The organism is Natronolimnohabitans sp. A-GB9 (genome assembly GCF_030848565.1).
In the GTDB taxonomy this organism is placed as follows: domain Archaea; phylum Halobacteriota; class Halobacteria; order Halobacteriales; family Natrialbaceae; genus Natronolimnohabitans.
Map to the genome: position 1 here is coordinate 165,746 of NZ_JAVDDV010000003.1, position 55,485 is coordinate 221,230.

General features: G+C 62.7%; 57 protein-coding genes and 1 pseudogene (1 of these 58 running past the window's edge). 36 read left to right on the forward strand and 22 right to left on the reverse strand.

Annotation, left to right across the window (positions count from 1 at the left end; translation table 11 throughout):
• The 4 genes from tgtA to RBH26_RS05800 all read left to right on the forward strand — a co-directional run.
• Positions 1-769, forward strand: the 3' portion of a protein-coding gene (gene tgtA / locus RBH26_RS05785) for a tRNA guanosine(15) transglycosylase TgtA (RefSeq protein ID WP_306757175.1). Its footprint begins 707 nt before the window's first position; 769 of the gene's 1,476 nt are visible here — the last part of the coding sequence; its start codon lies off the left edge, out of view; its stop codon occupies positions 767-769.
• 98 nt (positions 770-867) lie between these two features.
• Positions 868-2,805, forward strand: coding sequence for a NosD domain-containing protein (locus RBH26_RS05790; protein ID WP_306757176.1), 1,938 nt, complete (start codon positions 868-870; stop codon positions 2,803-2,805).
• Positions 2,798-3,535 carry an ABC transporter ATP-binding protein gene (locus RBH26_RS05795; RefSeq protein ID WP_306757177.1) on the forward strand — a complete coding sequence of 246 codons (738 nt, stop codon included), beginning with the start codon at positions 2,798-2,800 and terminating at the stop codon, positions 3,533-3,535. Before RBH26_RS05790 ends, RBH26_RS05795 begins: the two co-directional genes overlap by 8 nt.
• Entirely contained in the window at positions 3,532-4,428 is an 897-nt protein-coding gene (locus RBH26_RS05800; protein WP_306757178.1) for an ABC transporter permease subunit, read from the forward strand. The genes RBH26_RS05795 and RBH26_RS05800 overlap by 4 nt, the downstream gene beginning before the upstream one ends.
• 163 nt (positions 4,429-4,591) lie before the next feature.
• Here the strand turns inward: RBH26_RS05800 and RBH26_RS05805 are convergent, their stop codons facing one another.
• The gene (locus tag RBH26_RS05805) at positions 4,592-5,188 is read right to left on the reverse strand and encodes a nitrous oxide reductase accessory protein NosL (RefSeq protein WP_306757180.1); all 597 of its coding nucleotides are present in this window, start codon (positions 5,186-5,188) and stop codon (positions 4,592-4,594) included.
• 118 nt (positions 5,189-5,306) lie between these two features.
• Here RBH26_RS05805 and RBH26_RS05810 point away from each other — a divergent pair, with 118 nt between their 5' ends.
• Positions 5,307-5,990, forward strand: a complete 684-nt coding sequence (locus RBH26_RS05810) for an SCO family protein (protein WP_306757182.1) — start codon at positions 5,307-5,309, stop codon at positions 5,988-5,990.
• Between the two features lie 221 nt (positions 5,991-6,211).
• Positions 6,212-6,574, forward strand: a complete 363-nt coding sequence (locus RBH26_RS05815; RefSeq protein ID WP_306757377.1) for an RNA-binding protein — start codon at positions 6,212-6,214, stop codon at positions 6,572-6,574.
• Here the strand turns inward: RBH26_RS05815 and RBH26_RS05820 are convergent, their stop codons facing one another.
• From RBH26_RS05820 to RBH26_RS05835, 4 genes are all read right to left on the reverse strand, one after another.
• On the reverse strand, positions 6,575-8,524 hold the full coding sequence (locus tag RBH26_RS05820) for an MEDS domain-containing protein (protein ID WP_306757183.1): 1,950 nt from the start codon (positions 8,522-8,524) through the stop codon (positions 6,575-6,577).
• Positions 8,525-8,792: 268 nt separating this feature from the next.
• A complete protein-coding gene (locus tag RBH26_RS05825; RefSeq protein ID WP_306757184.1) occupies positions 8,793-9,173 on the reverse strand; it encodes an ABC transporter permease in 381 nt (126 codons plus the stop codon).
• Between the two features lie 81 nt (positions 9,174-9,254).
• Positions 9,255-9,671, reverse strand: a complete 417-nt coding sequence (locus tag RBH26_RS05830; protein WP_306757186.1) for a DCC1-like thiol-disulfide oxidoreductase family protein — start codon at positions 9,669-9,671, stop codon at positions 9,255-9,257.
• A 73-nt stretch (positions 9,672-9,744) separates the two neighbouring features.
• Complete coding sequence (locus RBH26_RS05835) at positions 9,745-10,908, reverse strand: M48 family metalloprotease (RefSeq protein ID WP_306757187.1); 1,164 nt, start codon at positions 10,906-10,908, stop codon at positions 9,745-9,747.
• A gap of 120 nt (positions 10,909-11,028) precedes the next feature.
• On the opposite strand from RBH26_RS05835, the gene gpmI reads away from it, so the two are divergent.
• The 3 genes from gpmI (at position 11,029) to RBH26_RS05850 (ending at position 14,380) form a co-directional block, all read left to right on the forward strand.
• A complete protein-coding gene (gene gpmI, locus RBH26_RS05840) occupies positions 11,029-12,600 on the forward strand; it encodes a 2,3-bisphosphoglycerate-independent phosphoglycerate mutase (protein ID WP_306757189.1) in 1,572 nt (523 codons plus the stop codon).
• A 68-nt stretch (positions 12,601-12,668) separates the two neighbouring features.
• On the forward strand, positions 12,669-12,842 hold the full coding sequence (locus RBH26_RS05845) for a hypothetical protein (protein ID WP_306757191.1): 174 nt from the start codon (positions 12,669-12,671) through the stop codon (positions 12,840-12,842).
• Positions 12,843-13,096: 254 nt separating this feature from the next.
• The gene (locus tag RBH26_RS05850; protein WP_306757193.1) at positions 13,097-14,380 is read left to right on the forward strand and encodes an O-acetylhomoserine aminocarboxypropyltransferase/cysteine synthase family protein; all 1,284 of its coding nucleotides are present in this window, start codon (positions 13,097-13,099) and stop codon (positions 14,378-14,380) included.
• Positions 14,381-14,497: 117 nt separating this feature from the next.
• Here RBH26_RS05850 and RBH26_RS05855 read toward each other — a convergent pair whose 3' ends face one another.
• Positions 14,498-14,698 carry a hypothetical protein gene (locus tag RBH26_RS05855; RefSeq protein WP_306757194.1) on the reverse strand — a complete coding sequence of 67 codons (201 nt, stop codon included), beginning with the start codon at positions 14,696-14,698 and terminating at the stop codon, positions 14,498-14,500.
• Positions 14,699-14,891: 193 nt separating this feature from the next.
• Here RBH26_RS05855 and RBH26_RS05860 point away from each other — a divergent pair, with 193 nt between their 5' ends.
• Positions 14,892-15,416: a DUF5813 family protein gene (locus tag RBH26_RS05860; RefSeq protein ID WP_306757195.1), complete on the forward strand. Its 525-nt coding sequence runs from the start codon at positions 14,892-14,894 to the stop codon at positions 15,414-15,416.
• A 48-nt stretch (positions 15,417-15,464) separates the two neighbouring features.
• On the opposite strand, the gene RBH26_RS05865 is transcribed toward RBH26_RS05860, so the two are convergent.
• The gene (locus tag RBH26_RS05865) at positions 15,465-15,695 is read right to left on the reverse strand and encodes an Lrp/AsnC ligand binding domain-containing protein (protein WP_306757197.1); all 231 of its coding nucleotides are present in this window, start codon (positions 15,693-15,695) and stop codon (positions 15,465-15,467) included.
• Positions 15,696-15,815: 120 nt separating this feature from the next.
• On the opposite strand from RBH26_RS05865, the gene RBH26_RS05870 reads away from it, so the two are divergent.
• A complete protein-coding gene (locus RBH26_RS05870; RefSeq protein WP_306757198.1) occupies positions 15,816-16,535 on the forward strand; it encodes a TrkA family potassium uptake protein in 720 nt (239 codons plus the stop codon).
• Positions 16,535-16,765, forward strand: coding sequence for an Lrp/AsnC ligand binding domain-containing protein (locus RBH26_RS05875; RefSeq protein ID WP_306757199.1), 231 nt, complete (start codon positions 16,535-16,537; stop codon positions 16,763-16,765). The genes RBH26_RS05870 and RBH26_RS05875 overlap by 1 nt, the downstream gene beginning before the upstream one ends.
• A 99-nt stretch (positions 16,766-16,864) precedes the next feature.
• Here RBH26_RS05875 and tmk read toward each other — a convergent pair whose 3' ends face one another.
• Positions 16,865-17,464, reverse strand: coding sequence for a dTMP kinase (gene tmk, locus RBH26_RS05880; RefSeq protein ID WP_306757200.1), 600 nt, complete (start codon positions 17,462-17,464; stop codon positions 16,865-16,867).
• Positions 17,465-17,567: 103 nt separating this feature from the next.
• On the opposite strand from tmk, the gene RBH26_RS05885 reads away from it, so the two are divergent.
• The 4 genes from RBH26_RS05885 to cofG all read left to right on the forward strand — a co-directional run bounded on the left by RBH26_RS05885 (position 17,568) and on the right by cofG (position 21,925).
• Positions 17,568-18,488, forward strand: coding sequence for a complex I NDUFA9 subunit family protein (locus RBH26_RS05885; protein ID WP_306757201.1), 921 nt, complete (start codon positions 17,568-17,570; stop codon positions 18,486-18,488).
• A gap of 233 nt (positions 18,489-18,721) precedes the next feature.
• Complete coding sequence (locus RBH26_RS05890) at positions 18,722-19,897, forward strand: tubulin/FtsZ family protein (RefSeq protein WP_306757202.1); 1,176 nt, start codon at positions 18,722-18,724, stop codon at positions 19,895-19,897.
• A gap of 105 nt (positions 19,898-20,002) precedes the next feature.
• Positions 20,003-20,680: a 2-phospho-L-lactate guanylyltransferase gene (cofC, locus tag RBH26_RS05895; RefSeq protein WP_306757203.1), complete on the forward strand. Its 678-nt coding sequence runs from the start codon at positions 20,003-20,005 to the stop codon at positions 20,678-20,680.
• 66 nt (positions 20,681-20,746) lie between these two features.
• Entirely contained in the window at positions 20,747-21,925 is a 1,179-nt protein-coding gene (gene cofG / locus RBH26_RS05900) for a 7,8-didemethyl-8-hydroxy-5-deazariboflavin synthase subunit CofG (RefSeq protein WP_306757204.1), read from the forward strand.
• 116 nt (positions 21,926-22,041) lie between these two features.
• On the opposite strand, the gene RBH26_RS05905 is transcribed toward cofG, so the two are convergent.
• Both RBH26_RS05905 and cofH read right to left on the reverse strand, forming a co-directional pair.
• Positions 22,042-22,191 carry a hypothetical protein gene (locus tag RBH26_RS05905; RefSeq protein WP_306757205.1) on the reverse strand — a complete coding sequence of 50 codons (150 nt, stop codon included), beginning with the start codon at positions 22,189-22,191 and terminating at the stop codon, positions 22,042-22,044.
• A gap of 330 nt (positions 22,192-22,521) precedes the next feature.
• The gene (gene cofH / locus RBH26_RS05910) at positions 22,522-23,904 is read right to left on the reverse strand and encodes a 7,8-didemethyl-8-hydroxy-5-deazariboflavin synthase subunit CofH (protein WP_306757206.1); all 1,383 of its coding nucleotides are present in this window, start codon (positions 23,902-23,904) and stop codon (positions 22,522-22,524) included.
• 161 nt (positions 23,905-24,065) lie between these two features.
• Between cofH and RBH26_RS05915 the strand changes: the two genes are divergently transcribed.
• The 4 genes from RBH26_RS05915 to RBH26_RS05930 all read left to right on the forward strand — a co-directional run bounded on the left by RBH26_RS05915 (position 24,066) and on the right by RBH26_RS05930 (position 26,347).
• On the forward strand, positions 24,066-25,085 hold the full coding sequence (locus tag RBH26_RS05915; protein WP_306757207.1) for a phosphoribosylaminoimidazolesuccinocarboxamide synthase: 1,020 nt from the start codon (positions 24,066-24,068) through the stop codon (positions 25,083-25,085).
• A 181-nt stretch (positions 25,086-25,266) separates the two neighbouring features.
• Positions 25,267-25,479: a hypothetical protein gene (locus RBH26_RS05920; RefSeq protein WP_306757208.1), complete on the forward strand. Its 213-nt coding sequence runs from the start codon at positions 25,267-25,269 to the stop codon at positions 25,477-25,479.
• A 277-nt stretch (positions 25,480-25,756) separates the two neighbouring features.
• A complete protein-coding gene (locus RBH26_RS05925) occupies positions 25,757-26,029 on the forward strand; it encodes a ubiquitin-like small modifier protein 1 (RefSeq protein ID WP_306757209.1) in 273 nt (90 codons plus the stop codon).
• 132 nt (positions 26,030-26,161) lie between these two features.
• Complete coding sequence (locus tag RBH26_RS05930; RefSeq protein ID WP_306757210.1) at positions 26,162-26,347, forward strand: hypothetical protein; 186 nt, start codon at positions 26,162-26,164, stop codon at positions 26,345-26,347.
• Between the two features lie 155 nt (positions 26,348-26,502).
• Here RBH26_RS05930 and RBH26_RS05935 read toward each other — a convergent pair whose 3' ends face one another.
• Entirely contained in the window at positions 26,503-27,810 is a 1,308-nt protein-coding gene (locus tag RBH26_RS05935; RefSeq protein ID WP_306757211.1) for an acetamidase/formamidase family protein, read from the reverse strand.
• Between the two features lie 3 nt (positions 27,811-27,813).
• On the opposite strand from RBH26_RS05935, the gene RBH26_RS05940 reads away from it, so the two are divergent.
• Entirely contained in the window at positions 27,814-28,224 is a 411-nt protein-coding gene (locus RBH26_RS05940; protein ID WP_306757212.1) for a DUF2267 domain-containing protein, read from the forward strand.
• On the opposite strand, the gene RBH26_RS05945 is transcribed toward RBH26_RS05940, so the two are convergent.
• The gene (locus tag RBH26_RS05945) at positions 28,147-29,097 is read right to left on the reverse strand and encodes a formyltetrahydrofolate deformylase (protein ID WP_306757214.1); all 951 of its coding nucleotides are present in this window, start codon (positions 29,095-29,097) and stop codon (positions 28,147-28,149) included. The two genes, RBH26_RS05940 and RBH26_RS05945, sit on opposite strands and share 78 nt — an antisense overlap.
• Before the next feature lie 188 nt (positions 29,098-29,285).
• On the opposite strand from RBH26_RS05945, the pseudogene RBH26_RS05950 reads away from it, so the two are divergent.
• A pseudogene (locus RBH26_RS05950) lies at positions 29,286-29,591 on the forward strand (NAD(P)-binding domain-containing protein); the annotation flags it as partial.
• A 64-nt stretch (positions 29,592-29,655) separates the two neighbouring features.
• On the opposite strand, the gene RBH26_RS05955 reads toward RBH26_RS05950, so the two are convergent.
• The 4 genes from RBH26_RS05955 to RBH26_RS05970 form a co-directional block, all read right to left on the reverse strand.
• On the reverse strand, positions 29,656-29,808 hold the full coding sequence (locus RBH26_RS05955) for a C2H2-type zinc finger protein (RefSeq protein ID WP_306757218.1): 153 nt from the start codon (positions 29,806-29,808) through the stop codon (positions 29,656-29,658).
• A 247-nt stretch (positions 29,809-30,055) separates the two neighbouring features.
• Positions 30,056-30,313, reverse strand: coding sequence for a hypothetical protein (locus tag RBH26_RS05960; protein WP_306757219.1), 258 nt, complete (start codon positions 30,311-30,313; stop codon positions 30,056-30,058).
• 52 nt (positions 30,314-30,365) lie between these two features.
• On the reverse strand, positions 30,366-30,590 hold the full coding sequence (locus RBH26_RS05965; RefSeq protein ID WP_306757220.1) for a hypothetical protein: 225 nt from the start codon (positions 30,588-30,590) through the stop codon (positions 30,366-30,368).
• An 11-nt stretch (positions 30,591-30,601) separates the two neighbouring features.
• The gene (locus RBH26_RS05970) at positions 30,602-31,897 is read right to left on the reverse strand and encodes a GTP-binding protein (protein ID WP_306757221.1); all 1,296 of its coding nucleotides are present in this window, start codon (positions 31,895-31,897) and stop codon (positions 30,602-30,604) included.
• Between the two features lie 172 nt (positions 31,898-32,069).
• Here RBH26_RS05970 and RBH26_RS05975 point away from each other — a divergent pair, with 172 nt between their 5' ends.
• Positions 32,070-33,767, forward strand: coding sequence for a nucleoside recognition domain-containing protein (locus RBH26_RS05975; protein WP_306757222.1), 1,698 nt, complete (start codon positions 32,070-32,072; stop codon positions 33,765-33,767).
• 45 nt (positions 33,768-33,812) lie between these two features.
• On the opposite strand, the gene RBH26_RS05980 is transcribed toward RBH26_RS05975, so the two are convergent.
• Complete coding sequence (locus tag RBH26_RS05980; RefSeq protein WP_306757223.1) at positions 33,813-34,244, reverse strand: SHOCT domain-containing protein; 432 nt, start codon at positions 34,242-34,244, stop codon at positions 33,813-33,815.
• Positions 34,245-34,431: 187 nt separating this feature from the next.
• Between RBH26_RS05980 and RBH26_RS05985 the strand changes: the two genes are divergently transcribed.
• From RBH26_RS05985 to purQ, 8 genes are all read left to right on the forward strand, one after another.
• Positions 34,432-35,667 (forward strand): FAD/NAD(P)-binding protein, encoded by a 1,236-nt coding sequence (locus RBH26_RS05985; protein ID WP_306757224.1) that lies wholly within the window; start codon positions 34,432-34,434, stop codon positions 35,665-35,667.
• Between the two features lie 111 nt (positions 35,668-35,778).
• Entirely contained in the window at positions 35,779-38,646 is a 2,868-nt protein-coding gene (locus RBH26_RS05990; RefSeq protein ID WP_306757225.1) for a PAS domain S-box protein, read from the forward strand.
• Between the two features lie 92 nt (positions 38,647-38,738).
• On the forward strand, positions 38,739-39,098 hold the full coding sequence (locus tag RBH26_RS05995) for a hypothetical protein (protein WP_306757226.1): 360 nt from the start codon (positions 38,739-38,741) through the stop codon (positions 39,096-39,098).
• A 563-nt stretch (positions 39,099-39,661) separates the two neighbouring features.
• Positions 39,662-40,729, forward strand: a complete 1,068-nt coding sequence (locus tag RBH26_RS06000) for a zinc-dependent alcohol dehydrogenase family protein (protein WP_306757379.1) — start codon at positions 39,662-39,664, stop codon at positions 40,727-40,729.
• Positions 40,730-41,035: 306 nt separating this feature from the next.
• Entirely contained in the window at positions 41,036-41,299 is a 264-nt protein-coding gene (locus RBH26_RS06005) for a hypothetical protein (RefSeq protein WP_306757227.1), read from the forward strand.
• 329 nt (positions 41,300-41,628) lie between these two features.
• Positions 41,629-42,000, forward strand: a complete 372-nt coding sequence (locus RBH26_RS06010) for a rhodanese-like domain-containing protein (RefSeq protein WP_306757228.1) — start codon at positions 41,629-41,631, stop codon at positions 41,998-42,000.
• A 107-nt stretch (positions 42,001-42,107) separates the two neighbouring features.
• A complete protein-coding gene (gene purS / locus RBH26_RS06015; RefSeq protein WP_306757230.1) occupies positions 42,108-42,359 on the forward strand; it encodes a phosphoribosylformylglycinamidine synthase subunit PurS in 252 nt (83 codons plus the stop codon).
• The gene (gene purQ, locus RBH26_RS06020) at positions 42,360-43,052 is read left to right on the forward strand and encodes a phosphoribosylformylglycinamidine synthase I (RefSeq protein WP_306757231.1); all 693 of its coding nucleotides are present in this window, start codon (positions 42,360-42,362) and stop codon (positions 43,050-43,052) included.
• A 114-nt stretch (positions 43,053-43,166) separates the two neighbouring features.
• Here the strand turns inward: purQ and RBH26_RS06025 are convergent, their stop codons facing one another.
• The 3 genes from RBH26_RS06025 to RBH26_RS06035 form a co-directional block, all read right to left on the reverse strand.
• Complete coding sequence (locus RBH26_RS06025) at positions 43,167-44,267, reverse strand: archaeosine biosynthesis radical SAM protein RaSEA (RefSeq protein WP_306757232.1); 1,101 nt, start codon at positions 44,265-44,267, stop codon at positions 43,167-43,169.
• Positions 44,268-44,413: 146 nt separating this feature from the next.
• Positions 44,414-44,674: a HalOD1 output domain-containing protein gene (locus tag RBH26_RS06030; protein ID WP_306757233.1), complete on the reverse strand. Its 261-nt coding sequence runs from the start codon at positions 44,672-44,674 to the stop codon at positions 44,414-44,416.
• Between the two features lie 99 nt (positions 44,675-44,773).
• The gene (locus RBH26_RS06035; protein WP_306757235.1) at positions 44,774-45,442 is read right to left on the reverse strand and encodes a helix-turn-helix domain-containing protein; all 669 of its coding nucleotides are present in this window, start codon (positions 45,440-45,442) and stop codon (positions 44,774-44,776) included.
• A 163-nt stretch (positions 45,443-45,605) separates the two neighbouring features.
• On the opposite strand from RBH26_RS06035, the gene RBH26_RS06040 reads away from it, so the two are divergent.
• From RBH26_RS06040 to fdhF, 4 genes are all read left to right on the forward strand, one after another.
• Positions 45,606-47,540, forward strand: coding sequence for a bacterio-opsin activator domain-containing protein (locus RBH26_RS06040; protein WP_306757236.1), 1,935 nt, complete (start codon positions 45,606-45,608; stop codon positions 47,538-47,540).
• Between the two features lie 97 nt (positions 47,541-47,637).
• A complete protein-coding gene (locus tag RBH26_RS06045; protein ID WP_306757238.1) occupies positions 47,638-47,832 on the forward strand; it encodes a DUF1328 family protein in 195 nt (64 codons plus the stop codon).
• 323 nt (positions 47,833-48,155) lie between these two features.
• Positions 48,156-50,078: an aldehyde ferredoxin oxidoreductase family protein gene (locus tag RBH26_RS06050; protein ID WP_306757239.1), complete on the forward strand. Its 1,923-nt coding sequence runs from the start codon at positions 48,156-48,158 to the stop codon at positions 50,076-50,078.
• 162 nt (positions 50,079-50,240) lie between these two features.
• The gene (fdhF, locus tag RBH26_RS06055) at positions 50,241-52,388 is read left to right on the forward strand and encodes a formate dehydrogenase subunit alpha (RefSeq protein WP_306757240.1); all 2,148 of its coding nucleotides are present in this window, start codon (positions 50,241-50,243) and stop codon (positions 52,386-52,388) included.
• Positions 52,389-52,497: 109 nt separating this feature from the next.
• On the opposite strand, the gene RBH26_RS06060 is transcribed toward fdhF, so the two are convergent.
• The gene (locus tag RBH26_RS06060) at positions 52,498-53,835 is read right to left on the reverse strand and encodes a hypothetical protein (RefSeq protein WP_306757241.1); all 1,338 of its coding nucleotides are present in this window, start codon (positions 53,833-53,835) and stop codon (positions 52,498-52,500) included.
• Positions 53,836-54,006: 171 nt separating this feature from the next.
• Here RBH26_RS06060 and RBH26_RS06065 point away from each other — a divergent pair, with 171 nt between their 5' ends.
• Positions 54,007-54,657 (forward strand): metal-dependent hydrolase, encoded by a 651-nt coding sequence (locus tag RBH26_RS06065; RefSeq protein ID WP_306757242.1) that lies wholly within the window; start codon positions 54,007-54,009, stop codon positions 54,655-54,657.
• Positions 54,658-55,049: 392 nt separating this feature from the next.
• On the opposite strand, the gene RBH26_RS06070 is transcribed toward RBH26_RS06065, so the two are convergent.
• Positions 55,050-55,460: a helix-turn-helix domain-containing protein gene (locus tag RBH26_RS06070; protein WP_306757243.1), complete on the reverse strand. Its 411-nt coding sequence runs from the start codon at positions 55,458-55,460 to the stop codon at positions 55,050-55,052.
• Positions 55,461-55,485: the final 25 nt, after the last annotated feature.

Below are 55,485 nucleotides of genomic sequence, written 5' to 3' on the forward strand. Positions count from 1 at the left end.
GTTCGCACTCGGCGTCGCGATGGGCTGTGACCTGTTCGACTCCGCCGCGTACGCGCTGTACGCTCGCGACGACCGATACCTCACCGTTCGCGGGACGCGTCTGCTCGAGGATCTCGACTATCTCCCCTGTTCCTGTCCTGTCTGTACCAGCTACTCGCCTGCGGAACTCCGTTCGTTGCCCGACGACGAACGCGAGTCGGAACTCGCCGCACACAACCTTCACGTCACGTTCGAGGAGATTCGCCGGATCAAACAGGCGATCCGAGCGGGCAACCTGCTCGAACTCGTCGAGCAACGCGCACGCGCCCATCCGACGATGCTCGACGGCTACCGTACGCTGCTCGATCACGCCGCCCAACTCGAGCGCTCCGACCCCGTCTCGAAGGGCGCGTTCTTTTATACCTCTTCGGAGAGCGCTCGCCGGCCCGAAGTGTTGCGTCATCACAAGCGCCTCGAGCGGCTATCGGTGCCCCAGTCGCTGTTTCTCACCGAGGGACAGCCGGCCCGTGGCGACGAGTTCGACGCGTCGTGGCGCGTCGAGGCTCCCTTCGGTCCCTTCCCGCGGGCGCTCTCGAAGAGCTATCCGCTCACCGCAGAGGTGCCGGAACGGACCGACCGCGCGGCGCTCGAGGCGGCAGCCGACGGCGTTGCCCGTCTCGCCGAGACGAATCCGGAGGCCGACCTCACCCTGGGCCATCGCGGGTGGCCCGAGGCCGTCCTCGAACGGGTACCGGACGACGTAGCACTGATAGATCTGACGAGTGAATGACGTTCCTGGGAAACGATAAGCGAGATACACCTCTGGCGTAGTGTTCGTTCTAGGTGTGTACCAGACGGTATATTTCCCAGAGGGCCCTACAGCCGGTCGTGCCCGAACTGTCTACGACAAACGTCTTTCTGGGGATCTTCGTCGTCGTCGTGCTCGGAAGTGCGGGACTGTTCGTCGTCGAGGGCGGAACGGGACCGCCGGACCCCGTCTCGTTCGACGACACCGTACAGGTCGGCCTCACGGTAGAGGCCACGGGTGAAGTCGGCGGTGACGTCGAACTCCCTCGTGCACAGGTGTTTTACTCCCAATACGAGTACGTCGTCGGCTACTACGGCGTCGAGACGTTCGCTGAGGACCAGCGGCAGCCGGAACACGAACAACGGTTCGGGCATCCGCTGGCGATATACGTCACGGACTACAGCGACACCGGCGTCGAACTGACCGACGAGGGACATCCCACGACGGACAGTCAGCCCGAATGGACTGACGCCGAAACGGCGTGGTACGTCATCGGGAGTGATGCGGAGACGCCGGCTGGAGATACCGCCGTTCCGTTTACCGACCGCGACGATGCCGACGCGTTCGCCGACGAGTACGGCGGCGACGTCCACGGCTGGGAGACGGTCCTCGAGACCGAGTACGATCGCGACGACGCGACGGTCGCACGCGACCGCGTCGACGACCATCGGCAACTCGCCGACGAACGGGCCGAAGCAACGGCCGATCTCGCGGAGCGAGAGCCGTCCGTGGTCGTCGGCGAGGACACCGAGACGATTCAGGAAGCGGTCGACGAGGCGCCGGCCAACACGACGGTCGTCGTCCCCGACGGGACCTACGAGGAGACCGTCGAGATCGACCGTCCGCTGACGATCGCCGGTGACGAGAATACAACGGTCCGTGGCGACGACAACAGCTCGGTCTTTACCGTCACCGCCGAGCGCGTCGCGATCCGGGACGTCGCGATCGACGGCGTCGGCGACACGACGAGAGGCGGTGACGGAATCCCGGTCGACGTCGACGACGAGGACTGGGATGCGACGTTTACGAGGGACTACGCCGGTACTGACGCGGGTATCGCAGCCTACACTGCGGACGAACTGCTGGTACAGAACGTCCACATCGAGACGCCGGCGAGCGGAATCCTCACGTACGGAACGTCCGACGCCGCCGTCCGAAACGTCACGGTCATCGGCCCGGACGATCCGACGGATGGTCTCGCTGGGATTCTTACCTTCCAGTCGAGCAGTGTAATCGAAAACTCCACGTTCGACGGGACCGCCAACGGCGTGTACCTCTATCGGTCTCCGACGACGGTCGTCCGTTCGAACACGATCGTGGACAACCAGCTGGGCGTCCACCTGATGCATACGGACGATTCGCTTCTCACGGACAACGAAGTACACGGACAGCCCTATACGGGGATCTACATCATGACGGGTCCCGAACGGAACGCGGTCGTCGGAAACACGATCCGGGACTCCTCGACCGGACTCAGTCCGGGCGGCAGCGACACGTACGTCGCGGACAACGTCATCGAGGACTCGAGGCTCGGTCTTCGCGTCGACACGTCTTCCTCGATCTACGAAGGGAACGTCATCGCCGGCAACGAGATCGGTGCAGACGTGACCGGGATGTTACCGACGAACCGCGTCGTCGACAACGACTTCGTCGGCAACGACGAACACGCAACGGTCACTACCGGACCACTGCGCATCTGGAGCCACGACGGCGCCGGTAACTACTGGCAAGGCGGTGCCGGTGTCGCCGACGGCGACCACGCCGATCGGTCGTACACGCCGACCAACGACGTCGACAAGCGCTTGCACACGACCGACGGGACGCCGACGCTCGTCCGAGCGCCGGCACTCGGGGCCCTCGAGGGCCTTGAGGGAACGGTCCCCGGAATGCGAACCGGCAGCATCACCGACCAGTATCCGTCCTGCGAACCGATCAACACGGACAAACTCGAGGCGACCGGCTGGGACGACCAGGCCTGGACGTGCTACGAAACGACACGAATCTCGACCGATGACTGACACATCACCGATACTCGAGGCGAGGGGCATCGACCACGACTACGGGACGGTCTCCGTCCTCCAGGACGTTTCGGTAACGATTCCGAAGGGAAGCGTCACGGCCTTGATCGGGCCGAACGGGGCCGGCAAGACGACGCTGATTCGAGATCTGGCCGGCCTTCACGAGCCGACGGCCGGTGAGATCACGTATCACGGTCCCGAGACGGCCCGGGAGATCGGGTATCTCCCCCAGCATCCGGCGTTTCGACCCGGGTTTACGTGTCGCGAGACCCTGGAGTTTTACGCGTCGCTCGTCGGCGACGACGAGGCCGCCGCGATGGAGCATCTGTCCCGCGTCGGGCTCGAGGACGCGGCCGAGCGCAACGTCGAGGCTCTCTCCGGCGGGATGACGCGACTGCTCGGGATCGCACAGGCGACGATCGGTGATCCACCGATTATCGTACTCGACGAACCCGGCAGCGGTCTCGATCCGGGGATGAGCATGCACGTCTTCGACGTGGCATCGGAACTCGCCGACGAGGGGATCACGATCCTGCTGAGCTCTCACGACCTCGAGTTGGTCGAGCGAATCGCCGACGAGGTGTTGGTGTTGTCCGACGGACAGATCGTCCAGCGCGGATCGATGACCGAACTCAGGAATCGCTTCGGGGTCGACTCGCTGTGGTCGGTCTACGAAAACGCCATCGGCGGCGACCTCGATACCGTTCGCGTCCAGGGTGAACACGCATGAGTGAAGACGTCTCCGCTTCGAGCCAATCGGCGACAGTACAGGAAACCGAGACAGGGACCGACCGATCGACCCGGTCGGCACCGAGCCCGAGACATCGTCTCGGAACGATTATCCGGCGTGAACTGCGGACGGTCGTTCGCACACGGACGTTTTTCGTCCTGGCACTGGCGTTTGCTGCCGTCGTCCTCGGCATCGTCTGGGTCGGCGAGAGCGTCCAGGCCGGCTACGTGCCGACGCTCGTCGATCTGCTCACGCCCCTCGAGTTACTCGTTCCCGTGATCGCGATTGCCTTCGGCTATCGGGCGATCCTCGGTGACGAACAGCGTGGCGAACTCGACGTGCTCGAGACCTACCCCGTTCGGGGTCGCGAACTCGTCTTTGGGGTTTACATCGGCCGTGCGGTCGGACTCCTCGTTACGATCCTCGTGCCACTTGCACTCGTCGCGGTCGCGGTCGTCGTGACCGAAAGCGACGCGTTAACCGTCTACGCGACCCACACCGGGGCCGATTCACCGGTGTTGTTCGGCCGGTTCGTCGTACTGACGGCGCTGTTTGCGCTTTCGGTTCTTGCGGTCGCACTCGCGATCTCGTCGATCGTCAGCGGGACCCGCAGCGCGCTCGCGTTGGCGGTCGTCGCGCTCGTCGTCTTGCTCGTCGGGATGGATCTGGCGATCGCCTACGGCTTCTCGGCCGGCGTCATCGGCGACTCCGGGCTCATCTACTCGCTCGCGATGAGCCCGCTCAGTGCGTACCGGGGGCTCGTCTTCGAGAGCGCGGTCGTCGTCGCCGCCGGCACCGGACCGGAGGTCGCCGCGCCGATCGCGAGTCTGGTGAGTCTCGTCGTCTGGACGGTCGGCTCGCTGGCCGTCGCGACGTGGGCACTGAACCGGTAACTCGTCTCGGAGTCGAGTGAACCGAAGATTTCCGGACAGCCCCGAGGCACTCGGCCCCTTTTTCCTGTAGAATCGGAACAGCTAGCGATTCCCTGCTATCGATTCCGAACAGTACCCTCGAGTGGAAAACGAATCCGTCGTTCAGCGCACGTTCACAGACGAGTTACATCAACGACATGACGAGCTCCTGACTGATCTCGTCGTGGTCGTAGATGTCTCCGCCGTACTCGTCGGCGAAGTCGTCGGCGTCGTCGCCGTCGTTGAAGCCGACGATCGAATCTCCCATCGCGCCCTGGACCTCGCTGTCGACGACCATCGTAAGGTCGTCTACGTCGCTGAATGTATCCGCCTCGAGGTGTCGCGAGAGGACGAGTGCACCCTGGTCGTCTTCGACCTCCCAGTCGACGGTATCGAGGGAGTAGTCGGTCAGATAGATCACTTCGGGTTCGGCCTCGGCTTCGTTGTCGAACGTAAACGCGTACGTACACAGCGAACTACAGAAGTAGCCGGGACGGTCCTCCTCGAACAGTTCCGTCGGCTCCTCGTAGTGGGCCTGTCCGACCGGGCCCGGATGCTGGCTGATCACCATCGTACACCACTCACACTCGTGGTCGTCGTCGATGGTGACCGGATCGGGGACCTCCGCATCGTCGTCGAGACAGCCGGCGATCGCACCCAGGGAAGCGACACCGAGACTGCCGAGGACGGTTCGACGGGAAAGGGGTCGATCGGTGCCGGTCGGTGAATTCGACTGATCCATATCCGTTGTTAGGAACTCCACGGTAAACCCGATATGGTACGGTTCACGAAAAGAACGCCCGTTCGTCTTCGATAGCCCTACCAGACGCTACTTGATCGAACCGTCCTTACAGTGGGATATGAACCGACGAGCGTTTCTCGCGACGGGCACAAGCGTCGGTATCGGGCTCACTGCTGGTTGTCTTACCGACGTCATCGCGGGCGAAGAGATTCCCGAGGAGATGATCCTCGAGCCACCCGAAGACGAACACGGCGGTAACGACGACCTCGCGTATCCGACCTACGGCGAGACGTTTCCGACCATCGAACTCCCAGATCCACTCGCGGAAACGACGGTCGACACGAGCACGTTCGACGACGAAGCGATCGTCTGTACCGGATTCTACGCGACCTGTCCGTCCGAGTGTATCCCCCTGATGAACAACGTTGCAGCGGTCCAGTACGAGAGCATCGATAGCGGGTTCGAAGACGACGTCCGCTTTCTGGCGATCACGTTCGATCCTGAACAGGATACGCCGGCGGAACTCGACGAACACGCCGACATGGTCGGTGTCGATCGCGACGCCGGGAACTGGCACTATCTCCGGCCGGCCGACGCCGACGAAGCCAGATCGGTCGTCAACGACGAGCTCGGAATCATGTTCGATCGGGACGGCGAGGGTCCGGCTGCGGACTTTACGCACATCGTCGTCACGTTTCTGGTCAATCCAGACGGCTACGTCGAGCGGAGCTACCGGGGCGAACACCTAGACGTCGACCGAGTCAGTTCGGATCTCGAGACGGTCGTCGACGAGGCGAACTGATACTGTCGGACAGCAGTCAGTGAGCCGTCGGTCGCGACGTCGCGGCCGTCACCGTCGGCAACGGCCGCAGTCGTGCGACGACGGTGACTCGTGCTGTCCGACAGTATGACCGATGTCGAACGAACGCCGATCGTATCGCTGAGACCGATGGATCGAATCCGGAGTTCCCGATGGTGGGACGGAACACAACAGCAAAGGCCAACGACCGCTCAGACGTGAACATGCTCGGGGCAGCGTCGCTCATACTTGGAGTGATCGTGATGGTCGCGTTCGGCTCGTGGCTGATCGGACGGGTTCGTGGCTCGAGCGGCTCTAAAGCCCAACGAGAGTCCTACGAACGCCATCGGGAGGCACAGATGCGGGAGCCGCCGGTCGAGATCGGCGACACCGAAACGGTCGCCGTCCACGAGTTTACCGACCACCACTCGGGACAGCAACAGGCCGTCTGCAAGGTCGAGGGGTTCGTCGTTTTCGTCGAGGACATCCCCGACGCACTCGAGGTCGGCGACGTAATCGAAGTACAGATCCTTTCGTTCAACCGCGGCCACACCTCGGCGACGGCGACGTACACCGGACCGGCCTGACTACGCTTCGTCTACGGCGGGGAGCGTAAACGAGAACGTCGAGCCCTCTCCCGGCGTCGAGTCGACCCAGATCTCACCATCGTGGCGCTCGACGATCCGTCGACAGAGCGCCAGCCCGATTCCCGTCCCCTCGTACTCATCACGACTGTGAAGACGATCGAAGACGGAGAAGATCCGTTCTTGATCGTCTGGCTCGATTCCGATCCCGTTGTCGTGGATCGAGATCACCCACTCCATTCGGCGTCGATTCGCATCGATCCGTACACGAGGCGGCGAGCCGTCGCTGTACGTGATCGCGTTCTCGAGGAGGTTCTGGAAGACTTGTCTGAGCTGGTTTCTGTCACCCTCGACGCGAGGGAGGTCAGCAGCCGTAATCTCGGCGTCTGTTTCGTCAATCTGGAGTTGGAGATCCGCGAGCACGTCCTCGAGAACCGTCTCCAGATCGACAGCTTCGAACGGATCGCCCCGCGTTTCGACCCTGGAGTAGGCGAGCAGGCCGTCGATCATCGCCCGCATGCGCTCGGCGCCGTCGACGGCGAACTCGAGGAACTCCTCGCCGTCCTCGTCGAAGGCGTCGCCGTAGCGGCTTTCGAGCAACTGGAGGTAGCTCGTCACCATCCGCAACGGCTCCTGTAAGTCGTGACTGGCCGCGTAGGCGAACTGCTCTAGACGCTCGTTGGACTCCTCGAGTGCCTGTTTGCGGTGCTTTCGCTCGATCTCGTAGCTGACCCACTTCCCCATCAACTCGAGGAACGTGCGCTCGATCGCGGAGAACTCGCGGTCGCGCGGTTCTCTGCTGCCGAGCCACAGCGTCCCGTAGGGCGTCGCACCGTCCATCACCTTTGTCCCGAGGTAACACGTCAGACCGTACTCCTGGTAAATCTCGTCGTCCTCCCAGTCAGTGCCGCGCACGTCGGCCATTCCGACCGGTTTGTCCGCCATGATCGCCTGTCGACAGTAACAGCCCTCTCCGGGGTCGGTCCACAGCTCGCCGGACTCGTCCTCGCCGTACTTGATCGTAACCTCGTTGAGAAACCGATCGTCCCAGGAGGGACAACGGGTCAATCCTGCCACCTCGAGCCCCATCCAGTCACAGCCCAGTTCGAGCAGTCGCTCGACTTTCGTCTCGAACGCCAGGTCGGAGTTAGACGTGATCCGGTAACTTCGGCGGAGGAAGCGTTCGCGTCGCTGGCGTTTGACTTTCGAGTCGGTCTGGTCCCGAAGCGTCCCGAGCAGGCGATCGATCTCGTGGGCCGATTTCTCGGAGCCGAGAAACTCCGCTGGTGGGGTGTAGTAGACGTTGTAACTGATCCGGTTGTCGTGGATGAGCAACGGATGTGTGCTGATAACGTCGCGGATGACCGCCGGCGGGAACCGCTCGCGGTTGTACTGACAAAGGACGATCACGTCGGCGTCGTCGAAGAGGTAGTTGGCCTTGGCTTCACACTCGAGGAGCTGTTCGCAGTCGGGGTCTGCCTGCAGGACGCTGCTCATCTCGCCGGTCACGCGCAGGGCCTCGTACTCCGTCGTCGCCGCGTCGATGGCGTCGTCGAGGAACTCGACGGTTCCGTCCGCGCTGAACGTCCCGTTTCGGAGGTAGGTTTCGTCGCCGTCGTGAAACGAGAGCTGTCCCGACTCGAGAGCCGCATCGACGTCGATTCCGTCGGCTCGCATCGCCGACTTGATCTCGGCTTTCGAGTTCTCGTGGATGATGTACAGACACCGCTCGTTTCGCTCGAGTCCCTGGCGGAGAAACGGAATTACGGCCGCGAACTGCTCGGCCTGGGACTCGTAGATGAGCGCGAAGTGGTCGTTTGCGTGTGCGTGCTCGTGGTCGTCGAGCGGTTCGGCCGGACCGTGAAACGCCGAACTCGACCGGAGCCCCTCGAGTCCCGTCTCGAGCGTTACTGATTCGTCCGCCATCCCATCCGAGGTGGTGTGGTTATTCATGACACGCTTTCAGCTGATCGCTCGCGATTCGGCGACACCGTGCCGGGAGCGCCGGGTTCGAAGCGATTCCCGACCCGTCGAGGAGACGTGCCAGCCGTCGTTTCTCGACCACAGGCGCCGGCCCGGCCGACGGCATCGGACTCCAGTTCATGTCAAACGAATCGTGGCGAGAGGGAAAAAAGCGTCGTGAATGCTGTCCGTTGATATCACACCACTCGAGTAAAGAGGAGACGAACAGGCGGAAACCGGCCTCGCTCGAACCGAACTGTCACGTTCGGAACCGTGCGTGTACGAAGAGAGCGGCCAGAATCGCCAGGTTTGCCAGGATTCCTGTGGACGCGACCGTCCAGTCGAGCGTCGTCAGTAGCAGCGAAAACAACGTGACGGCGACCAACAGCGCGCGCCAGTAGCGCCAGCCGGCGACCAGCGCGACGGCCGACGCGACGAACCCGACGGCAGCCACACCGTTTAGCGCACCGAAGACGCGTATCCCCGTATCACCGACGTCGACGACACCGCCCAGCAGCGTCGTCTTGTACGGCAGGTCCGCGACCGCGGCGAGCTCGAAGTACACCACGATCCCGAGGAGATGAATGAGACCGTGGATTGAGAGCGCGAGTGCGGTCGCGTATCTGCGGTATTCAGCCATCGTCACTCACCCCTGGGCCGCTGTCCCGGTGCAGCATGGAGGACGAATCTCGGTGACCGATACTGGCCACCAGGAGTCCTCTCACTCGAGAATCCGTTCCTGGACGTTTCCGGTCGGCATCATACACTGCTCTTTCTTGCCGAAGATCCGGTAGCGGTGCTCGGCGACGAGATCGTACACCCAGTCACGGAGCCGTCGTGGGAGATAGCGGAACGGACCGAGCAGTCGATAGATGCCCCCCAGATGCTGAGCGATACGGATCACCGCACCCGACTTTACGTAACAGTCGTCGCCCTCGATCAGGACGACCGACTCGAGGTCGTAGTCTTCGAGGCCGTGGTCGGCCAGTAGTTCCTGACCGACGTCGGACTGTAGCGACGCGAAGTAAAACTGCGCCTCGCTGTCACGGGGAACGATGAACTGCACGAAGCCGTGACAGAGATTGCAGACGCCGTCGAAGAGGACGATCGGGGCGTCCTCCGGTACGTCCGTTGCCATCGCGATACTACACGTTGTGACGGCCGGCTAATTCAGCGTTCCGGTCGGCACACCGTCTCCGGGTTCGATGGTATCAACGCGTGTCCATCGTTCGCAGGTGGTCGATTCGTGCGTCGACCGACGGATGGTCGACGGCCGCCCCGGCAGCGGCGGCCGAGGACCGCGCGCCCCACTCGAGGACGCCGGCGACGGGACCGAAATAGCGACTCTCGCAGACGGTCCCGAACGGCCAGAGACGATCGAGGAGTCGAACGGAGAGATGGCGGTCCGGCCGCGAGACGAGATCCGTCGCGTACGGCAACAGCGAGACGGCCAACACGCCGTGGTTACGTGCACGCGCGTCGACCTCGCTCGGCGAGCGATCGTGAAGCGTCTCCAGTGCACTCGCAAGCGGCGCTGCCGTGCCGGTGATCTCGACGGCACCGCGGTCGGCGGCCAGTTCCCGGTCGCGGGTCAGCGGTGCCGTGACGTACCCCATCGACGCCTGAAACAGGCCGACCGCCAGAGCGAGCAAACACACCTGGACGACCAGCACGACGAAAACCGGGACCGAGAACCACTCGCCGAGTGCGATCGTCGAGTAGCCGACCGCAACGACTGCATACGAGGCGATAACGCCGGCTTCCACGTTGATCGGTTTCGCGCCGAACGTCGGCAAGAGCAAAAGCAGCACCTGGAGGAGGACGTTGTTGACGACGAACACGCCACAGATGATCGTCATGAGAATGCTGTCCCGGTTACTGACGTGTGCCAGTTCGTGAGCGAGCACGGCGTCGACTTCCTCGTCCTCGAGTCGCTCGAGCAGTGCCGAGGTGACGACGAGGACGGCGTCGCCCGGCCGGCCGACGGTAAACGAGTTCGGAACCGACGCGTCCGCGACGACGACGTCGGGTGCGGGCACGCCAGCCTGTTTTGCCAACCGCGTGACTCGCGGCTCGAGGTTCGCGTCGTCCCCCAGTTGGTCGTCGTCGAGAAAGTGACGAGGATCGAGCCACCGGCGTGTCAGCACGTAGGTGCCGGCGATCAAAAGCGGGGTGAGAATTCCGATCCAGAGGAGCCACGAAACGTCGGTGACGACGGCGGCCGAGGAAACGCCGAGCGCCCCGAGACCCGTCGCGATCGATCGTCCGACGTACGTGATCACTCCCGCGAGGAGCGCGTACGGTCCGACGACGAGACACATCCCGAGAGCGATCCGCAACTGAAGTCGACGGTTCGGCGTGAGGGAGCGACCCATCTCGTTTCGGTAGTGGGGCGGCCAGACCTATTGGTTTGGTCATTCCGAACGCGGCCTTCGTGTTCCGGCACCCGCTCGAACAACGACAGCTAGTTACGACAGGGGGGCAACCCGTCGCACATGGACGCTGCGTTGATCATCCTCGACGGGTGGGGACTCGGCGAGGAGACGAGTAGAGACGCCGTCGATGCGGCCGAGACGCCGAACTTCGATCGGCTCGCGGAGACCGGCGCCGACGGAACCCTCGAGGTAGCGGGCCGACGCGTCGGCCTTCCGGAAGGGCAGATGGGCAACAGCGAAGTCGGCCATCTCAACATCGGCGCCGGCCGCGTCGTCTACCAGGAGTACACCCGAATTTCGGACTCGATCGCGGACGGCTCGTTCCGGGAGAACGACGCGATCAACGCGGCCTTCGACCACGCACGCGAGAACGACGGTCGCGTCCACTTCCTCGGACTCGTCAGCGATGGCGGGGTCCACTCCGATCACGAACACCTCCACGCGCTAATCGAACTGGCCGCCGACCGCGACGTCGAGGCCATCACCCACGCGTTTACCGACGGGCGGGACACCTCGCCGGCCGGTGGCCGAGAGTACCTCGAGACACTCGAGTCGGTCGTCGACGAACACGGGACGGGCCACGTCGCTACGGTCTCGGGTCGATACTACGCGATGGACCGCGACCAAAACTGGGAGCGAACGAAACGCGTCTACGACGCCATCGTCCACCGCGAGGCGGACTACGAGGCGGCATCGGCCGTCGAGGCCGTCGAGCAGTCCTACGACCGCGACGTGATGGACGAGTTCATCGAACCGACGCTCATCGAGAGCGAGGCACGTAACGCCTCGGAGGGCGAACGGCGAAGCCACAAGCAGGACCGGTCGGCGCTCGAGGACGGCGACTCGGTCGTCTGGTTCAACTTCCGCTCGGATCGCGCCCGCCAGCTGACGCGGATGCTCGCCGACATCCGTCCGGAGGACTGGGCCGACCAGTTCGAGACCGAGCCGCCGGAGACGGAGGTCGTGATGATGACCCAGTACGACAAGACGTTCGATCTCCCGATCGCGTACCCGCCGAACCAGCCGAAAAACGTGCTTGGCGAGGTGCTTTCCGATGCCGGCAAGACCCAGTTGCGCATCGCCGAATCCGAGAAGTACGCCCACGTCACTTACTTCCTCAACGGCGGCCGCGAGGTCGAGTTCGACGGCGAGATCCGCGAGATCGTCGAGAGCCCCGACGTTCCGACCTACGACCAGCAACCGGAGATGAGCGCCCCCGAGGTCACGGACACCGCGATCGACGTCATCGAGACCGAGGATCCGGAGACGCTCGTGCTCAACTACGCCAACCCCGACATGGTCGGCCACACCGGCGACTACGAGGCCGCGATTACGGCCGTCGAGGCCGTCGACGAACAGCTGGGACGGCTCACGGACACGCTCGAGGAGTACGGTGCACACGTCGTCGTGACCGCAGATCACGGTAACGCCGACGATATGGGGACGCCGGAGGATCCCCACACCGCCCACACGTACCACGACGTTCCGTTCGTCTACTGTGCACCCGATGGGACTGACGGCGGACGGACGGTCCGTGAAGGTGGGACCTTGGCCGACATCGCGCCGACGCTGCTCGAGTTGATCGACGTCGACCAGCCACCGGAGATGACTGGCGAGCCGTTGCTCGAGTAGTCGGTTCGTCGTTGCTGTCACAGAACTTCTCGAGAAGGCTTATTAGAGTGCGAGGAACAGTACCGATAATGAGTGGCAGTATGCCAAACACGGCAGTAGAGGGCGGCGAACGAAAGACGGAGATCAAACGGGCGATGTACATTCTGATCGTCTGGATCAGCGTCGCCATCTTGGCAGGGATCCTCCTGGTGTTGCTGAGCGATCAGTTCGCGTCGCTCATCAGCCTCGGTGGCACAGTCTGAGACGGACTGCTGTAACGATGTACTGCCGATCGCCAGGACGGATTCGGCGATCGGCGGGAATTGACTACGGGAGACCGTAGACCACCCTCGTTATACTTCCGGACAAAAGTCAGTAAACACCCGATCGCGCCTCGACGCCTGTCGCGTTCCGCGACAGCGTCTCGAGTGCGATCGGTGTGTGCATCGTTTTGTCCGGTAGTATTAGCATCCAACACCTCACGCTTTTACGTCAACCACGTACAACGAAGACACGTATGAGCGACGACTCCGACAACGAGTTCGCCACGAACAGCATCCACGCCGGCCAGGAAGCCGACCCGACGACGGGTGCACGCGCGCCGCCGCTGTATCAGACGACCTCCTACGAGTTCGAGGACACCGACCACGCCGCCGCGCTGTTCGGCCTCGAGGAGCCCGGCAACATCTACTCGCGGATCATGAACCCGACGAACGCGATGTTAGAGGAACGCATCGCGACGCTGGAAGGCGGTGTCGCCGCGTTAGCGACGTCGTCGGGGATGGCCGCCCTCGATCTCGCGACGTTCATTCTCGCCGACGTCGGGGACAACATCGTCTCCGCGTCGTCGCTGTACGGCGGCACTTACACCTATCTCACCCACACCGTCGCGAAACGCGGTGTCGAGACGACGTTCGTCGACACCTTAGACTACGAGGCCTACGAGGAGGCAATCGACGACGACACCGCGTTCGTCCACCTCGAGACGATCGGCAACCCCGCGCTGGTGACGCCCGATATCGAACGTATCGCGGACATCGCCCACGACCACGACGTGCCGCTGTTCGTCGACAACACCTTCGCGACGCCGTATCTCTGCCAGCCGCTCAAGCACGGCGCGGACCTGGTCTGGAACTCGACGACCAAGTGGATCCACGGCGCCGGTTCGACGGTCGGTGGGATCCTCGTCGACGGCGGCTCGTTCCCGTGGCCGGAGGGTGACTATCCCGAAATCACGGAGCCGAATCCGGCCTATCACGGCGTCAACTTCTACGAGACGTTCGGCGACGCGGCGTTTGCCACCGTTGCCCGGACGCGTGGTCTGCGCGACCTTGGCAACCAGCAGTCGCCGTTCGACGCCTGGGTGACCCTCCAGAAACTCGAGTCGCTACCGCTGCGGATGGAGAAACACTGTGAGAACGCGATGGCCGTCGCGGAGTACCTCGAGGACCACTCGAAGGTGTCGTGGGTCAACTATCCCGGCCTCGAGAGCCACGAGACCCACGACAACGCCAGCGAGTACCTCGACGGCGGGTACGGCGGCATGATCACGTTCGGACTCGAGGGCGGCTACGACGCCGCCGAGACCGTCTGCAACGAGGTCGAACTGTTCAGCTTGCTAGCAAACGTCGGCGACGCGAAGTCGCTGATCATCCATCCCGCGAGCACGACCCACCAGCAACTCACGGAAGAAGAGAAGTTGGCGAGTGGAACCACCGACGACCTCGTGCGTCTCTCGGTCGGCGTCGAGAACGTCGACGACATTATCGAAGATCTCGATCGAGCGATCGAGTCGGCCTGATACGGTCTCCTGGGATCACGTCCCGCCGATCGCCAGAACGGAATCGGCGATCGGCGACACATCGGGACAGCAGTCCGTCTGATACGGAGGGCGAAAACGGACGACGGCGAACGTCGACTACTCGCGGCGTCGGACGGCAGTTCCGTCCCCGTCCTCGGTCGACCGGTCGGCATTCCGCTCGTGATGATCGCGGTCGGGATCCTCTTCGGCCGTCTGGCTCGAGTCGCTGCCGATCGGCAGCCCGCATCCGAGTTCGCCGTCCGTTCCGAGGAGGCGTGCGAATCGGCGGCGTTCGGCGGCGTGTCTGTCGAGACTCATGCCGTCGAAAAACGTCGATATCCGTTGTAGTAATGCGTCCCGTGTCGTTCGGAAACGACGGGCTACAGTCGTGAAACGATCCCGGCGCCGGCTGTCGGTTTCGTCCCCGTAACGGCGCGTTTCGCCGAAACGATCCCGGGGTGTATCACGGACAACGAAACACCCTTTTCGATCACGGCCGTTCGATGTGACGATGACCGACCTTCCAGCGTCCGTCGAACGCGAACTCGAGTCTCACGACGCCTTCGAACCGACCGCGGAGGGCTACGCCCTCACGACGACCGTCTTCGATGCGGCCGTCACTGCGACCGAGGGCGAGGGGAAACGAGACGGCGAGTTCCACGTTACCGTTTCTCTCCCGACCCTCGATGCGGCCGTCGCCAGCGAAACCGTCGCGACGGTCGTCGAAGACGGCTGGTTCGAGACCCTCGAGCGTCGCCTCGAGGACGCCTTTACCGTCGCGAACACGAGCACACACGACGAGCCGACCGTCGACCGCGAAGCCGACGAGGTAGTCGTCACCCTCGAGTACGTCGCCTGGGACGCGGCCGAAGGCGTCGAGGACGCCAAGGCCCTCATCGAGTTCGTCGAAGGGACCTTCGCACAGGGGATCGTCCCCGGATACGAGTACCGTGGGCCGGCGGCGACGCTGCTCGAGAGCGCCCAGAACCGCGGTCAACAGGCCAGCGACGAACGCAGCGGCGGCATGCCGATGTGAGAGTGGCGGCGATCGAAGAAGCGAAACGTTCGGCGGCGTTCGACGACGTTAATCGAGGGCGATGTACGTCTTCGTGTCGGTGACGCCTTCCAGCGCCTGCACGCCCGAGGAGGCCGACTCGAGGACGTCGTAGACTTCGGGCGCATCGACTTCGGCGATGATGTCGTAGTTGCCGGCGACGATGTGGGCCTCGGAGACGCGCTCGAGGTCCCTGATCGCTGCGAGGAGTCCCTCGGACTTCCCGGCGGCCGTTTTGATCATAATAAACGCGTGAACCATCCCTCTGGTGTGTTACCTCACCACATGACTAAAACCTTTGCCCGATAGCGTCCGCCGACTAGAATAGTCGAATGGTAACTAGGGGCAACCTTATTGACGGGGGCGAGCGTACCACCGAGCATGCGGTTCGTGATTATCGGGGCCGGACGGGTTGGTCTGCGTACAGCGCGTGTCCTCCGAGACGAAGGCCACGAGGTGACGCTGATCGAACGAGACGACGGACGGATCCGACGCGCTCGCGAAGAGGAGTTTCCCGTCATCGATGGCGACGGCTCCCGCGAAACGATCCTCGAGGAGGCCGGGATTACTGAGGCCGACGCCCTCGGTGCGCTGACCAGTGACTTAAACGTCAACTTCACCGCCTGCATGATCGGCGATCACTACGGCTGCCGGACGGTCATGCGCATCGACGAGGCCTACCGTGAGGGAATCTACCGCAAGTACGCCGAGGAGGTCGACGAGGTGATCTACCCCGAACGCCTCGGCGCTATCGGCGCGAAAAACGCCTTACTGGGCGGAACGATCCGTGCCATCGCGGACATCGCGCCACACCTACAGGTCGTCGAACTGACGATCACCAACGGCGCGCCCGTCAACGGGTACACGATGGGCGAACTAGAACTCCCCGCCGACGCGACTATCCTCGCGTTCGGAAAACGCAACCACCCCCTCGAACTCCCCGATCCGGACCTCTCACTCGAGGATGGCGATCGGCTCGTCGTACTCGCGGACTTCGACGTCTTGAGCGACGTTCGCCAGCTGCTGGTCGGTGAGTCACCGGGCGAAGCGGTTTCGAACGCGGGTTCGGACACGACATCGGGCACTGGAGGTGTCAACTGATGGTTACGGCATTTATCATGATCAAGGCGAACACCGGAGAGGCGGATCGGCTCCGAGAGGACATCGAAGCGATCGACGGCGTTCAGTCGGCCCACATCGTCGCTGGCGACGTCGACCTCATCGCGAAAGCACAGGTCGAGACCCCTGCCGCGGTCAAAGAGATCGCCGCAACTCACATTCAGGGTGTCGACGGCGTCGAGAACACACAGACGTATATCGCGATGGATTAGTAACGGCGTTTTGCGCTGTAGGCGCGGCGGAGCCGCGCCCTCGGCAACGATGAACGCACTCCCCTTCCGTTCGGTCCTTTCGGTCGTGGCCCGACAGTATCACTCGGTAGCGACTGCGTCGGCCAGTATGCCTTCCACTTCGTCGCGGACGGCCGCCTGCGCCTGTGTCGCGTCGACGCGGACGAACCGATCCGGGTGGCGCTCGAGCAGTCGTTCGTAGTTTTCCTGTACCGACTCGAGGTAGTCGACGCGTTCGAACTTGTTCGTCGCGCCTGCGCGTTCGGCGGCGGTTTCGGGATCGACGTCGAGGTAGATCGTCAGATCGGGTGGGATCGAGAACGGCTCGTGGACGTCGACGACGTACTCGAGGGGATCGGCGTCGAGTCTGTCGACGGTCTCGAGGGTCGCGCCCTGGTAGGCAAAGCGGGAGTCGGAGTAGCGATCCGAGATCACGAGGTCGCCGCGCTCGAGGGCGGGTTCGATCACTCGCGACAGATGATCGGCGTGGTCGGCAGTGTAGAGGAACAGTTCCGCCAGGGAGTCGGCGTCGTCGTCGTCGATCGACCGGTAGACGGCGTCGCCGTACCAGGAGTCGTTCGTGGGTTCGCGGGTGAAGACAGCGTCGGGATACCGTTCCTGTAGGCTCTCCCAGACCGTCGTCTTGCCGCTGCCGTCCAGTCCCTCGAGCGTGACCAGCATGCTCGCACCTCGTAGACAGAACTATTTAGGAGTCGCTATCGAGCGTCGGGGCCAAACCACGGAGGCGGCCAGCTATTTATCGTTCGGAATGCATATTACGACTATGAAGGTCCTCGTTGCTGGTGGCACTGGCTTCATCGGTACGAATCTCTGTACGGAACTTCACGAGCGCGGCCACGACGTGACGGCGCTGGCTCGCGATCCAAGCGGCGCCGACCTCCCTGCGGCCGTCGACCGCGCGATGGGCGACGTCAGCGCCTTCGATTCGATCGCCGACACCGTCGCAGGCCACGACGCCGTCGTCAACCTCGTCGCGCTCTCGCCGCTGTACCAGCCCCAGGGGGAAGCCGATCACGAGACCGTCCACCTCGGCGGGACGAGAAACCTCGTCGCCGCCGCCGAGGACGGCGACGTCTCTCGGTTCCTCCAGATGAGCGCGCTCGGGGCCGATCCCGACGGCGACACCGATTATATCCGTGCAAAAGGCAAGGCCGAGACCGTCGTTCGTGAGTCGTCTCTCGAGTGGACGATCGTCCGCCCCTCGATCGTCTTCGGCGACGGCGGTGAGTTCGTCGAGTTTACGAAGCGGCTGACGACGCCGTACGTGACGGGGCTGCCGGGCGGCGGCCAGACGCGGTTCCAACCCATCTGGATCGGAGATCTGGCGCCGATACTCGCGGACGCACTCGAGGACGACGCACACGTCGGCGAGACCTACGAGATTGCCGGACCACAGATCGTCACGCTGGCGGATGCGACGGAGTTGGCCTACGAGGCCGACGGGAAATCGGTCACCGTTCTCTCGGTACCGATGACGGTGACGAAACTCGGACTGTCGGCGATCGATCCCGTCCCGTTTATCCCCTTTGGCGTCGATCAGGCCCGCTCGCTCGAGTTGAACAACACCGTCGTCTCCAACGACGTGACTGCCTTCGGCGTCTCGGAGGACGAACTGACGACGCTTGGCTCCTACCTCGGCGTGACTCGACCCGGCCACGGGGAGTCACAGCGAACGTCGGTGTGATACGGACTGCTGTCCGTCGATCCCGGCGCGACCGCAGGCGGACCGCGGTCGAATAAATATAAAGAATCGGAGTGGATCCGATTCCGACTATCAGTTCTGAGAACAAAATCTCCGAGAAAACGTCGCTTGATTGCGATTTCGTCGACCTAAATGGAGACGTGAAATTCACCTCAACAAAAGACTTATGTCCTTGATCACACTGTTTCCAATCCAACGGAGCCCCCTGACAAACAATGAAGCTGGCGATGATCGGATTCGGACAGGCTGGTGGGAAGATCGTCGATCGATTTCTCGAGTACGACGATCGAACGAACAGCGGGATCGTCCGTGCGGCGATCGCCGTAAACTCCGCGAAAGCGGACCTCATCGGCCTCGAGAATATACCACAGGAGAATCGCGTACTCATCGGCCAGGCCCGGGTGAAAGGCCACGGCGTGGGTGCGGACAACGAACTCGGCGCGGAAATCGCCGAAGAGGACATCGACGAGGTTCAAAACGCCATCGACGCGATCCCGACCCACGAGGTCGACGCGTTCCTGGTCGTCGCCGGCATGGGCGGCGGGACCGGCTCCGGTGGCGCGCCCGTTCTCGCGAAACACCTCAAGCGTATCTATACCATTCCGGTCTACGGACTGGGTGTGCTTCCGGGCACGGACGAGGGCGGTATCTATACGCTCAACGCCGCGCGCTCGTTCCAGACGTTCGTCCGCGAAGTCGACAACCTGCTGGTCTTCGACAACGACTCCTGGCGACAGACCGGCGAGTCCGTCGAGGGCGGCTACGAGCAGATCAACGAAGAGATCGTTCGCCGCTTTGGGATTCTCTTCGGGGCCGGCGAAGTCGGTGACGGCGAGGAGGTCGCCGAGAGCGTCGTCGACTCCTCGGAGATCATCAACACCCTCTCCGGTGGGGGCGTCTCGACGGTCGGCTTCGCCAGCGAGGAGGTCGAACTGAACACGGGCGGTGGCCTGCTCTCGCGGTTTACCGGCGACAGCGGCGGCGACGACCTCGACGCGGCGAACACGACCAATCGTATTACGAGCCTCGTCCGGAAGGCCGCACTCGGCCGACTGACCCTGCCCTGTGAGATCGAGGGGACCGAACGCGCGCTGCTCGTGCTCTCGGGGCCCTCGGAGTATCTGAACCGGAAAGGGATCGAACGCGGACGCAAGTGGCTCGAAGAGGAGACCGGCAGCATGGAAGTCCGCGGTGGCGACTACCCACGCGAGGAGCCCGAAGTCGCCGCAGCAATCTTGCTCTCGGGTGTGACGAACGTCCCGCGGATCAAACGTCTTCAGCAGGTCGCAATCGAGGCCCAGGACAATATCGACGACATCCAGGCCGAAAGCGAGGAGAACTTAGAGGAACTCGTCGAAGACGACGAGGACGAACTCGAGCCGCTGTTTTAGGCTCGGCTTCGTTCGCGACTCGAAGCGCCAGCGACCGCGCTCGTGTCGGGGGGCACGACGGGACAGTCGACGTGTTTTTGGGGCCGTCGAGAGTACGCTCGCCCGATGGAGGTCGTCGTCCCGTTTGCCGCGACGGAGCCAAAGACCCGTCTCGCGGACGTCCTGACGCCCGCGGAGCGATCGACGGTCGCTCGAGCGATGCTCGGGGACGTGTTGACCGCGATCGTCGAGACGGGCCACGAGCCGACGGTCGTCGCGACGGCACCGCTGGATCTTACTGAAGTCGAACTCCCCGACGGCGTCCGTGGGTCGACGGCAGTGACGGTCGACGACCGACCGCTCACCGAGGCGGTCAACGCGCGCTTGCCGGCCGCCCGAACCGACGACTCCGTGGCCGTCGTTATGGCCGATCTCGCGTTGGCGACACCGGACGCACTCGAGTCGCTGCTCTCGAGCGACGCCGACGTCGCCGTCGCGCCGGGCCGGGGCGGTGGTACGAACGCGCTGGTCGTCTCCCATCCCGACTTCCGGGTCGACTACCACGGTGCGTCCTATCTGGACCACTGCGAGATTGCCCGCGACGTCGGCGCATCCCTCGAGACGATCGACTCCTTCCGGCTGGGGACCGACGTCGACGAGCCAGCGGACCTGGTGGAAGTGTTGATCCACGGCACGGAGCCCGCGCGGACGCCAGCCTGCCTCCGGGAGCTGGGATTCGAACTCGACCGTGACGACGGGCGGGTCGATATCGTCCGCCTCGGTGATTCGGTCCGGACGAGGTAGCCCCTGACGAGACGACGCTTCGCCGAAGTGAAGCCCTTATGTGGCGAGCGACGGGACTCCGAGGTAATGGTTCCCGGGGCGAGCGAGTACGGCGTCGATCTCGCAGTCGACGACGCGGCGGTCGAGGAACTGCTTTCGGTAGCACCATCCGACGTCGACGCGCCCGAGGCGTTGACCTTCGCACGAAACGTCTTCGTACCGTTGACGACCGCGTGTCGGTACACCTGTACGTACTGTACCTACTTCGACCCGCCGGGCCAGGCCTCGCTGCTCAGCCTCGAGGAGGTCCGTGACATCTGTCGGCGCGGTGCCGACGCAGGCTGTACGGAGGCGTTGTTTACGTTCGGTGACGACCCCGACGACCGCTACACCGAGATCCACGACCAGCTCGCCGAGTGGGGTCACGATTCGATTCATACCTATCTGCGTGAGGCCTGTGACGTCGCTCTCGAGGAGGGGCTGCTCCCCCACGCGAATCCGGGCGACCAGACCGTAGAGCAGATGGCCGAAGTCGCGGACGTCAACGCCAGTATGGGCGTGATGCTCGAGACGACTGCCGACGTGGACGCCCACGCCGGCCCACGGCGGAAGGAGCCGGGCCAGCGGCTGCAAACGATCGAGAACGCCGGGAAACTCGACGTTGCGTTCACGACCGGCATCCTCGTCGGCATCGGCGAATCCTGGCGCGATCGGGCCGAGAGCCTGCTGGCGATCCGTGAGCTACACGACCGGTACGACCACATCCAGGAGGTGATCGTCCAGCCGGTCGTCAACAACGAACGCTGGGACGAGGGATCGCCCGACCTCGAGACGATGCGCCGGGTGACGGCGATGGCCCGCGCTGCGTTGCCCGAGGAGGTATCGGTACAGGTCCCACCGAACCTCGCTCCTGCCCGCGACCTGATCGACTGTGGCGTCGACGATCTGGGTGGGGTCTCGCCGGTGACCGACGACCACATCAACCCCGACTACACGTGGCCCGCACTGCGCGAACTCGAGGGGATCGCCGACGCCGCCGACCTGCCGCTTTACGAGCGACTGCCGGTCTACGAGCGGTTCCTCCCCGCTGACCTGCGAACCGACGGCTTCGACGGCGTGGCAGCCGATGGCACGGCCGGCGCCGCGGACACACGGAACCCCGACGCCGATCGGAAGTGGCTCTCGGCGACGATTCGCGAGGCACTCGAGGGCGACGACACGGCCGGGCGACGGTACCGGTCGGTCCTCGAATCAGCCGGGCGCTGATACTGTCGGACCGAGTCAGTAAACCGCCGGTCGCGAATTCGCGGCCATCGCCCACGGGGACGGCCGTAGTCGCGTGATCGACCGTTGAACTCACTACGCGATACTGCCCGCCAGTATCAGAGGTACGTGGACTCGACGTACCCGTCGTCGAGACTCGCGTCCTCGAAGCTGACACCGATGCGTCCGTTACGACAGATACTTTCGATCGTCGCGATCGCCTCCGTTCGGATCAGATACCCCTGATCGGAAGTACAACTTTCGTACACGATGACGTACCTCGGGACGCGGAGGCGATCGCCCACGGAAACGTCAGTGGTCGATGACTGTGCTGCAGCGGTCCCTGCCATGGTGATGGTTGCAGCAGCGGCGCTAGCGGTCGCTTTCAGGGCGCTCCGTCGACTGATAGATCGTTCTTCGTCTGACATGCGTATTTAGGTACTATAGAGACATAAATAATACATATTATTGGGGCAATAAACTATGGGTCAGATAATAATAAATATATGTAATTTGGATTTTACTAACTCTGTCGATCAAGAATAAAGAAGGGATGGTCGGTTCTGGCGATCGGCGGCAACTCGGGACAGTAGTCCGTATCAGTCGTCAGCCAGGGATACCCGCTCGAGGCGTTCCTCGTCGGTGAGCAGCGGCGTCCCATCTGCGTTCGGTCCGAGCCGTGGCCCGATCGGTGGATCGTCAGGGTCGACGACACGGCGGGTCTCGTAGTCCGTCGAGCGCTCGACGGGGACGCGACCGATCGAGGAGATCAGCTCCACGTAGTCGGCGAACGAACGGAACTCGCCGTAGTCGCCGCCGGCACGTTTGGTGATCTCCTCCGAGAGGATGGTCCCCATGAAGTCGTCGGCGCCGCAGTTCAACATCTTCAGTCCCTGCTCGTCGCCGTATTTGACCCACGACGACTGAATGTGATCGATGTTGTCGAGGAAGAGTCGAGAGACGGCGATCATCAGTTCGTCCTCGTCGGTACTCGCGCCACCAGACACCACGTCGTGTTCGTACAACGGCGTGTTCTGGTGGACGAACGAGAGGGGGACGAACTCCGTGATCGCGCCGTCGACGCGCTCTTGGAGCTCTCGGACTCGCTTGAGGTGGAGCGCACGGTGGGCCTCGTTCTCGACGTGGCCGTACATGATCGTCGCCGTCAGACCGAGCCCGACGTCGGCAGCGGCCTCCATCGCCTCGAGCCACTCGTCGGTGCCGATCTTGCCGGGACAGATGACCTCTCGGACTTCGTCGACGAGGATCTCGGCGGCCGTCCCGGGTACCGTGTCCAGTCCCGCGTCCTGTAGACGGCTGTAGATCTCCCGGTAGGACCAGTCGGTGCCCCGGCGGGCGTGGTAGGCCTCTTCGGGGGTCATCGAGTGGACGTGGACGCCGTCGACGCTCATCGCGTTCATCTGCTCGACGTAGGTGCCGGGATCGGTCGCGTACCGTTCGGGCGGCTTGTAGTTGACCGCCTTCGGATCCGGGTGGGACGCGAGGATCTCGCGGTGTTCCGCATCGAGTGCGAACGCGGGGTGAAGTCCCGAAACCGAGGTGACCTCGTAGATTCCGCGGGAAACGGCGTCGGCGACGGTTTCGCGTGACTGTTCGGGTGTCTTCGTAAAGCCCGCAGTCTCGACCTCGGCGTCGCGCTCGAAGGTGTGTGCGGCGTCTTTGAAGTTACAGAACAGACAGCCGACGTTACACGCGGTCGTGACGTTGTTGTTCAGGTTCGCGACGAAGGTGACCTCCTCGCCGACGACGTCGGCGCGACGGCGGTCGGCGGCCTCGAGGACTCGTTCCTTGCGCCGACGGTCGATACCATCGGTCTCGGTCCCGGTCGTGAGCAACTCGATCGCGTCGGCGACCGTGAGTCGATCGCCTGCGCGTGCCTTCTCGAGTGCGTTCTCGAACGACTGCTCGGTCTCGGGAGTGTGGTCGAACGCGAGGTCCGCCTCGGTCACCGGTCGCTCCATCGACGTATCAATGCCGATACAGCGAGAAAAGCATGGTGGATCCGGTATCGGCCGGCGAACTCGAGATGGACCGGCCGGGCCGATACTGAAACCTTCTTACGGGCCGACCACGGCAACTGAGGTATGAACGGCGGCCGTGGACACGTCCTGGGGTGTCTCGTATGACGAGTGTCAAAGAGTTCCGTATCGACGAGGAAGCGACCGACGAGGAACTCGGGGAGGGCGCGTTCGTCTTCACCGACGCCTACTCGGTCTTCGACTGGGGCCAGATGCCCGATCGCATCCCCGATAAGGGGGCGAGTCTCTGTGCGATGGGTGCCTTCAACTTCGAACTGCTCGAGTCCGAAGGCGTCCCGACCCACTATCGGGGCGTCGTCGACGACGGCGACGTCGTTTCGCTCGCGGAGACCTCGAGTCCGCCCTGGGAGATGGCGATCGACCTCACGCAGGTTCCCGACCTCCCACACGAGGGTCGGAGCTACGACTACGACCACTACCACGAGGCGGCCGGTGAGAACTATCTCGTGCCCCTCGAGATCGTCTTCCGCAATCGCGTCCCCGTCGGCTCGAGTCTCCGACGGCGAACCGAGCCCGCAGATCACGGCCTCGAGTTCGACGAGTGGCCCGAGGAAGCCGTCGATCTCGCGGAGCCGATCGTCGAGTTCTCGACGAAGTACGAAGAGGGCGACCGCTATCTCGACCGCGAGGAGGCCGACGCCATCGCCGGCGTGGCATCGATCGACGACCTCGAGGAGACCGCCCGCGAGGTCAACCGGATCGTCACCGAACAGGCCGAATCTGCCGACCTAACCCACGAAGACGGCAAGATCGAGTGTCTTTACTACCAGGGGGAGATCCGCGTCGCGGACGTCGTCGGTACGTTCGACGAGAACCGCTTTAGCTACGAAGGAACGCAGCTCTCGAAGGAGGTCCTCCGTCAGTATCACAAGCGGACCCAGCCCGACTGGGTCGAGGCCGTCGAGGAGGCGAAAGCCGAAGCGAAACGACAGGACGTTGCCGACTGGAAATCGCTCTGTGACGTAGAGCCGGAGCCACTCGAAGACCACGTCATCGAGACTGCCCGGGACCTCTACTGTGCCGGTGCCAACGCCTACACCGGTCGAGAGCTGTTCGATGCGCCGCCGCTCTCGAGTGCGATCGGCGCCGTTCAGCGACTCTAAGCGGCTCGAGCACCGACTCGAGGGGGTTTCGATCCGTCAGCGTGATACGCGAGATTCACTCGGTTCGTTCGGGAACAGTAGGCATTCTCACTGTTTTATGAACATCGACAGCGAATGGCACACTCGACGTAACAAAGTAACCCTCATATGTCGGGCCGAAAAATCGACGTGGTGACCGACAATGACCCTCGCTACCGGTGGCATCGTCGCAAGCATCGTGCCGTTTGACCCAACTGTCGGAATCACGGTCGCCGCGACCGCCATGTTAGCTGCCTTCATGCTCGCGATGCTGTTTTTTGCGCTCGCTCCAGTGGTCTCCTCGACGTGGGACGAACAGCTGAGTGCGCCGTCGACGCCCGCTAACGCCCGCAGTGCCGAGCCAAGCGACGACTGAGACGGATCCTTGGAACGATTTACCGGCGCAACCCCAGTCCGGGTCGCGGGTGTGCCAGAACCGACGGTAGTAATCCGTCCGAATCGTCGGTTCTTTTCTTTCGTTCGAAAACGGCCGGTCGGTTCTCCCCCGAACCGACGATCGACCTTCGACCCCTGCAAGACTCTTCTCTGTGGCGCTCCCAGTGTCGGACACTACCGACTGTTGTACGTCAGTTCCGTGCAACCGCAGACGGTCGCGGTTGCACCGAGACATCGGTACAGCAGACGTAACATCGATGGAAATCACAGTCTACGGCCCCCTGCGGGCTGCGACCGGTGCGAAGACGGTGACGCTCGACGTCACCGGGACGACCGTCGCGGACGCGATCGACGCGTTCACCGACGCGTATCCGCGGGCGACGAACCACCTCTACGACGGCGACGAGTTGCGCCCGAGCGTTCGGGTACTGGTCGACGGAGACCGTGTGACACTCGAGGATCCGATTTCCGAGACCGCGTCCCTGTCGCTGGTGCCGGCGGTGCAGGGCGGCTCGAGGTCGATGCCGTGACGGGATCGAACTCTCGTCGAGCGAGCCGGAACCTGTACGACATCGGCGTTTGACTCGCTGGTTGACTGTCTGGAGCGCGGACTCGAGCGGGAAGCTTTTTCGCCGCTGGAATGGCCTTTGGCACCAATAACCATGGAATCCCTTCCAGTCCCAGAATCGTGCACGCAGTGTCCACACGTCGACGAGTTCCACAGTACGTGCTCCCATCCGTTTCGCCAGAGTATCGTCCAGACGTTAGCGAAGGAGCGAGACACCTGTCCCGTCTTTGCCGAAGTCAGAGCCGACGCGATGCAGACACTCGAGGAGCGGATCTGCTGATACGGACTGCTGTACTTATGTGCTGCCGATCGCCAGATTGGGGTCGGCGGGACGTGACTCCAGTAGATCGTCTGATACGTCGACTGAAGCGGTAGACGAATTGACCGCGAGAACGGAACGGCGAGAGCCGGCGGTTCCATCCTGGCGGCTCCCGATTATAGGCCGTACTGCTCGCACACCAGGTGGGCGATGCCGCGGTCCTCGAGGACGGAAAGCGGCGCGAGCATGTCGAGTTGGACGACGCCGGGCAACCGACCGATCTGGACGCCGCCGGTGAACGTACACCGCGAACGGACCTCTCCCTCGCTCATGTCGAGCAGTTCGCCCGCGCGATCGAAGGCGTTCTGGGTAGCGTCGTTGACCGTCGCGCCGGAGCCGATCACCTGGATCGGTCCCATATCGTCCGCGAGGTCGACGCCGTGTTCGTCGGCGAGTTCACGGCCCGCCTCGCGTTCCTCGTCGCTGTAGGGTTTGCTGATGAAGGGGAGATCCTCCTCGTTGGGCAGGAGAATCGGCCCGTCGAGTTCGAGACCCTCGATGACCTCGACGTCCATCCGGACGGTGCCAGTGACGTCCGTCGTGTGCAGTGAGAGTTCGCCGTCGCCCTGGTTCGCGTGGAGGTCGCCGACGTACACCCCCGCGCCGTCGACCGCGACGGGACAGATCAGCGTCGCGCCCGCCCGGACCTGCGGGATGTCCATGTGGCCGTCGGTTCGGTCCTCGAGGTCGGCTTCGCTCTCGAGGCCGTAGTCGTGTTCGGCGCCGATGAGATACTGGCCGAAGTCGCCGGCGTTGTGCGAGTCGGGCATCGTAATCGGCGGCGTCGTGCCGACGTTGCCGATGAACGGGCGCAGGCGGCCAAGCGTCCCAGGCATTTCGTCGGGTTCGAAGGCCACGATCGGGTGTTGTCGCGAGTTCTCGGGGATATCCATCACCTCGTGGGCGTCCTCGGCGACCTCGTGGGCGGCGTCCTCGTCGAGGGTGACGCCGACGGCGTGGTCGTCGTCGAACGCGACGGTGTAGCCGTACTCGAATCCGAACGGCGAGGCGTCCGCCCCGCACTCGTCACACCGGACGGCGTCCTCGCCGGTTCCCTCGAGGGTCGTCTCGGGCCAGTCGGTACCACACTCGGGACAGCGACGGTCGACGAACGGGTCGTCGCCGAAGGCGTCCTCGCGCTCGGTCATCGAGCCTGTACTCGTCGCCATGCTCGTTACCTCGACGTCCCGGATGTGGAGAGCAACGGCGTCGCCGACCTCCGCACCTTCGACACGAATCGGTCGGGTGACCTCGTGGCCGCCACGGAACTCGGGTGTGATCATGGGACCCCAACAGGCCGGTGGCGTGTACGTTTCGATCGTTCCACCGTCCGCGACGGTCCCTGCCCACTCTTGATCGGGACCGACGAGACCGAGCGTGTACTGGTCGACGTACAGCTCCTGCTGGATTTCTTGTTGTGACATAACATGCCAAACTACGTCGGTGTCCACGATAAGATTGCTGGTCAGGAGTGCTATAGGTTCTCACAAGTCCGCCGCCGAGCGGGCCGACGACTTGCATCTGAGGGCCCTATTCCGAAATCGGCTCCAGCCGAAGACGCGAGTATACAGGAAAACGAGTTCTACTCGCTCGTCCAGGAGGCCGGCCACCTCGAGTCGATGGACCGCACACAGACAGCAAGCGAAGCCGTCCTCGCGACGCTCGGCGAGACGCTGACCGGCGGTGAGGCCGAGGACGTCGCGGCGCAGTTACCCGGCGAACTGGCGCGGATCCTCGAGGGGGAAGACCCAGTGACGTCGCTACGGTTCCTTCGCGACGACGTCGCCGATTCCGTCGACCGGCCGGTCCGGCGTGTACTCGTCGACTTCCTCGGGTAATCCGAGCTGGTACTCGTCGCCGTTTTCCCGGACCGACGTCCGTCCGCGGTGGACCGAAACGTCGCCGTTCAGATGCAGTTTGACCGCCTCGAGTAAGGCGTCGGCTTCCAGGGGCTGGCCGCGGCGTTTCATTGCCTCGAGGTCGGCGTCGTCGGGGACGTCGAACGCCCGCTGGGTGATGATCGGTCCCTGGTCCAGATCGGTCGTCACGTAGTGGGCGGTGACGCCGGCCACGCGAACGCCTTCCTCGATGGCCTGTCGGTACGCTTCCGCGCCGGGGAACGCCGGCAGCAGGGAGGGGTGGACGTTGATGATCCGGTCCTCGTAGCGGAAGACGACGTTCGGGCTGAGAATGCGCATGTATCGTGCGAGAACGATCAGGTCGACGTCGTACTCCGCGAGCAACTCGAGTAGTTCGTCCTCGTTTTGCTGGCCGCTCTCGTCGCCGATGTCGTGGAACGGAACGTCGTAGTGTTCGGCCAGTGGCTGGAGATCGTCGTGGTTTCCGATGACGACGCCGATGTCGGCGCCGAGTTCGTCGTTGGCCCACGCCTCGAACATCGCCTCGAGGCAGTGGCTCTCTTTCGTGACGAGGACGGCGATCTGCTGGGTCTTGCGGTCGGCGGGGAATCGGACCTGTACGTCGAGATCGAGATCGTCGCCGAGTTCGTGGAGGTCGTCCCGGAGGGTTTCCTCCGTACAGACCATCTCCGAGGTATCGACGGCGAGATACATCCGGAAGACGCCGTCACGAACGGCCTGATCTACGTCCTCGATATTGACTCCGCGCTCGAACAGGAGGCTTGTCACGCGGGCAACCAGTCCAGTGTCGTCGTCTCCGATTACGGTAATTTCGGTGATTTCGGTCGTCATCACAGCCACCTCCGCTCGAGCGAATATCGATGCATTACCCGGAGTTCAGTCTACCTGTGATCAAAAGTCCTGCTTTCCGCCGATGGTTCGGTGTGAGTGAACGTAGCAACGATACGAATTCCGGTATGAGTGTTTGCTAAGAAACGCAGTAGTATTATTAACGATGGTGGGGCTACTGTTACCCCTACATGACGCTACCACGAACGCTCGACGTCGCGGTCGTCGGTGCCGGTCCTGCGGGGATCGGGACAGCAGTCGCACTCGACTCGCTCGAGATCGACTTCGCCATCCTCGAGCGCGACTGTATCGGTGCGTCGTTCCGACAGTGGCCCGACGAGATGCGTCTGTTGACGCCATCGTTTCCGGCCAATGCCTTCGGCGTCCGCGATCTAAACGCAGTCACGACCGACACCTCGCCGGCGCTTGCACTCGACTGTGAGCATCCGACCGGCGACCAGTACGCCGACTATCTCGAGGCCGTCGCTGCCTTCTACCGATGTGCCGGCACGTCCGCAGATGAGTCGTAGGTACGCCGGCACATCGGTAGAAAGGTCCGTGTCAGTGGCTCTCGTGGACGTGGTTCTGGAGCGATCCGACGTCGTCGAACGCCTCGTCACAGACTGCACAGGTGTTGTGATGAAGCGCGACGTGCTGGGTGACACCGGCTGCGGACTCGAAACTCTCGTCACAGGTGGAACAGTTGTATCCCATGTGTTAGTAACACAGAACGCCACACATAAAAAGAGTTGCTAGGAAAGAGCCATCTACTGCGACTATATTTTAACAACTCTGCGGCGGACGGTCATATCCCGTGCTCGAGCGTCGTGGGTTCGGACTGCTGGTCGTGACCGTGTCACGATACAACTGCACGACGATCCGCGGGTACAAAACCGACCGCGAGTCAGGTGAGCCGTAGAACGTGTGTGTACCGTTTAGCGGCCACTCACAGCCGCCGGTATCAGCACAGTTCGTCGGCTCGTCGCCGCAAGGACGGATCGATCGTCGTATCCTCGGCGAGATCCTCGAGTTCGTCGGCCCCGTTACACTCGGCGAGTCCGTTCAGCGCCCGCCGACGGAACTCGCCGTCGAGTCCGCTCATGCGGACGAGGATACCGAGGTTCGTTCGTTCGCCGCGTTCGACCATTCGGTCGATCGCGTCGTATCGGTGCGTGTCGGAAACTGTTGCTTTGACTGCAGTCTGGAACTGTGTTGACATGGGTTTTCGGAGTCGTCTGTCGGTGGTCGCTGTGCTGTTCCCCTCGGGGCGATCAACGAGCGTCGTCCCGTGAGACGAACGCGTCGCCCCACGCCTTGATCCACTGGTCGCGCTCCGAGCCGGCGGTAACCGACGCGTAGATGGTGCAGGTGTCCGGCCGGTAGTCGTTGCGCTCGAGATAGGCCTGGTAACACGGCGAGACGTCGGGCTCAGGCGGATCGCCGTCGGCGTCGGACGTCGGCGGTTCGGTCTCGGTGTCGGTGTCGTGTTCGCTCACGTCCCGTCTTCTTAGTCCGCAAGTCCGATCTCTTCTTGTTCGTCACCTGACTCCGCGCTCGCTCCGTCGGCCGACTCCTCGGCGTCCGCGTCGACGTCAGCTTCCGGCGGCTCGAACGTCGGGAACCGATCCTCGTAGGTCGACCAGTCTTCCTCGAGTTCCTCGTCGGTGAGCAGGCAGTCGGCGAGATCGTTTCGGAGCGATTCGTGATCCATCTCGGTGCCGATCACGACCATGCGGACGTTTCGGTCGCCCCAGCGGTCGTGCCACGTTTCTTCGAGCTGTGGGTTCTCCTCGAGTTGCGCCTCGCGCTCTTCGGGTGGGAGCGCGTCGATCCACGTCCCAGCCGGTGCGACCCGGACCGACTGGCCCGCGACGTTGAGCGTGATCGCTTCGTCTTCACGGCTCGCGATCCAGAAGTGTCCTTTCGATCGGACGACGTTGTCCGGGAACTCGTCGAGCAGGTCCGCGAAGCGTTCGGGGTGGAACGGCCGGCGCGCCTCGAAGACGAAGGAGGTGACGCCGTGTTCCTCCTCGGCAGACTCGTGGGGCTCCTGGAGTTCCTGGATCCATCCGGCCGACTGGCTGGCTTCCTCGAAGTCGAACCGTTCCGTATCGATGATTCGATCGGGATCGATCCGTCCGTGTTCGGTACGGATGATATCGGCGCGGGGCTGGAGGACCTCGAGCGTCGATTCGATCTCCTCGAGGGTCGTCTCGTCGACCAGATCACACTTGTTCAGGGCGAGGACGTCACAGAACTCGACCTGTTCGACGAGCAGGTCGCCGAGATGTTTTTTCGTCCCGTCGTCGTCTAAGATCTCGTCTGACTCCATCGCCTCGTCGAACTGGTGGGCGTCGACGACCGTAACGGTCGTATCGAGGTGACAGCCCTCAAGCGGCTCGATCCCGGTCTCTTCGTAGAACTCCGTGGGATCGAGGTCGGCCTGATCGAAGCCAAGCGTCAGCGTCTGTGCGACGGGGAGTGGCTCGGCGACGCCGGTCGATTCGACGACGATCGCGTCGAACTCCCGCTTTTGGGTCAGTTCGCCGATGGCGTCGAGCAGATCGCCACGTAGCTCACAGCAGATACAACCGTTCGAGAGTTCGACCAGCTCCTCGTCCTCGTCGGCGATATCCGAGGATTCGGCGACGAGTTCGGCGTCGACGTTGACCTCGCCCATGTCGTTGACGAGGACGGCGAGATCCCGGTCGCCGCTCTCGCGCAGCACGTGGTTGAGCGTGGTCGTCTTGCCGGCACCGAGGATACCGGATAGCACCGTGACGGGAATCGAGTTGTCGGACATTCAGTTGCCAATACCGTCTGCAGAATAATAGTAGTTATTATCTTATTCGAGAGTATTATTAACGCGGCGGCGCGAGGGGCGACCCGAGAATGAGCCAGACAGCAGCCGATCATCGGTTGGGAACGGAGCGATCGTTCGAACCGGAGGCAAAGCAGGAGGTGACCGAGACCGAATGACCGACTCGAGTCGGAACCGAGTCGTCCTGATCGGAAAGGAAAGCGTCGGCAAGTCGGCGCTTGCGGCCGGGCTCACTGGCACGACGCCGGCCGTCGAGAACGTCGGCGGGTCGACGGTTTCGAGTGAAATCTATCGGAGTGGTGATCTCGAGGTGATCGATACGCCTGGAATCACCCTCGAGGCCGACACCGAGACGACCCGTGAGGCGCTGTCGGCCCTCGATCGGGCGGAGACGGTGATCCTCGTCGTGCCGGCGACGGACATCGATCGGGATCTCACGGACCTCCTCTCGCTCGTGCAGGGTCGCACGGGCGCGGTGGTCGTCACTCACTGGGATCGAATCGAGGCAACCGACGAGGCACGGGGTGTGATCGCCGATCTCGAGGCGGATCTCGGCGTTCCCGTCGTCCCCGTCGACGCACGGCATCTGGGCCGTGTCGCGGCCGACGGCGGCGCTCGAAATCCGATCGATAGGTCCGGCAGTACCCAAACCGCGCCGAGGGCGGCCGACGGTCGCGACGTCCGCGCGGCACTTCGCTACGCGGACGAACTCCCCGGCGAAACCGGGGTGCAGTCGGGGTGGGAGATCGAACCCTCGAGGCACGTCTTCGAGCGACCGTATCTCGGCCCCATCGCGAGCGCGCTCGTCCTCCTGTTACCGGCGATCGTCGCCGTCTGGTTCGCAAACACCGTCGCGGGCGAACTCGACCCGCTCGTCGGCAACGCGCTCGAACCGGCGATCGTGTGGGCCGAGACGCTACCGGGACCGCTGGCGGCTGTACTGGGCGGTGACTACGGCCTGCTCGCGATGGGACCGTTCCTGTTCGTCTGGGCGCTGCCGACGCTGCTGATCTTTGCGTTGTTCATGGGCGCGTACTCGGCCAGTGGGCTCACGATGCGTGTGACGGCTGCGCTTCACCCGTTTATGCGTCGCGTCGGACTCACCGGCCGGGACCTCGTCCGGGTCGTGATGGGATTTGGCTGTAACGTCCCCGCGGTCACGAGCACTCGCGGCTGTTCGGACTGTACGCGCTGTACCACCATCTCTGCGATCTCGTTCGGGTCGGCGTGTTCCTACCAGTTCCCCGCCACGCTGGCGGTCTTCGCGGCCGTCGGGATGCCCTGGCTCGTCGGTCCCTACCTCGCCGTCCTCGTCGCGTCCACCCTGCTCTACGTCCGCCTGATCGCGCCGCCGGAAGCGCGCAGGACGGACCTCGCCGTCGATCGGCGCACCTTCCTCGAGTGGCCACGCCCGCGTGCGATCTGGCGCGAGGCCCGCAGTTCACTCGCCAGTTTCGTCACGACCGCGCTCCCCGTCTTCGCCGGGATCTGTGTCGTCGCCGCACTGCTCGAGTATCTCGGCGCGCTCGAGCGATTGGGAACGGTGCTCGAGCCGGCGATGGCGGCGTTTGCCCTGCCCGCGGAGGCGGCACTGCCCGTCGTCCTTGCGGCGATCCGAAAGGACGGGATCGCACTGCTGACGGCGGATTCGGCTGGCGTCGCGTCACTCTCGGCTGTCGAGGTACTGGTCGCTGTCTACCTGGCCGGCGTCCTGTTGCCCTGTCTCGTCACGGCGATCACGGTCGCACGGGAAGTCTCGAGTCGGTTCGTCGCCGCGATGCTTGCACGCCAGATCGCCGCGGCGATCGGATTCGCGCTCGTCATCGCGTGGGGCGGACGAGTGCTGTTCTGAGACGAACAGCGACTCTCCTGTCGACACTGATACTGTCGGACAGAACTATTCGACGTCGATCGCACTACTGCGGCCGTCTCCGTCGGCGTCGCGACCGGTCGGGTCTCCGCGATCTTCGAGATAGCGTTCGACGTCGGCGACCGTTTCCGTCTCGAGTAACACCTCGAGTCGGCGTTCGAACTCCGAGTCGGTGAGTTCGCCGTCGGCGTACCGCGTCCGTAGTCGCTCGAGGGCGTCTTCGCGGTTGCTGTCGACTATCTCCGACTCGTCTTCGGCCGTCGCGTCGTCGTCTTCGGTCTGGAGAACCGTCGAGAGCTGTCTCAGGAGGTCGCCACCGAAGACGAACCCGAAGATCGCGAGGATGATCGCGACTGTCGAGTCGATGGCCGCAAGCGCGACGAACGCCACGAGCAACGCGACGATAACGGTGGCCACCGCGGGCGTAATTCCCGCGCCGAGTGAGGCGTTTTCGGCCATAGCATACTATTAGATGCCCAACATAAAAACTCCTGCTCACGGGGGCACCTCGCTGCTTCGGTGCCACGGGACAGTTACGCAACCCCGAAGTGGGAGCTCTACCAACGTTATATGAATACGCAGCTATAGCATAGCAGTAGTTAATAATACAGTAGACTAAAGTAATAACCTACCGTAGCGTGGTCCGATGTACGAGTGCGTTATCGTCGGCGGTGGCATCCACGGCACCTATCTCAGCCAGCGGCTCCTCGAGGACACCGACCTCGAGCGCGAGGACCTCCTGGTCGTCGATCCACACGAACGCCTGCTCGAGTCGTTTCGCCGGAAAGCTGCCGCCTGCGAGATGGAGGAGCTGCGCTCGACGTTCGTCCACCACGTCGGAACCGAACCGTTTGGCCTCGAAACCTTCGCCGAGAGCCGAGATCGAGAGGACGAGCTCCGACCGACGCCGGACTATCCGCCGCGCCCGACGCTGTCGCTGTTTCTCGACTACGCCGACTACGTCATCGATGGGAACGATCTCGATACGCTCCATCGTCGGGCGACCGTCGAGGCGATCCGAGAGCCGAACACCGACGATGGGGCGCTCGTCCTCGAGACGGCCGACAGTCGAGACGAGTCGAGTGAGACAGCCGAGATCCGAACCCGAAACTGCGTCCTGGCGATCGGTCACGGCGGTCGCTACCGACAGCCGTCGTGGGCCGACGGCGTCGATGCGATCGACCACGTCTGGGACGGGTTCGATCCAGGGACCCGGGCCGATGGGACGGTCGTCGTCGGCGGCGGCGTCACCGCCGCACAGCTCGCGACCTGTCTCGCCGGCCGGGAACCGGTGACGCTGTGTACACGACACGAACTCGAGACGGCGAACTCCGAGGCCGATCCGCGCTGGATCAACTGGAACCACATCGAGCGCCACCTCCATCGCCATCCACCCGGCTCGAAGGCACGCCTCGAGACCGTCGGGGAGGCGCGCAACGACGGGACGATCCCGCCGACGCTACTCGAGCGCCTCGAGACAGCCGTCGACGACGGAGCGCTGTCGATTCGCCACGGTGACGTTCGCTCGGCCCGCGACGTCGACGGTCGGGTTCGTCTCTTACTCGAGGACGGGGGCTGTCTGTCGGCCGACCGCGCCGTGCTGGCGACCGGCTTCGCGCCGGTCTTCGAGCATCCGTTCGTCGACCGCGTCGCCGACGAACTCGACCTCGAGCGGGGCTACCGAGGTATGCCAGTGTTAGACGACGAGACGCTCGCCTGGCAGGACTCGAGCGGTCACGCGACGTCGGTGTTTGTCACAGGAGCGCTCGCGGCGGGTACCGTCGGGCCGCTTGCGGGTAACGTCGCCGGCGCGCGGCGGGCGGCCGATCGACTGACGACGGGGATCACCGTCGACGAGCGCCGACCCGTGACTGCCGACTGATACAGCCTGTTGGAACGGGGGGCGTGCGTCCCTGGCTCTCTAGAAAACCGGGCTGTGTTAATTATTAAACCTGAATAAAGTCTTTTGACTCCCCGACGAGTTTGGGCGGTAATGACCGGGGATAACGATGGAGGTACTTCATCCAGCGCCCACGGTAATGAGGACGTGGTTTCTCGTTCTCCCCTCGATCTCGACGATGCTACCTTCTTCCAGACACTTGCGGCGAATACATCGGAAGGCTTGCTCACACTCGATACAGAGAGTACGATCGTCTATGCGAATCCTGCAGTCGAACGGATCTTAGGCTACTCACCAGAAGAACTCGTCGGCACGTCGAAGATGGACCTGATTCCAGAACGACTACGATCCGCTCACGCCGAAGGACTTCGGCGGTATCTCGAAACCGGCGAGAAACACTTCGACTGGGACGGCGTCGAACTGCCCGCCCTCCACAAAGACGGCCACGAAGTGCCGATTTCGATCAGCCTGCGCGAGCACGAGTACGATGGCCAGCGGCTCTTTACCGGCATCATCCGCGATATCACTGACCAGAAAGCGTACGAAGAGAAACTTCAGTACGAACGCGACACCGTTCAGCAGCTTCTCGAAACCAGCCCTATTGGAATCACGGTCATCGACTCCAAGGGCGAGATCGTCCGCGCAAATACCTACGCCGGAGTTCTCTATGACCGCTCCCCCGACGAACTCCGGGGAGAGAGCTACGAGTCAATCGACCAAAAAGTGGTCAGTGTCGCCGAAGAACCGCTTTCCCCCGAGGATCACCCGATCACGCGCGTCTTCGTGACTGGCGAACCAGTCTACGACACTGTCATTGGCATCAAACCAACTGCTGGAAAGCGGACATGGTTGTCAGTCAGTGCCGCGCCGATTCGCGGTCCCGACGGCTCGATCGACCGCGTCATTACGGCACTCGAGGACGTCACTGAGCGCAAACAACGGGAACAACGCCTCCGCGCGTTCCGCGAAGCGCTCGATCATGCGGGCCACTCGATCTATCTGACTGATACGGACGGCACAATCGAATACGTCAATGCAGCGTTCGAGGAGCAAACCGGCTACGCGGTCGAGGAAGCGCTCGGCGAAACACCGCAGATACTCAACTCCGGCGAGCACGACAACCCGTTCTATGCCGACCTGTGGGAGACGATTCTCTCGGGCGAGACGTGGACGGGCGAAGTGATCAACCAGCGCAAGTCCGGCGAAACGTACACCGTCAATCAGACGGTTGCTCCTATTACGACTGCGGACGGTGACATCGAGCGGTTCATCGCAGTCAACGTCGACGTGACCGAGCAGAAAGAACGCGAGCGGACAATCACGCGCCAACGAAATACCCTCCAGCAGTTGCTCGAGACAAGCCCAAGCGGCATTATGGTTGTCGACGCTGACGGCGAAATCACCCGAATAAACGGGAGAGGAAGGGAGATTCTCGACATTCACGAAGAAAGAATCGACGAGTACACACCCGAGGATAGACCGACCTACGACGAAGAGGGACAGCCAGTTCCGGCCGACGAACACCCATTTGCGGTGGCCCTCGAGACGGGTACGGTGGTGGAGGATCGAATCCTCAAGGTCGAGCGACCCGATGGAGAGTCCCGGTGGCTTTCGGTCAGTGCCGCACCCGTGTTCGACGAGGACGGGACGCTCGACCGCGTCATCACAACCGCCGAGGACATCACCGCCCTCGAAGAGAGCAAACGGACGCTCGCACAACAGCGGGATACCCTCGAACATCAACGAAATACACTCGAGCGACTCCACAAGATCATTACCAGCCTCAACTCGATCCATCATGCAATCGTGCGGGCATCGACTCGTGACGAACTCGAACAGCAGGTATGTGACAGCCTTGGGAGTTCAGAAGCGTACGCGGAGGCGTGGATCGGCGAATACGTCGTGGCAGACGAGACGGTTAGACCAAGTGCATGGGCGGGACTGACGGAGGAGACTCTCTCAGACGAAGTGGCGGCGGTGAACGAAGCCGACTCTCGCGACGGAATTACCAAGAAAGCACTGCAGAGTGGGGATGTACAGGCCGTCCAGAACCTGTCAAATAATTCGATGGCGACGATGGCCAGCGGGTATGCACACCGACGCGGCTACAATGCGGCGGCTGCAGTCCCGCTCACGTACAGGGGCACCGTGTATGGCGTGCTCCGCCTCCACTCTGACCGGGCGTTCGCGTTCGACGAGAACGAACGCCATCTCCTCGGCGAACTCGGCGAACGCATCGGACACGCCATCTACGCGACGAAGAACCGCCAACTGCTTCACGCCGAGACGCGCGTCGAACTCGAGTTCCGCTGTACGGACTCGGACGTTCCCGTCATCGATGTCACCGAACACCTCGATTGTCGGCTCTCTCTGAAGAAAACGACGCCCGCTTCGGAGGGGGCATTTGTCTACTATATCGACGTGGAGGGCGCTCCGCCAGAGCACGTCTGTGACCGGCTCGAGACGTTTTCGGGGGTTGACTTGGCTCGTCCGTTGCAAGCGACAGGAGACACAGGACGAATCGAGTGTCGTGCAACTTCGTCGTCACCAGTACTAACACTCATCAAAGAAGGAGTCACCCCTAACTCGGTCGTTGTCGAAGACGGCATTGGCCGGATCATCGGGGAAACCGCCCCCGAGACGAATATCCGGCCCATCATCGAGCGGCTGCAAGCGACGTTCCCCGAGACGGAGTTCGTCTCGAAACGGACGGTCACGCAGAGCACCGCAGCGGAAAACGCCGACTCAGAGACCGTATTCGAATCGTTGACCGACCGCCAGCAAGAGGTACTCGAAGTGGCCTATCATGCGGGGTACTTCGACTCGCCGCGGCGTGCTTCTGGTGAAGAAATCGCCGAAACGCTCGGAATCTCGTCAGCGACATTCTACCAGCACGTCCGAAAGGGATCGCGGAAGTTGCTCGACGAACTCGCTGCGGATGGATCGTCAGCCACCGGCTAGATGACTAGGCCGGCCCTGGACACGCCAATTTGCTGATCCTAGATCCCTAGCACGGCTTTGCTTCTTCCTATACCCTATACGTGGAGATGTTCATGACCGACCTGCAGACAGCCACAACCGAGATCGAAGCTACGGACGACCGCTCGCCGACAGACTTCTTCGAAGCGTTCAGCGACGAGCGCCGCCAGCACGTACTCGAGTATCTATCCGACTACGGCATCGCCACGCTGGATGAACTCACGACGCGCGTCGCAAGCCGCGAGGAGAGCCCCGCTGAGGAGCAGCAGATCGGGATCAGCCTCGTCCATAATCACCTTCCCAAGCTCGAAGAAACCGATATCATCGCATACGATCCGGATCACAAAACTATTGAATTGGTCGCTGATCCCACTGAATTGGCCCCGTACCTCGCCCTCGCTACAGGTCGCGATTCCGGTGCCAGAGGTCGATAGTGAAATTTCAGCTTTCCTGTACGATCTGCACGTTCGAAGCGGAAGTGGGCGACCTCACTACAGCCCTCTCCGTTGACGACGCCCATCGCGACGAGTGGGGCGACAACCATCTCGTCGAGATTCAACGGATATCGCTATCTAGTACGTAACTCTACTGATCGACAGATTCAGCGCAAACTTTCTGAAACGAACGACGTCCGCTTGCTGCACTCACGCTCTCGATTCAGCACGCATCTTCTGACAATGACTGGGTGGGTTGTTCATACTGCCGGACAGCAGTCAGTGAACCGTCGGTCACGAACTCGCGGCCGTCACCCGTTGGGACGGCCGCAGTCGCACGACCGATCGGTGAATAGTTCTGTCCGGCAGTATCAGTTGTAGTTAGATAGATAACGCGAATGTGGTACGACTGCCGGTTCGATTTGCGAAGCAAGTGATCGCCCAGGCAGGAGAAACAGTTACTACGGAATCTCTGGGTTGAATACAGTAATTTTGATATTCAGCAATTACTGTATCCCTCTACATTTATGCTCTATCTTGGCGTGTATTATCATAGCATGTCAATGCAAGCTGTCGTGCTCGAAGAATTCCAAGAACCGCTCGAAGTACAGGAGGTTGACCGGCCGGAACTGGAACCCCACGGCGTAATTGCGAGGGTCGAAGGGTGTGGTGTCTGTCGAAGCGACTGGCACTGCTGGCAGGGCGACTGGGACTGGTTTGGCTACCGGCCCGACCCGCCGCACATTCTGGGTCACGAGCCCACGGGAACAGTCATCGAAGTCGGAGACGATATCGAGACCGTCGAGGAAGGCCAAGAGATCGCCATCCCGTTTAACTTTGCCTGTGGGAAGTGTTCGCTCTGCCGCAACGGCCGGGAGAACATCTGTGAGAATCACATTGGGCTCGGCTTTATGAACGACGCACCCGGTGCGTTTGCCGAGGAAGTTCACATTCCCAACGGTGACATCAACGCCGTCCCACTCCCGGATGGAATCGACGCCGAGACTGCCGCTGGCTGTGGCTGTCGGTTTATGACTTCCTATCACGGTATGGCCCACCAGGGTAACGTCGGAAACGGTGAGGACGTGGTCGTTCACGGCTGTGGTGGCATCGGCCTTTCAGCAGTGCATATTGCAAACGCGTTGGGAGCAAACGTCATCGGCGTCGATCTGATGGACGAAAAACTCGAGCGAGCAGAAGAACTCGGCGCTGTGGCGACAGTCAACGCAAGCGAGGTCGACGATCCCGCAAAAGAAGTCAGGGATATGACTGACGGAGGTGCAGATGTCTCCGTCGACGCGCTGGGGATCGAGACGACCTGCCGAAACGCCGTTGACTCGCTCGGGAAAGGGGGCCGCCACGTCCAGATTGGACTCACCACCAGCGATGAACAAGGTGAGATTCCACTCCCGACTGACGAGTTTGTCGCAAAGGAAATAGAGTTCGTCGGTTCGCTCGGTCTACAGCCGTCTCGATACTCGGAGATGCTCGATATGATCGAAACCGGTAAACTCGATCCAACCGCCCTGGTCGAAGAGACGATCGACATTCATCAGGTGCCGGATGAACTCGCAGCGATGACCGAGTTCAACACCGTCGGTATCCCAGTCTGTACCGACTTCAGTAGCTAACTCGCTTATACTCTCTTGTTCGGTATTTTGTATAGTTCACATATAACACATTTCTGGAGGGTCGATATCCTATTGCTGCCGGTTCTTCGACTCATACTGCCGGACAGAACTATTCACCGATCGGTCGCGCTACTGCGGCCGTCCCAATGGGTGACGGCCGCGAGTTCGCGACCGACGGTTTACTGACTGCTGTCCGGCAGTATCACAAAGCATTGGTGTCGTACTGCACTCATGCTCTCTATGCAGTATCGATTAACTGTCTCAGTTTTGAACAAGATTTACATCACATCTCAAAAAATATATCGTATGAACAAAAGAAGCTGGTACCATCTCTTGATGGGAGTCACTGGTCTGAGTGTTGGGCTCGTTGGTTTCAACGAGATGCTCTCAACAGGCGTTAGCCTCGGTGGCACACTGATGATTGTTGGTGCTTTTGCCTTTCTTGCACAAACTGGATACGGCCTCTTTGTAGAAAGATCCACAGAACTCAAAGCTGGTGAAAGCGTCGAGATTGCCGCGATTAGTGCGATACTTTGTTCTTTCGGGGCACTGCTCCATTTCCTCGTATGATGACTTCGAATATAGTAACAACTGATACGGATTGCTGTAACGATTTACCGGCGCAACCGCAGCCTGGGTCGCGGTTGCGCCGGTAACGACTTACAGTAGTCCGTATGAAACGATGTACACACCGATCGCACAGCCGTCGTGCGATCGGGTGTTTACTGTGTCCGGTAGTATACCACTCCCCAGTATTCGATAGCCCGTTTGTGTCAATCGGTAAGCGTTCAACAGAATCGTAGGATACTCTCGGCCAGTGGCCAATACGACTCGAGCGAACCGATACCGACTCGAGCGAGATCCGTACCGTTTTGTTCTCGTGTGCAATATTGGGCAGTATGAGCAAGATCACACCGCCGGAACTCGAGGAGCGACTCGAGAACGGCGAGTCGCTGTACGTCCTCGATATCCGACCGCGAAAGACCTACCAGCGCGATCGTATCGAAGGGAGTCAGAACATCCCGGTGTACGACGATCTTCGACGGGGCAACGAGGACGAGTTTCGACAGTCCCTTTCGAAGGTCCCGGACGGAAAGACGGTCGTCACGGTCTGTAAGGCGGGTGTCGTCGCCAAGAAGGCGACCGAACTACTCGAGACGGAGGGGTACGATGCTGTCACCCTCGCCGGTGGGATGCGGGGCTGGAACGGCTATCAGAACGGTTCGATCGGCTATCGGGTGATGTCGTTCGTCCGCCGGCTCCTTCCATAACGGCCCTCGAGACGCGGTCGCTCGCGTCTACGTCGCGTGTATCCACGAACGTGTATTACGAACGCAAGCCGAAAGCGTTTTTGAGCACGGTTACGGGGTATCAGGTAATGACCGCCTATACCGCGACGGTGACCGTCCGACTCAAACACGGCGTGCTCGATCCGGAGGCCGAGACGACCCAACAGGCCCTCGAACGACTCGGATTCGAACTCGAGGACCTGCGGTCGGCCGACCGCTTCGAAATCGATATCGAGGCCGAATCGGCCGAGAGCGCCCACGAGCGCGCCAGCGAGATGGCAGAACGGCTGCTCGCGAATCCGACGATTCACGACTACGACGTGGAGGTCGACGAACGGTAGATGACTGTCTCTATCATCCGCTTTGGCGGCTCGAACTGCGACCGAGACGCCGAGCGCGCGCTCGAGCACCTCGGCATCGACGCCGAGATCGTCTGGCACGAGGACGGCCTCCCCGAGGAGACGTCGGGGATCGTCCTCCCTGGTGGATTCTCCTACGGAGACTACCTCCGTGCGGGCGCGATGGCCGCCCGCTCGCCGATCATGGCCGACGTCCGCGAGGCTGCAGCGGCGGGAACGCCCGTCCTCGGAGTCTGCAACGGCGCCCAGATCGGCTGTGAGTCCGGTCTCACCGAGGGGGCGTTCACGACCAACGAGAGCGCCCGCTTCCAGTGTGAACACGTGTATCTGCGCGTCGAGCGCGACGATACGCCCTGGACCGCAGCCTACGACGAGGGCGACGTCATCGAGATCCCGATCGCACACGGCGAGGGCCGCTACGAGATCGACGACGAGCGACTCGCCGAACTCGAGGACGAGGATCGCGTCCTCTTCCGGTACTGCGACGAGAACGGCGACACCGGTCCAGACGTGAACCCGAACGGTTCGAAGCACAACATCGCGGGCGTCCTCGGCGACCGCGAGACCGTCGCCGTGTTGATGCCCCACCCCGAGCGCGTGACGCTGCCCGACGTCGGGCCCACCGACGGACAGGGCGTCCTTCGCGGCTTCGAAGCCGCCGAAAACGGCGCGTAACGTCGCCAGCCCGTTCTTCCGGTCGCTCGAGGCCCACCGCTCGAGTCGTTTCTACGAGAGTGAAGCGAGTGAAAAGACCGATCGCCGATCGAGAACGTCGGCCGGGCTGGCCCGTCAGCGCGTCAGCGGCTGGTTGAAGCTCCGCTCGCGCTCGATGACGGTCTCCCAGGTCAGTTCACACTCACAGGAGACCTGCTCGAAGACCGTCGGATCCTGCCGGAGGTCGAAGTCCTTGATCGCCTTCTGAACGAGGTCGTCACACTCCCCACAGTTGTGTGGGCCGCGATCGGAGCCGTGTCCGACGGGGTCGGAGACGACGATTGCGTCGACGTCGGCGGTCTCGCGGAGGACGTGAGCGACCGACCACAGCCACGGTGGCCGGTAGCCGTCCGAAAAGTAGAGTTCGTCGACCATCGTGTAGCGCTGGACGTTACAGGGGTTCATCGAGACGGTGTGACAGCCGTCGACGTCGGCACAGCGCTCGATCGAGGAGATCATGTCCTCGACTGCTTCGGATTCGGTCAGAAACGGCGGCTTCATCAGGAGATACGCTTTGATCCCGGCGTCGGCGTCGTCACCTGCTTCGTCGTTGGCGGCGATGGCCTCGACACAGGCGTCCTCGAAGTCTTCGAAGTCGAAGTACTTGTTCACGCAGTCGTGACGGACGCGGTCGGTAGCCGTCTCGAGGCCGATCGCGATGTCCGTGTCGATCCCGTGGCGGGTGAAATCGGCGATCTTCTCCCGGTCGACGAAGTCGGGCAGCGACTCGAGGACGATACGCTCGCGGTCGGCGAACGTCTCGCCGATGGCACGTCGGGTTTCGGCCCCGACCTCGCGCTCGTCGAGGAAGGAGCCGGAGGTGTAGATCTTGATCAGCTCCGCGGGCTCGTCGGCGTTCTCTCGTTCGTGCTCGAGACAGACCTCGATCTGATCCATCAGGGCGTCGTGGGAGACGCTCCCGCCGTCGACGCTCTCGGCGACGTAGCCACACATCGTACAGCCGCCGGCGCGGGCCCAGCGACAGCCGCCGGTATTGAGGATGATCGTCAGGCTCTGTTTGACGCCGCCGGGAGTGTTGTCCTCGTCGAGCCAGACACGGGTCGGCTCGTGGGGGTCGTAGCTCGCCTCTTTGCGCGAGCGGATCTCCCGCATCACCTGGTTGTGGGCGTCCATGCCCTTGCCCTGCTCGTAGACGTCGGGCGTGGGTTGACTCATTAGGAGAGCAAAGCGGCCCAGCGCCTAAAGCGCCTTCGTCTGGAGCTGTCCGGAAAGCGTTCCGTCGGGCACGGGCAACGACAGCGCCTCGAGACGGGCGAGGCCGCTCGAGTTTGAGAACGAAAAGGAGAACCGTCGCTACGGTATTATGCCTCGGAGATCTCGACGTCACCGTCGGTTCCGACGCGAACGTCGTATCCGCAGTAGGTAAACCGAACTTCCGTCGCGGTCCGCGTCTGACCGGCCGTCGGCGAGTGACAGAGCGAGTCCAGCGCTTCCGGATCGACAGCGTCGTACAGCGGCGGCAACGACATCGGATCCGTATCTTCGAGCGCGGCGATCTGTTCGATAACGGCGAGGCTCGGCGTTCGGGCCGACAGCTCCGGGGACGAACTCGTTTTACTCATTGCCGAATGGCCGGCCTCGAGTGGCACCAATCTGATGTCGTATTCTTCTCTCCTTTATATGGGGACTCGAGCGTCGAGTTATCGACACGTTCAGTGCCATCAATCGACAAACAGCTGCTGGAACAGCTTCGCCATGATTCGCCGCAGATGGGTCGACAGCGTCGACGGCGAGATCCCCAGTTCGGCTGCGACTTCGTCTGCGCTGGCACCGTCCGGTTCGTAGTAGCCCATCCGAGCCGCGGTACGAGCGACCTCCCGCTGGCGGTCGGTCAGCGAGAGGTCGGGGCGATCGGTCCCGACGGAGCGTGCTCGCGGTCCGGTACTGTACAGTTTCTCGAGGGTCACCTGAATGTCTTCCTCGCGGCAGTACTCCCAGTAGTCGCCGAGATGTGCCCTGTCGGGTGCGTGAAGTCGGACCCGCCAGCCCCGGTCGCCGTTGTGGACGGAGAGCAACTGAATGCCGATGTCGGCGATTTCGGGGGTAGTGAACTTCGCGACCGCGCTGTGATAGATCTGATAAATACGGCGGTCCGGAAACGCCATCGAGAGCTGCCACTCCGCGACCGTATGATCGTCGTCGAAGACGGACTCGAGCGTCTCGAAATCACAGTCGGTCGCCGAATAGAAGGAGATCGGGCCGGATCGATCGGGATACGTCAACGGCTGCGATTCGACCGTGATGTTCGCGTCGGTGACGGTCCGAAGCGTCGGGGCAAGCGGGAGATCGGCGTGTATGATATGTAGCTCGGCGATAAAATGCTGTGACATCGACCTCACCTCAGTTCAGCGGCCACCAGATGGGTAAGCGTTGGGATCTGTAAGAAAACGTATCAGTGGTCTCGATTGCACGACTTCGATAACATGCATCGTTCGACGACTGAACGCTGTTCGACCACCGAGGTTCTTAGGGCGCTCCGCGACAAGGATAGCTATGGAGAACGCCGACGCCGAGTACAGTGGCAGGGGCGACGCCACGCCCGCAGCCGCCGCACTCGAGGCCGTTGTCGATCCGGTCGTCGCCGTCACCGACGGGACGATCACGTACGCGAATCGCGCAGCACGGGACGTTTTCGACCTTCCGAACGAATCGACCGACGACGAACCCGGTAGTGGTGACTGGGACGCTGTAGCCACGCTCGAGTCGTGGTCGCGACTCGAGACGGCGATCGACGAGACGGCCGTCGGCACGGCACGGCGGGTCTCACTCGAGTGCGATGACGGGACGGATCACCGATACGACGCACGCATCCACCGCTCGGTCGACGGCGCGACGATTACGTTCGAACCCGCCCGCGACGACCGCGGCGACGACGGGACGTCAGTCGTCGGAACGCGCGACCGCGCAGTCAAAGAACGCGCGATCAACGAAGCCCCGGTCGGAATCGTCATCTCCGATCCCGACCGCGAGGACAATCCGCTGGTCTACATCAACGACGCCTACGAGGAGATAACGGGCTACGACTACGACGAGGTCGTCGGTCGGAACTGTCGGTTCCTGCAGGGCGAAGACACCGACGAGGCGGTGGTCGCCGAGATGGCGGCGGCGATCGACGAACAGCGGCCAGTCACCGTCGAAGTGAAAAACTACCGGAAAGACGGGTCCGAGTTCTGGAACGAAGTGACGATTGCGCCCGTCCGCGACGAGTCGGGACAGGTCACTCACTACGTTGGGTTCCAGAACGACGTTACCGCCCGCAAGGAAGCCGAACTCGAACTCGAGGCCCGGACCGACGAACTCGAGTTTCTCCTCGATCGGGTGGAAGGGTTGGTCGGGGACGTCACCGACGTCGTCGCGGGTTCGACCGACCGTTCGGCACTCGAGGAAGCGGTCTGTGAACGGATCGCCGACGAGTCGGCTTACGACGGGGCGTGGATCGGCGAGCGAAACCCCGCGACCGGAACGATCGAAATTCGGGCGACGACCGGCGAGGAACCATCGAAACCGGTCGCGATGGCCGACGATCACCCGGCTGCGGCTGCGCTCGCCGCCGGTGACGCCACGACCGACACGCTCGACGGGACCACCCGCGCGGCGTTCCCGCTGTCGTACAACGGCATCGAGTACGGCGTACTCACGGTTCGGACCGATGGCGACCGGGAGATCGACGACCGCGAGACGGTCGTTCTCTCGGCGCTTGCCCGCTCGGTCGCAAGCGGTATTAATGCTCGCGAGACGAGCCGCGTCCTCGAGACCGACGCCGTCGTCGCCGTCGAGGTCGCGCTGACCGATACGGCCGTCGCACCCGTCGCTCTCTCGTCGGCAGCGGACTGCCGGCTCGAGTACCGTCGTTCGGTCCACCGAACCGGCAACGAAACGGCGTCGCTGTTTACCGTTACCGGACCCGACGCGACGGCTACGGATCTCACCGCGGCCGCTGCCGAGGCGGAGCTTGACTGTCGCGTCGTCGTCGAGCACGACGAAGCGTGTCTGATCGAACTCACCGGCGGAGACGCGCTCGTCGGCTGGCTCTCCGAGCGTGGCGTCCGCACACGTGCGATCGAAAGCGAAGACGGCCGCGCCCGCGTCACGCTCGAGATCCCGCGCTCGACGAACGTCCGCTCGATCGTCGAAGCCCTCGAGGATCGCTACGCGGGCACCGACGTCATCTCGTTCCGACAGCGCGAGCGCCAGGGGGAGACGCGCCAGGAGTTCGCTGCCCGACTCGAGCGCGAGCTCACCGAGCGTCAGTTCGCCGCCCTCCAGCGGGCGTACCTGAGCGGCTACTTCGAGTGGCCCCGGCCGACAACCGGCGAGGAACTGGCCCAATCGATGGGCGTCTCGCGACCGACCTTCCACGAACATCTTCGAACGGCCGAGGAGAAGCTCTGCCGGGCGTTCTTCGACGATACTCAGTCTTCGGGCTGACCCTGCAGGCTGAATGCCGGTCTTAACCGGCTGTAGTCCGGGGTTAGCGCGTGTACGGTCGCCGAGATTTATTTATGGGGTCGTGATAGCCCCGCACATGCTCGAGTCCGCAACGTCGGCACCGCTACAGATGGGCGGCGGTGATTTCCTGTACTGGGCGCTGATATTCTTCGTGCTCGCTATCGTCGCCGCTGCCGTCGGCGCTCGTGGCGTCGCCGGGATCTCGATGGAGATCGCACGGATCTTCGTGTTGATCTTCATCATCCTCGCGATCGTCGCCCTGTTGTTGTGATCGGTCGCCGCCGGCTCGTCCTCGAGTGAGACGGACTGCTGTCCCGATGTCCCGCCGATCGCCGACCCCGTCCTGGCGATCGGCGGGCAGTGACGACAGGAGACCGTATGACACGCTGCTCGGCAGTAACTTTCTCACACGACCGAGATAGGTTACGATCTGGCAGTATTTGCTAGTTATACTGATATCAATATCCGGGGACTCAGAACCGATGGGGTTCATCCTTCGCGTTCGACGTCCGAATCCGGCGTAACTAGATATGGTTACCATTGAGTGGGAACGACTAACAGTGTGGACGTAGAAATGAACAAGGAGGAGTTATCATGACTGAACTCGGTGGATTCCAAGACAGGGTCGCTCGCATCGATCTCTCGGAGGAGGACGTCGCATACGAGTCGATCGACGACGACGACGCGGAGAAGTATATCGGTGCGCGCGGATTGGGTGTCAAGTACGTCTTCGAACAGGGACCGGACGTCGATCCCCTCGGGCCGGACAACCTGCTGGCGTTTATGAACGGGCCGCTCTCGGGAACGCAGACGACGATGAGTGGCCGGATCGCCGTCTGTACGAAGTCCCCGCTGACCGGCACCGTCACCGACAGCCACCAGGGTGGCTGGTCGGGCGCTCGCCTCAAGTGGGCCGGCTTCGACGGCCTGCTATTCGAGGGGAAAGCCGACGAGCCGGTTTACGCCTACGTCGAGGACGGCGAGGTCGAACTTCGCGACGCCTCTCATCTCTGGGGCAGTGGCTATCACGAGACCCGTGACATGATCGAGGAGGAGGTGGACGGATCGTACGGCAAGAACCTGAGCATCATGGGGATCGGTCCCGGTGGCGAGAACCAGGTCCGATTCGCCTGTATCGTAAACGAGGACGACCGGGCATCCGGCCGAGGCGGTACGGGCTGTGTGATGGGGTCGAAGAACCTCAAGGCAGTCGTCGTCAAGTCGGGCACGCAGATGCCCCAGCCCGCGGACAAGGAGACGTTCATGGAAGGCCACCAGCAGGCGATGCAGGCCATCCAGGAGTCGGACGTCACCGCGCCAAACGAGGGTGGGCTCTCGCAGTTCGGGACGAACGTCCTGATGAACATCACCGAAGAGATGGACGGACTCCCGACCGGCAACGCACGGTACACGAGCACGAGGAGTGCAAGCGAGGATCGAGGACTCGACTTCGACGCCGAGCGCGTCTCCGGCGAAAACGTCCGGGAGAACATCCTCGTCGACGAGCCGACCTGTCACTCCTGTCCGGTCGCCTGTAAGAAGGAAGTCGAGGTCGACTACATGCACAAAGGCGAGGAGATGAACGTCCGGATGGAGTCCTACGAGTACGAACCGGCCTTCTCCCTCGGCCCGAACTCGATGAACGACGATCGTGACTCGATCGCGATCATGATCGACCGCTGTAACGACCTCACGATCGACGCCATCGAGACCGGGAACATGCTCGCGATGGCGATGGAGATGACCGAAGACGGGAAACTCGAGGAAGGTATCGACTGGGGCGACACCGAGGAGATGATCGAGATGATCAAGAAAATCGGCCATCGTGAGGGCGTTGGCGATCTCCTCGCGGATGGCGCCGACCGCGTCGCCGAGAAACGCGACGCCCACGATAACTCGCTTGCAGTCAAGGGCCAGACGATCCCCGCCTACGACCCCCGCTGCATGAAGGGGATGGGGATCGGCTACGCCACCTCGAACCGTGGTGCCTGTCACCTCCGTGGCTACACGCCGGCCGCGGAGATCCTGGGTATCCCGGAGAAAGTCGACCCCTACGAGTACGAAGGGAAAGGTGAACTCACCGCGCAGTTCCAGGATCTCCACGCCATCTCTGACAGCTTCGACATCTGCAAGTTCAACGCCTTCGCAGAGGGCATCGAGGAGTACGTCACCCAGTACAACGGGATGACCGGCCTCGACGTCAGCGAAGACGAGTTGCTCGAGGCCGGCGAGCGCATCTACAACTTAGAGCGCTACTACAACAACCTCGTCGGCTTCGACGGCGACGACGACTCCCTCCCCGAGCGGTTCCTCGAGGAGGGCGGCGTGCCCGGCCAGGGCGCAAGCGAAGGCGAGTACTGTGAACTCGAGGAGATGAAAGACGAGTACTACGAGCACCGTGGCTGGGTCGACGGCGTCGTCCCCGACGAAAAACTCGAGGACCTCGGGATCGAGATCGGTCCCGGAACCGGGATCAGCACCGGCGACGAGAGCGCAGCCGCACCGGGCGACGACTGATACGGACTGCCGTCCGTATTGGCTTTTTCCCACGTTACATACTGCTCGAGCGAGCAGCCGAAGCAGACGACTACCATGTTGAGTGCTAGAAAGACTCATTGACGTGGCCAGTTACTGTACGTATGTCAGCCGAACCGCGGCCCAACACATAAGATCAGAATAATGTCCAGCGATCAGCACGATCAAGTCAAGACGATCTGTCCGTACTGTGGCGTCGGCTGTGGAATCACGGTCCAGCAGGGCGAGGAGCCGGGCGACGTCCAGTTCATGCCGTGGGGCGACGCGCCGGTCAACGAGGGACGCGTCTGCATCAAAGGCGGCGCGGCGACGGAGGTCGTCGACCACGAGGACCGACTCACCGAACCGCTCGTCAAAGAAGACGGCGAGTTCCGCGAGGCGACGTGGGAGGAAGCCTACGAGTACGTCGTCGACGAACTCGAGCGCATCCGCGAGGAACACGGCCCCGACGCGATGGGCTTTTTCGGCTCCTCGAAGACGATGAACGAGGAGAACTACCTCCTGCAGAAACTCGCCCGTCGCTACGGGACGAACAACGTCGACAACTGCACGCGGATGTGTCACGCCTCGACGGTCTGGGCGCTCCGGACGAGCCTGGGCGCCGGCGCGATGACAAACAGCATGGCGGATCTCCGGGACGAGGCCGATCTGTTCTGGATCCAGGGGGCAAACCCCGGCGAGCAGCATCCGATCGCCAACAGCCAGTACTTCCGCCAGGCTGTCCTCGACGGGGCGACCGTCATTCAGGTCGATCCCCACGCGAACAAGACGACGCGGTCGTTCCAGATCGACGAGACGGACCGCCACCAACACCTCCAGTTGAACCCTGGGACCGATATCCCGCTGTTGAATATCGTCCTCAAGACGATCCTCGAGCACCACGAGGAGCACCCGGAGGACGGCTGGATCGACGAGGAGTTTATCCAGAAGCGCACCGACGGCTTCGAGGATCTGCAAGCGACGCTTGCGGAGTTCGACAAGGCGGCTGCCGCCGAGGAGTGTGGGATCGATCTCGAGGAGATCGAGCGAGCCGCCGAGAAGTACGCGAAAGCCGACAACGCCGCCATCTTCACGGGGATGGGGATGAGTCAGCACGCCTGCGGCGTCGACAACGTCCAAAACGAGATCAACCTCGCGTTGATCACGGGCAACATCGGCCGACCCGGAACGGGGGTCAACCCGCTTCGCGGCCAGAACAACGTTCAGGGAACCTGTGACGTCGGTGCGATGCCCAACGTCCTCCCGGGATACCAGTTGGTCGACGACGACGAGGCTCGCGAAAGCGTCGAGGAGGTCTGGGGGTTCGAGATCCCCGACGAACCCGGCCTGACGAACGTCGAGATCTCCTACGAAGCCGGCGAGTCGATCAAGGGACTGTACGTCCTAGGCGAGAATCCCGTCATGAGCGAACCCGACGCCAACAGCGTCGCCGAACGGCTCGCCGACCTCGAGTTCGTGGTCGTCCAGGACATCTTCATGACCGAGACGGCCGACTACGCCGACGTCATCCTGCCGGCGACGACCTGGGCCGAACGCGGCGGGACCGTCACCAACACCGATCGGCGCGTCCAGCGGATGCGCGGCGTCGAAAACGTTCACGAAAACACGAAACACGACCTCGAGATCGTCTCGGAAGTCGGGAAACGGCTGTTCGACGACGGCGAGGAACAGTTCGACTTCGACGACCCCGAGGCGGTCTTCGAGGAACTCCGGCAGGTCTGTCCCATCTACCACGGGATGACCTACGACCTGCTGGGCGAGGAGGGACTCCACTGGCCCTGTTACGAACCGGGCGACGAAGGCGACCCGTTCCTCTACGAGGACGAGTTCGACACCGAGAGCGGCCTTGGCCAGATCGAGGGTGTCGAACACCAGCCGCCGGCAGAAACGCCAGACGAGGAGTATCCGCTGATCCTGACGACGGCTCGTCTCGAGGAACACTACAACACCGGGACGATGAGTACTCGTTCGCCGACGCTCAACCGTCAGACGCCCGAGAACTTCGTCGACGTCCACCCCGCCGACGCCGAACGCTACGGCATCGAAGACGGCGAGTACGTCCGGCTGCGGTCGCGACGGGGTGAGATCACACTCGAGGCCCAGGTCACCGAGGACACCAAGGAGGGTGTCGTCTGGACGACGCCACACTTCGCGGCCGCTTCCGCGAACAAGCTCACGAACCACGTCCTCGACGAGCGGGCGAAGATCCCCGAGTACAAGGCCGCCGCCACCGAGATCGAGGTCGACGTCGAACCGCTCGGCGAGACCGCCGACCCTGCAGCCGACGACTGAGACGGACTGCTGTCCGTCAGTGCCGGCGCACTCGCAGCCGGGGCGAGGGTGTGCCGCCGATCGCCGATCCCGTGTGGCGATCGGCGGTCGGTGACGACAGGAGGCCGTCTCAGTCCGGCGATTCCGATCCCCGTATCGAATCGGTATCGGCCGAGTCAGTATCCGGCTCGTGTTCGAGCAGTCGCCAGCCCTCGAGTCGATCGGTGATCGTGTCGGTGACGTCGGTGAGATAGGGGAGTCCCCACAGCGCAGTGATCGTGCCGCCGACCGTGTTGAAAACGATGTCGGTCATCGTATCGTCGAGTCCGTGTTGGGCCAGCGGCATCTGGAGGCCGGTCGCGTCGGCGACGAGATCCTGTCCGAACTCGCCGATTTCCCAGAAGACGCCCGCAGCGATTACGAACAGCACGACGAATCCCGGGAGTAGCGCCGGCGGCAGGTGGACGTCGTCGCGGTGTTCGTCGAGCGTCCGGATCACGACGTAGCCGACGGCACCGACGAGCGTCGCCGAGAGTGGGTGGGTGACGTTGTGCCACCAAAACGACCGCTCGTAGACGTAGACCGAACCCAGCGCGTGGAGGAAGACCACCAGCGTAATCCAGCAAACGAGTCCCGTATCGAACGGCAATCCGTACCGCCGACGCAGTAGCGTCGGCACGAACGTGACCGCGAGCATCGCGCCGACGTTGGTGACGATCCCGGTGTCGAACGCGAGCAGTCCGTAGGCGATCATCGCCACCAGTCCGGCCCGCATCCCGTCGACGAGCCAGCGCTGTGTCTCCCCCGTGAGCGGCAGTCGTTTCTCGAGCGGCGGCGCGCCGTCGATGTCGGCCCTGATCGCAAACAGGTTCTCGTTGACGCCGTCGACCGGCGCCGAGACGAGTTCCTCGCCAGGGAACCGTCGATAGTACTGGTCGAAACAGACGCCTGCGAACAGTCCCGCCGCGGTGGCGGCGATCAGCAGCCACATCACCTCGGTGTTGGACGCGATTACGTCGGTCCCTGCAACGATGTCCTGTACCCAGGTGAGCGTCGCCCACGTCGCCGCGATCGCCGCCGCGAGCATCGTGACGAACGTGACGGCCAGCCACCGCTCAAGCCGGACTTCGGTGAGCGCGTGACACTCGAGGGTCAGTGCAAGCGCGAGCACGCCGGCACCAGCATAGAGGACGACTTGCCGACTCCAGAGATCGGGTGCGACGAGCGCTGCGAGCAGCGGTACCACAGCCGCGGCCGGTAGCTCCCAGGGCAGGGCAGCTCGCGTCGACTCGAGGGCAATCGCCGGAACGAGTGCGATGCTCACGACGGTCGCGGCGAACAGTAGTTCGTGGACGAATCCCTCGAAGAGCGCCCACGCGCCGACGACGAGCGCGAGCGCGACGGCGAGCCACGAGAGGACGGCGTTGGTCCGCTCACCGTGAAACGCGCGAGTCGGCGTTCGTGACATTGTCGAAAACCGGACCCGTCGATCGACGTTCGTCGCGATAGGTCCGCCGATACCGTCTTCGTCGGAGCGGTGCTAAAACGCGGGGCTTGCAGGTCCCGCTGTCGGCGACAGTGTGGGGCCGTCAGCTGCCGCCAGGGTCCATTTGTGGCCAGCACACCTACTCCGGTCGCCATGATGGCTACGACCCACGTCTTCGCGGGACTCACGCTGGCTACTGCCGTCGTCGTCACTGCCCCGCAGTTCGCCGGCGTCGTCGCGGTCGCCGCGATCCTCGGCGGTTGCTTTCCCGACCTCGATCTCCTCGCGGCCCATCGGAAGACGCTGCACTTTCCCGTCTACTACGGTGTCCTCGCCGTTCCGGTGACTTTCGCTGCAGTCGTCGTCCCGACGGCCGCGACCGTCGGCCTCGCCGTTTTCCTGCTCGCTACCACTCTCCACTCGGTGTCGGACTGCTTTGGCGGCGGCCTCGAGCCAAAGCCGTGGCGCGAGACCTCCGAGCGGGCGGTGTACAGCCACTATCACGGCCGCTGGCTCGCCCCGCGGCGGTGGATCCGCTACGATGGCGCGCCGGAGGACCTGGCGCTCGCTACCGTTCTGGCCGTACCCGTCCTGTTCGTCTTCGATGGCGTGGTCCAGACGATCGTGCTCGCTATGCTAGCCCTCTCGCTTGGCTACACGCTCGTTCGAAAACCGATCGCCCGCGTCGGGGAGTGGCTGGTCGAGCGGACACCCGATACCGTCGTCTCGATCGTTCCGGCCGATCTACTGCCGGTCGAAGACGATCGTGATCGACGGAAGCGAAACGACAATAGTAACGACTGATACGGTCTCCTGTCGTCACTGATACTTCGGACAAAACGATGTACACACCGATCGCACTCGAGACGCGATCGGGTGTGTATTGACTGTTGTCCGGTAGTATGACCGCTGATCGCCAGTTCGTGGGTCTCTCTGGTGGTCGCCTCGACCCACGCTCCCGTCAGGCGATCGGTGTATACAGTGTATTGTCATACTGCCGGACAGCAGTCAGTAAAAAGTCGGTCGCGAACTCGCGGCCGATCGTTGAATAGTGCTGTCCGGCGGTATCAGGCAGTATGAGAAGCAGGAGTCAGTTCGTGTGCGGAAATCGATCCACAATCGTCGGAATCGCGTCGCCGTCCGCTACGACGTGTCCCGAGCGGTATGCGTATGTGACTCGCAGACTACGTCGGCGCTCAGTCGTCGGCGACGGCGTATGGAGACCCCGCAGACGGGTCGCGTTCGACGTCACCCGCCGATTCCGCGTCGGCTGCCGTCATCTCGATGTCGACTTCGCCATCGTCGATCGAGACGCGCACGTCGTCGAAACCCTTGCGGTACTCGGTAGCGTGTTTGCCAGTGGTGTTGATCCGAACACGCTCCTCGACGAGCTCGGCCTCGGTGAGTTTCTCGACTTTCCGATAGGCCGTCGACATAGGAATGTCACACCGCTCGGAGAGTTCGGTCGCAGTCAGTGCCGTCTCACTCGTCGCTTCGAGGATGGCTCGACAGGCGTCGTCGTCTAACGCGTTGAGAACTGCTTTCGCGTCGACCTGGTCGTCGGTTGCTGGCCATCCTCGCTGCGTATCTGAGTTCGTAGCGGACATCGTCTTCACTCTAACCTAGAGACCC

Coding starts and splice junctions, on each gene's coding strand:
- RBH26_RS05830 (WP_306757186.1), bottom strand. CDS start 9,671: ATGGCAACGGACGTACCGGAGGACGCCCCGATCGTCCTCTTCGACGGC.
- RBH26_RS05845 (WP_306757191.1), top strand. CDS start 12,669: ATGAGTGGCAGTATGCCAAACACGGCAGTAGAGGGCGGCGAACGAAAG.
- fdhF (WP_306757240.1), top strand. CDS start 50,241: ATGTCCAGCGATCAGCACGATCAAGTCAAGACGATCTGTCCGTACTGT.
- cofC (WP_306757203.1), top strand. CDS start 20,003: ATGGAGGTCGTCGTCCCGTTTGCCGCGACGGAGCCAAAGACCCGTCTC.
- RBH26_RS06060 (WP_306757241.1), bottom strand. CDS start 53,835: ATGTCACGAACGCCGACTCGCGCGTTTCACGGTGAGCGGACCAACGCC.
- cofH (WP_306757206.1), bottom strand. CDS start 23,904: ATGGAGCGACCGGTGACCGAGGCGGACCTCGCGTTCGACCACACTCCC.
- RBH26_RS06005 (WP_306757227.1), top strand. CDS start 41,036: ATGAACAAAAGAAGCTGGTACCATCTCTTGATGGGAGTCACTGGTCTG.
- RBH26_RS06025 (WP_306757232.1), bottom strand. CDS start 44,267: ATGAGTCAACCCACGCCCGACGTCTACGAGCAGGGCAAGGGCATGGAC.
- RBH26_RS05825 (WP_306757184.1), bottom strand. CDS start 9,173: ATGGCTGAATACCGCAGATACGCGACCGCACTCGCGCTCTCAATCCAC.
- RBH26_RS06070 (WP_306757243.1), bottom strand. CDS start 55,460: ATGTCCGCTACGAACTCAGATACGCAGCGAGGATGGCCAGCAACCGAC.
- RBH26_RS06045 (WP_306757238.1), top strand. CDS start 47,638: ATGCTCGAGTCCGCAACGTCGGCACCGCTACAGATGGGCGGCGGTGAT.
- RBH26_RS05860 (WP_306757195.1), top strand. CDS start 14,892: ATGACCGACCTTCCAGCGTCCGTCGAACGCGAACTCGAGTCTCACGAC.
- RBH26_RS05995 (WP_306757226.1), top strand. CDS start 38,739: ATGACCGACCTGCAGACAGCCACAACCGAGATCGAAGCTACGGACGAC.
- RBH26_RS05885 (WP_306757201.1), top strand. CDS start 17,568: ATGAAGGTCCTCGTTGCTGGTGGCACTGGCTTCATCGGTACGAATCTC.
- RBH26_RS06035 (WP_306757235.1), bottom strand. CDS start 45,442: ATGTCACAGCATTTTATCGCCGAGCTACATATCATACACGCCGATCTC.
- RBH26_RS05850 (WP_306757193.1), top strand. CDS start 13,097: ATGAGCGACGACTCCGACAACGAGTTCGCCACGAACAGCATCCACGCC.
- RBH26_RS05820 (WP_306757183.1), bottom strand. CDS start 8,524: ATGAATAACCACACCACCTCGGATGGGATGGCGGACGAATCAGTAACG.
- RBH26_RS05955 (WP_306757218.1), bottom strand. CDS start 29,808: ATGGGATACAACTGTTCCACCTGTGACGAGAGTTTCGAGTCCGCAGCC.
- RBH26_RS05865 (WP_306757197.1), bottom strand. CDS start 15,695: ATGGTTCACGCGTTTATTATGATCAAAACGGCCGCCGGGAAGTCCGAG.
- purS (WP_306757230.1), top strand. CDS start 42,108: ATGACCGCCTATACCGCGACGGTGACCGTCCGACTCAAACACGGCGTG.
- RBH26_RS05985 (WP_306757224.1), top strand. CDS start 34,432: ATGTACGAGTGCGTTATCGTCGGCGGTGGCATCCACGGCACCTATCTC.
- RBH26_RS05945 (WP_306757214.1), bottom strand. CDS start 29,097: ATGACGACCGAAATCACCGAAATTACCGTAATCGGAGACGACGACACT.
- gpmI (WP_306757189.1), top strand. CDS start 11,029: ATGGACGCTGCGTTGATCATCCTCGACGGGTGGGGACTCGGCGAGGAG.
- RBH26_RS06050 (WP_306757239.1), top strand. CDS start 48,156: ATGACTGAACTCGGTGGATTCCAAGACAGGGTCGCTCGCATCGATCTC.
- cofG (WP_306757204.1), top strand. CDS start 20,747: ATGGTTCCCGGGGCGAGCGAGTACGGCGTCGATCTCGCAGTCGACGAC.
- RBH26_RS05870 (WP_306757198.1), top strand. CDS start 15,816: ATGCGGTTCGTGATTATCGGGGCCGGACGGGTTGGTCTGCGTACAGCG.
- RBH26_RS05940 (WP_306757212.1), top strand. CDS start 27,814: ATGCCAAACTACGTCGGTGTCCACGATAAGATTGCTGGTCAGGAGTGC.
- RBH26_RS06030 (WP_306757233.1), bottom strand. CDS start 44,674: ATGAGTAAAACGAGTTCGTCCCCGGAGCTGTCGGCCCGAACGCCGAGC.
- RBH26_RS05855 (WP_306757194.1), bottom strand. CDS start 14,698: ATGAGTCTCGACAGACACGCCGCCGAACGCCGCCGATTCGCACGCCTC.
- RBH26_RS05990 (WP_306757225.1), top strand. CDS start 35,779: ATGACCGGGGATAACGATGGAGGTACTTCATCCAGCGCCCACGGTAAT.
- RBH26_RS05890 (WP_306757202.1), top strand. CDS start 18,722: ATGAAGCTGGCGATGATCGGATTCGGACAGGCTGGTGGGAAGATCGTC.
- RBH26_RS05925 (WP_306757209.1), top strand. CDS start 25,757: ATGGAAATCACAGTCTACGGCCCCCTGCGGGCTGCGACCGGTGCGAAG.
- RBH26_RS05875 (WP_306757199.1), top strand. CDS start 16,535: ATGGTTACGGCATTTATCATGATCAAGGCGAACACCGGAGAGGCGGAT.
- RBH26_RS06010 (WP_306757228.1), top strand. CDS start 41,629: ATGAGCAAGATCACACCGCCGGAACTCGAGGAGCGACTCGAGAACGGC.
- RBH26_RS05815 (WP_306757377.1), top strand. CDS start 6,212: ATGCTCGGGGCAGCGTCGCTCATACTTGGAGTGATCGTGATGGTCGCG.
- RBH26_RS05970 (WP_306757221.1), bottom strand. CDS start 31,897: ATGTCCGACAACTCGATTCCCGTCACGGTGCTATCCGGTATCCTCGGT.
- RBH26_RS06000 (WP_306757379.1), top strand. CDS start 39,662: ATGCAAGCTGTCGTGCTCGAAGAATTCCAAGAACCGCTCGAAGTACAG.
- tmk (WP_306757200.1), bottom strand. CDS start 17,464: ATGCTGGTCACGCTCGAGGGACTGGACGGCAGCGGCAAGACGACGGTC.
- RBH26_RS05960 (WP_306757219.1), bottom strand. CDS start 30,313: ATGTCAACACAGTTCCAGACTGCAGTCAAAGCAACAGTTTCCGACACG.
- RBH26_RS05980 (WP_306757223.1), bottom strand. CDS start 34,244: ATGGCCGAAAACGCCTCACTCGGCGCGGGAATTACGCCCGCGGTGGCC.
- RBH26_RS05975 (WP_306757222.1), top strand. CDS start 32,070: ATGACCGACTCGAGTCGGAACCGAGTCGTCCTGATCGGAAAGGAAAGC.
- RBH26_RS05930 (WP_306757210.1), top strand. CDS start 26,162: ATGGAATCCCTTCCAGTCCCAGAATCGTGCACGCAGTGTCCACACGTC.
- RBH26_RS05810 (WP_306757182.1), top strand. CDS start 5,307: ATGAACCGACGAGCGTTTCTCGCGACGGGCACAAGCGTCGGTATCGGG.
- RBH26_RS05795 (WP_306757177.1), top strand. CDS start 2,798: ATGACTGACACATCACCGATACTCGAGGCGAGGGGCATCGACCACGAC.
- purQ (WP_306757231.1), top strand. CDS start 42,360: ATGACTGTCTCTATCATCCGCTTTGGCGGCTCGAACTGCGACCGAGAC.
- RBH26_RS05800 (WP_306757178.1), top strand. CDS start 3,532: ATGAGTGAAGACGTCTCCGCTTCGAGCCAATCGGCGACAGTACAGGAA.
- RBH26_RS05805 (WP_306757180.1), bottom strand. CDS start 5,188: ATGGATCAGTCGAATTCACCGACCGGCACCGATCGACCCCTTTCCCGT.
- RBH26_RS05835 (WP_306757187.1), bottom strand. CDS start 10,908: ATGGGTCGCTCCCTCACGCCGAACCGTCGACTTCAGTTGCGGATCGCT.
- RBH26_RS05915 (WP_306757207.1), top strand. CDS start 24,066: ATGACGAGTGTCAAAGAGTTCCGTATCGACGAGGAAGCGACCGACGAG.
- RBH26_RS05935 (WP_306757211.1), bottom strand. CDS start 27,810: ATGTCACAACAAGAAATCCAGCAGGAGCTGTACGTCGACCAGTACACG.
- RBH26_RS06065 (WP_306757242.1), top strand. CDS start 54,007: ATGATGGCTACGACCCACGTCTTCGCGGGACTCACGCTGGCTACTGCC.
- RBH26_RS05920 (WP_306757208.1), top strand. CDS start 25,267: ATGACCCTCGCTACCGGTGGCATCGTCGCAAGCATCGTGCCGTTTGAC.
- RBH26_RS06040 (WP_306757236.1), top strand. CDS start 45,606: ATGGAGAACGCCGACGCCGAGTACAGTGGCAGGGGCGACGCCACGCCC.